At 66.4% G+C, this 55,112-nt stretch carries 55 protein-coding genes, 1 tRNA gene and 2 pseudogenes (1 of these 58 running past the window's edge); 36 read left to right on the top strand and 22 right to left on the bottom strand.

Annotation, left to right across the window (positions count from 1 at the left end):
* Window positions 1–579, top strand: partial view of a DUF3142 domain-containing protein gene (locus AC1RP5_RS25295; RefSeq protein WP_493115375.1) — the 3' portion only. It extends 639 nt beyond the left edge of the window; only the last 579 of its 1,218 coding nucleotides appear in the window; its start codon lies beyond the left edge, outside the window; its stop codon occupies window positions 577–579.
* Window positions 566–2,866, top strand: a complete 2,301-nt coding sequence (locus tag AC1RP5_RS25290) for a hypothetical protein (RefSeq protein WP_493115374.1) — start codon at window positions 566–568, stop codon at window positions 2,864–2,866. The genes AC1RP5_RS25295 and AC1RP5_RS25290 overlap by 14 nt, the downstream gene beginning before the upstream one ends.
* Here the strand turns inward: AC1RP5_RS25290 and AC1RP5_RS25285 are convergent.
* On the bottom strand, window positions 2,852–3,751 hold the full coding sequence (locus AC1RP5_RS25285; RefSeq protein WP_493115373.1) for a LysR family transcriptional regulator: 900 nt from the start codon (window positions 3,749–3,751) through the stop codon (window positions 2,852–2,854). The genes AC1RP5_RS25290 and AC1RP5_RS25285 overlap by 15 nt on opposite strands.
* A 119-nt stretch (window positions 3,752–3,870) precedes the next feature.
* On the opposite strand from AC1RP5_RS25285, the gene AC1RP5_RS25280 reads away from it, so the two are divergent.
* On the top strand, window positions 3,871–4,863 hold the full coding sequence (locus AC1RP5_RS25280) for a Bug family tripartite tricarboxylate transporter substrate binding protein (protein ID WP_493115371.1): 993 nt from the start codon (window positions 3,871–3,873) through the stop codon (window positions 4,861–4,863).
* 16 nt (window positions 4,864–4,879) lie between these two features.
* Complete coding sequence (locus tag AC1RP5_RS25275) at window positions 4,880–5,764, top strand: TauD/TfdA dioxygenase family protein (protein WP_493115370.1); 885 nt, start codon at window positions 4,880–4,882, stop codon at window positions 5,762–5,764.
* 90 nt (window positions 5,765–5,854) lie between these two features.
* On the opposite strand, the gene AC1RP5_RS25270 is transcribed toward AC1RP5_RS25275, so the two are convergent.
* Entirely contained in the window at window positions 5,855–6,985 is a 1,131-nt protein-coding gene (locus AC1RP5_RS25270) for a homoserine O-acetyltransferase family protein (RefSeq protein WP_493115368.1), read from the bottom strand.
* A gap of 28 nt (window positions 6,986–7,013) precedes the next feature.
* The gene (locus tag AC1RP5_RS25265; RefSeq protein ID WP_493115366.1) at window positions 7,014–8,309 is read right to left on the bottom strand and encodes an MFS transporter; all 1,296 of its coding nucleotides are present in this window, start codon (window positions 8,307–8,309) and stop codon (window positions 7,014–7,016) included.
* Between the two features lie 119 nt (window positions 8,310–8,428).
* Here AC1RP5_RS25265 and AC1RP5_RS25260 point away from each other — a divergent pair, with 119 nt between their 5' ends.
* Window positions 8,429–9,406, top strand: a complete 978-nt coding sequence (locus AC1RP5_RS25260; RefSeq protein WP_493115364.1) for a Bug family tripartite tricarboxylate transporter substrate binding protein — start codon at window positions 8,429–8,431, stop codon at window positions 9,404–9,406.
* A 199-nt stretch (window positions 9,407–9,605) separates the two neighbouring features.
* On the opposite strand, the gene AC1RP5_RS25255 is transcribed toward AC1RP5_RS25260, so the two are convergent.
* On the bottom strand, window positions 9,606–10,829 hold the full coding sequence (locus AC1RP5_RS25255) for an ABC transporter substrate-binding protein (protein ID WP_493115363.1): 1,224 nt from the start codon (window positions 10,827–10,829) through the stop codon (window positions 9,606–9,608).
* A 124-nt stretch (window positions 10,830–10,953) separates the two neighbouring features.
* On the opposite strand from AC1RP5_RS25255, the gene AC1RP5_RS25250 reads away from it, so the two are divergent.
* The 7 genes from AC1RP5_RS25250 to AC1RP5_RS25220 all read left to right on the top strand — a co-directional run bounded on the left by AC1RP5_RS25250 (window position 10,954) and on the right by AC1RP5_RS25220 (window position 18,277).
* Window positions 10,954–11,712 (top strand): ABC transporter ATP-binding protein, encoded by a 759-nt coding sequence (locus AC1RP5_RS25250; protein WP_493115361.1) that lies wholly within the window; start codon window positions 10,954–10,956, stop codon window positions 11,710–11,712.
* On the top strand, window positions 11,705–12,409 hold the full coding sequence (locus tag AC1RP5_RS25245; RefSeq protein WP_493115359.1) for an ABC transporter ATP-binding protein: 705 nt from the start codon (window positions 11,705–11,707) through the stop codon (window positions 12,407–12,409). Before AC1RP5_RS25250 ends, AC1RP5_RS25245 begins: the two co-directional genes overlap by 8 nt.
* Before the next feature lie 7 nt (window positions 12,410–12,416).
* Complete coding sequence (locus tag AC1RP5_RS25240) at window positions 12,417–13,298, top strand: branched-chain amino acid ABC transporter permease (protein ID WP_493115357.1); 882 nt, start codon at window positions 12,417–12,419, stop codon at window positions 13,296–13,298.
* Window positions 13,295–14,221 carry a branched-chain amino acid ABC transporter permease gene (locus tag AC1RP5_RS25235; RefSeq protein WP_493115354.1) on the top strand — a complete coding sequence of 309 codons (927 nt, stop codon included), beginning with the start codon at window positions 13,295–13,297 and terminating at the stop codon, window positions 14,219–14,221. The genes AC1RP5_RS25240 and AC1RP5_RS25235 overlap by 4 nt, the downstream gene beginning before the upstream one ends.
* A gap of 3 nt (window positions 14,222–14,224) precedes the next feature.
* Window positions 14,225–15,325 (top strand): calcium:cation antiporter, encoded by a 1,101-nt coding sequence (locus AC1RP5_RS25230; protein ID WP_493115352.1) that lies wholly within the window; start codon window positions 14,225–14,227, stop codon window positions 15,323–15,325.
* An 81-nt stretch (window positions 15,326–15,406) separates the two neighbouring features.
* Window positions 15,407–16,141, top strand: coding sequence for an RraA family protein (locus AC1RP5_RS25225; RefSeq protein ID WP_493115350.1), 735 nt, complete (start codon window positions 15,407–15,409; stop codon window positions 16,139–16,141).
* 9 nt (window positions 16,142–16,150) lie between these two features.
* Window positions 16,151–18,277, top strand: a complete 2,127-nt coding sequence (locus tag AC1RP5_RS25220; RefSeq protein WP_493115348.1) for an adenylate/guanylate cyclase domain-containing protein — start codon at window positions 16,151–16,153, stop codon at window positions 18,275–18,277.
* Between the two features lie 3 nt (window positions 18,278–18,280).
* Here the strand turns inward: AC1RP5_RS25220 and AC1RP5_RS25215 are convergent, their stop codons facing one another.
* Both AC1RP5_RS25215 and AC1RP5_RS25210 read right to left on the bottom strand, forming a co-directional pair.
* The gene (locus tag AC1RP5_RS25215; protein ID WP_493115346.1) at window positions 18,281–18,910 is read right to left on the bottom strand and encodes a MarC family protein; all 630 of its coding nucleotides are present in this window, start codon (window positions 18,908–18,910) and stop codon (window positions 18,281–18,283) included.
* 32 nt (window positions 18,911–18,942) lie between these two features.
* Window positions 18,943–19,019, bottom strand: a tRNA-Arg gene (locus tag AC1RP5_RS25210).
* A gap of 404 nt (window positions 19,020–19,423) precedes the next feature.
* Between AC1RP5_RS25210 and tcmP the strand changes: the two are divergent.
* Together tcmP and AC1RP5_RS25200 are read left to right on the top strand one after the other, a co-directional pair.
* A pseudogene (tcmP, locus tag AC1RP5_RS25205) lies at window positions 19,424–20,203 on the top strand (three-Cys-motif partner protein TcmP); the annotation flags it as partial.
* A 380-nt stretch (window positions 20,204–20,583) separates the two neighbouring features.
* On the top strand, window positions 20,584–21,363 hold the full coding sequence (locus tag AC1RP5_RS25200; protein WP_493115344.1) for a DUF5131 family protein: 780 nt from the start codon (window positions 20,584–20,586) through the stop codon (window positions 21,361–21,363).
* Between the two features lie 39 nt (window positions 21,364–21,402).
* Here AC1RP5_RS25200 and AC1RP5_RS25195 read toward each other — a convergent pair whose 3' ends face one another.
* The gene (locus tag AC1RP5_RS25195) at window positions 21,403–22,395 is read right to left on the bottom strand and encodes an ATP-grasp domain-containing protein (RefSeq protein WP_493115342.1); all 993 of its coding nucleotides are present in this window, start codon (window positions 22,393–22,395) and stop codon (window positions 21,403–21,405) included.
* A gap of 13 nt (window positions 22,396–22,408) precedes the next feature.
* On the bottom strand, window positions 22,409–23,467 hold the full coding sequence (locus AC1RP5_RS25190; RefSeq protein WP_493115341.1) for a glycosyltransferase: 1,059 nt from the start codon (window positions 23,465–23,467) through the stop codon (window positions 22,409–22,411).
* Window positions 23,468–23,705: 238 nt separating this feature from the next.
* Between AC1RP5_RS25190 and AC1RP5_RS25185 the strand changes: the two genes are divergently transcribed.
* From AC1RP5_RS25185 to AC1RP5_RS25170, 4 genes are read left to right on the top strand one after another with little or no spacing between them, the layout of a single operon-like run.
* Window positions 23,706–24,131, top strand: a complete 426-nt coding sequence (locus AC1RP5_RS25185) for an SRPBCC family protein (RefSeq protein ID WP_493115339.1) — start codon at window positions 23,706–23,708, stop codon at window positions 24,129–24,131.
* A gap of 26 nt (window positions 24,132–24,157) precedes the next feature.
* Window positions 24,158–25,786, top strand: a complete 1,629-nt coding sequence (locus AC1RP5_RS25180) for a UbiD family decarboxylase domain-containing protein (protein ID WP_493115337.1) — start codon at window positions 24,158–24,160, stop codon at window positions 25,784–25,786.
* 10 nt (window positions 25,787–25,796) lie between these two features.
* Window positions 25,797–26,420 (top strand): UbiX family flavin prenyltransferase, encoded by a 624-nt coding sequence (locus tag AC1RP5_RS25175; protein ID WP_493115335.1) that lies wholly within the window; start codon window positions 25,797–25,799, stop codon window positions 26,418–26,420.
* Between the two features lie 35 nt (window positions 26,421–26,455).
* A complete protein-coding gene (locus tag AC1RP5_RS25170; protein ID WP_493115333.1) occupies window positions 26,456–26,812 on the top strand; it encodes a copper resistance protein CopC in 357 nt (118 codons plus the stop codon).
* Between the two features lie 22 nt (window positions 26,813–26,834).
* Here AC1RP5_RS25170 and AC1RP5_RS25165 read toward each other — a convergent pair whose 3' ends face one another.
* Window positions 26,835–27,848: an FUSC family protein gene (locus tag AC1RP5_RS25165; RefSeq protein WP_493115331.1), complete on the bottom strand. Its 1,014-nt coding sequence runs from the start codon at window positions 27,846–27,848 to the stop codon at window positions 26,835–26,837.
* Between the two features lie 38 nt (window positions 27,849–27,886).
* Here AC1RP5_RS25165 and AC1RP5_RS25160 point away from each other — a divergent pair, with 38 nt between their 5' ends.
* Both AC1RP5_RS25160 and AC1RP5_RS25155 read left to right on the top strand, forming a co-directional pair.
* A complete protein-coding gene (locus tag AC1RP5_RS25160; RefSeq protein WP_493115329.1) occupies window positions 27,887–29,251 on the top strand; it encodes a UbiD family decarboxylase in 1,365 nt (454 codons plus the stop codon).
* 79 nt (window positions 29,252–29,330) lie between these two features.
* On the top strand, window positions 29,331–30,335 hold the full coding sequence (locus tag AC1RP5_RS25155; protein WP_493115327.1) for a Bug family tripartite tricarboxylate transporter substrate binding protein: 1,005 nt from the start codon (window positions 29,331–29,333) through the stop codon (window positions 30,333–30,335).
* A 67-nt stretch (window positions 30,336–30,402) separates the two neighbouring features.
* On the opposite strand, the gene AC1RP5_RS25150 is transcribed toward AC1RP5_RS25155, so the two are convergent.
* Together AC1RP5_RS25150 and AC1RP5_RS25145 are read right to left on the bottom strand one after the other, a co-directional pair.
* Entirely contained in the window at window positions 30,403–31,914 is a 1,512-nt protein-coding gene (locus AC1RP5_RS25150) for a class I adenylate-forming enzyme family protein (protein WP_493115325.1), read from the bottom strand.
* A gap of 50 nt (window positions 31,915–31,964) precedes the next feature.
* The gene (locus tag AC1RP5_RS25145) at window positions 31,965–32,708 is read right to left on the bottom strand and encodes an SDR family oxidoreductase (RefSeq protein ID WP_493115323.1); all 744 of its coding nucleotides are present in this window, start codon (window positions 32,706–32,708) and stop codon (window positions 31,965–31,967) included.
* Between the two features lie 74 nt (window positions 32,709–32,782).
* Between AC1RP5_RS25145 and AC1RP5_RS25140 the strand changes: the two genes are divergently transcribed.
* From AC1RP5_RS25140 to AC1RP5_RS25130, 3 genes are read left to right on the top strand one after another with little or no spacing between them, the layout of a single operon-like run.
* Window positions 32,783–33,163 (top strand): Rid family hydrolase, encoded by a 381-nt coding sequence (locus AC1RP5_RS25140; protein ID WP_493115321.1) that lies wholly within the window; start codon window positions 32,783–32,785, stop codon window positions 33,161–33,163.
* Between the two features lie 31 nt (window positions 33,164–33,194).
* Window positions 33,195–33,659: a hypothetical protein gene (locus AC1RP5_RS25135; protein WP_493115319.1), complete on the top strand. Its 465-nt coding sequence runs from the start codon at window positions 33,195–33,197 to the stop codon at window positions 33,657–33,659.
* A gap of 8 nt (window positions 33,660–33,667) precedes the next feature.
* The gene (locus AC1RP5_RS25130) at window positions 33,668–34,198 is read left to right on the top strand and encodes a hypothetical protein (protein ID WP_493115317.1); all 531 of its coding nucleotides are present in this window, start codon (window positions 33,668–33,670) and stop codon (window positions 34,196–34,198) included.
* A gap of 3 nt (window positions 34,199–34,201) precedes the next feature.
* Here the strand turns inward: AC1RP5_RS25130 and AC1RP5_RS25125 are convergent, their stop codons facing one another.
* The gene (locus AC1RP5_RS25125; protein WP_493115316.1) at window positions 34,202–34,489 is read right to left on the bottom strand and encodes a hypothetical protein; all 288 of its coding nucleotides are present in this window, start codon (window positions 34,487–34,489) and stop codon (window positions 34,202–34,204) included.
* Window positions 34,490–34,654: 165 nt separating this feature from the next.
* Between AC1RP5_RS25125 and AC1RP5_RS25120 the strand changes: the two genes are divergently transcribed.
* A complete protein-coding gene (locus AC1RP5_RS25120; RefSeq protein ID WP_493115315.1) occupies window positions 34,655–34,972 on the top strand; it encodes a hypothetical protein in 318 nt (105 codons plus the stop codon).
* Window positions 34,973–34,994: 22 nt separating this feature from the next.
* On the opposite strand, the gene AC1RP5_RS25115 is transcribed toward AC1RP5_RS25120, so the two are convergent.
* Window positions 34,995–35,960, bottom strand: a complete 966-nt coding sequence (locus AC1RP5_RS25115; RefSeq protein WP_493115313.1) for an alpha/beta hydrolase — start codon at window positions 35,958–35,960, stop codon at window positions 34,995–34,997.
* Between AC1RP5_RS25115 and AC1RP5_RS25110 the strand changes: the two genes are divergently transcribed.
* Genes AC1RP5_RS25110 through AC1RP5_RS25095 form a run of 4 tightly spaced genes read left to right on the top strand, consistent with a single transcriptional unit; the run spans window position 35,959 to window position 38,255 of the window.
* Window positions 35,959–36,195, top strand: coding sequence for a zinc-finger domain-containing protein (locus AC1RP5_RS25110; RefSeq protein ID WP_493115311.1), 237 nt, complete (start codon window positions 35,959–35,961; stop codon window positions 36,193–36,195). The two genes, AC1RP5_RS25115 and AC1RP5_RS25110, sit on opposite strands and share 2 nt — an antisense overlap.
* A gap of 12 nt (window positions 36,196–36,207) precedes the next feature.
* Entirely contained in the window at window positions 36,208–36,666 is a 459-nt protein-coding gene (locus AC1RP5_RS25105) for a MaoC family dehydratase (RefSeq protein WP_493115309.1), read from the top strand.
* 1 nt (window position 36,667) lies between these two features.
* Window positions 36,668–37,444: a crotonase/enoyl-CoA hydratase family protein gene (locus AC1RP5_RS25100; protein ID WP_493115307.1), complete on the top strand. Its 777-nt coding sequence runs from the start codon at window positions 36,668–36,670 to the stop codon at window positions 37,442–37,444.
* A gap of 1 nt (window position 37,445) precedes the next feature.
* A complete protein-coding gene (locus tag AC1RP5_RS25095; protein ID WP_493115305.1) occupies window positions 37,446–38,255 on the top strand; it encodes a phytanoyl-CoA dioxygenase family protein in 810 nt (269 codons plus the stop codon).
* Window positions 38,256–38,334: 79 nt separating this feature from the next.
* Here the strand turns inward: AC1RP5_RS25095 and AC1RP5_RS25090 are convergent, their stop codons facing one another.
* Genes AC1RP5_RS25090 through AC1RP5_RS25065 form a run of 6 tightly spaced genes read right to left on the bottom strand, consistent with a single transcriptional unit; the run spans window position 38,335 to window position 42,602 of the window.
* The gene (locus AC1RP5_RS25090; RefSeq protein ID WP_493115304.1) at window positions 38,335–38,712 is read right to left on the bottom strand and encodes a hypothetical protein; all 378 of its coding nucleotides are present in this window, start codon (window positions 38,710–38,712) and stop codon (window positions 38,335–38,337) included.
* A 49-nt stretch (window positions 38,713–38,761) separates the two neighbouring features.
* Entirely contained in the window at window positions 38,762–39,784 is a 1,023-nt protein-coding gene (locus AC1RP5_RS25085) for an NADPH:quinone oxidoreductase family protein (RefSeq protein WP_493115302.1), read from the bottom strand.
* Between the two features lie 9 nt (window positions 39,785–39,793).
* The gene (locus AC1RP5_RS25080) at window positions 39,794–40,561 is read right to left on the bottom strand and encodes a crotonase/enoyl-CoA hydratase family protein (protein ID WP_493115300.1); all 768 of its coding nucleotides are present in this window, start codon (window positions 40,559–40,561) and stop codon (window positions 39,794–39,796) included.
* A 9-nt stretch (window positions 40,562–40,570) separates the two neighbouring features.
* Entirely contained in the window at window positions 40,571–40,951 is a 381-nt protein-coding gene (locus tag AC1RP5_RS25075) for a hypothetical protein (RefSeq protein WP_493115299.1), read from the bottom strand.
* Entirely contained in the window at window positions 40,948–41,409 is a 462-nt protein-coding gene (locus AC1RP5_RS25070; RefSeq protein ID WP_493115297.1) for a hypothetical protein, read from the bottom strand. The genes AC1RP5_RS25075 and AC1RP5_RS25070 overlap by 4 nt, the downstream gene beginning before the upstream one ends.
* 5 nt (window positions 41,410–41,414) lie before the next feature.
* A complete protein-coding gene (locus AC1RP5_RS25065) occupies window positions 41,415–42,602 on the bottom strand; it encodes a urate hydroxylase PuuD (RefSeq protein ID WP_493115296.1) in 1,188 nt (395 codons plus the stop codon).
* 88 nt (window positions 42,603–42,690) lie between these two features.
* Here AC1RP5_RS25065 and aceB point away from each other — a divergent pair, with 88 nt between their 5' ends.
* Genes aceB through AC1RP5_RS25045 form a run of 4 tightly spaced genes read left to right on the top strand, consistent with a single transcriptional unit; the run spans window position 42,691 to window position 47,251 of the window.
* Window positions 42,691–44,310: a malate synthase A gene (aceB, locus tag AC1RP5_RS25060; protein ID WP_493115294.1), complete on the top strand. Its 1,620-nt coding sequence runs from the start codon at window positions 42,691–42,693 to the stop codon at window positions 44,308–44,310.
* A gap of 10 nt (window positions 44,311–44,320) precedes the next feature.
* Window positions 44,321–45,853: an acyl--CoA ligase gene (locus AC1RP5_RS25055; protein WP_493115292.1), complete on the top strand. Its 1,533-nt coding sequence runs from the start codon at window positions 44,321–44,323 to the stop codon at window positions 45,851–45,853.
* Between the two features lie 10 nt (window positions 45,854–45,863).
* On the top strand, window positions 45,864–46,832 hold the full coding sequence (locus AC1RP5_RS25050) for a 2-dehydropantoate 2-reductase (protein ID WP_493115290.1): 969 nt from the start codon (window positions 45,864–45,866) through the stop codon (window positions 46,830–46,832).
* Window positions 46,832–47,251 carry a GNAT family N-acetyltransferase gene (locus AC1RP5_RS25045; RefSeq protein WP_493115288.1) on the top strand — a complete coding sequence of 140 codons (420 nt, stop codon included), beginning with the start codon at window positions 46,832–46,834 and terminating at the stop codon, window positions 47,249–47,251. Before AC1RP5_RS25050 ends, AC1RP5_RS25045 begins: the two co-directional genes overlap by 1 nt.
* Window positions 47,252–47,387: 136 nt before the next feature.
* Here AC1RP5_RS25045 and AC1RP5_RS25040 read toward each other — a convergent pair whose 3' ends face one another.
* Together AC1RP5_RS25040 and AC1RP5_RS25035 are read right to left on the bottom strand one after the other, a co-directional pair.
* Window positions 47,388–48,236, bottom strand: a complete 849-nt coding sequence (locus tag AC1RP5_RS25040) for a uracil-DNA glycosylase (protein ID WP_493115286.1) — start codon at window positions 48,234–48,236, stop codon at window positions 47,388–47,390.
* A complete protein-coding gene (locus tag AC1RP5_RS25035) occupies window positions 48,233–49,261 on the bottom strand; it encodes an alpha/beta fold hydrolase (RefSeq protein WP_493115285.1) in 1,029 nt (342 codons plus the stop codon). Before AC1RP5_RS25035 ends, AC1RP5_RS25040 begins: the two co-directional genes overlap by 4 nt.
* Before the next feature lie 118 nt (window positions 49,262–49,379).
* On the opposite strand from AC1RP5_RS25035, the gene AC1RP5_RS25030 reads away from it, so the two are divergent.
* Genes AC1RP5_RS25030 through AC1RP5_RS25020 form a run of 3 tightly spaced genes read left to right on the top strand, consistent with a single transcriptional unit; the run spans window position 49,380 to window position 53,681 of the window.
* A complete protein-coding gene (locus tag AC1RP5_RS25030; protein WP_493115283.1) occupies window positions 49,380–51,035 on the top strand; it encodes an electron transfer flavoprotein-ubiquinone oxidoreductase in 1,656 nt (551 codons plus the stop codon).
* A 5-nt stretch (window positions 51,036–51,040) separates the two neighbouring features.
* Window positions 51,041–52,831, top strand: coding sequence for a tetratricopeptide repeat protein (locus AC1RP5_RS25025; protein WP_493115281.1), 1,791 nt, complete (start codon window positions 51,041–51,043; stop codon window positions 52,829–52,831).
* 7 nt (window positions 52,832–52,838) lie between these two features.
* Entirely contained in the window at window positions 52,839–53,681 is an 843-nt protein-coding gene (locus AC1RP5_RS25020) for a 4-(cytidine 5'-diphospho)-2-C-methyl-D-erythritol kinase (RefSeq protein WP_493115280.1), read from the top strand.
* Here the strand turns inward: AC1RP5_RS25020 and AC1RP5_RS25015 are convergent.
* On the bottom strand, window positions 53,673–54,560 hold the full coding sequence (locus tag AC1RP5_RS25015) for a peptidoglycan-binding domain-containing protein (RefSeq protein ID WP_493115279.1): 888 nt from the start codon (window positions 54,558–54,560) through the stop codon (window positions 53,673–53,675). The two genes, AC1RP5_RS25020 and AC1RP5_RS25015, sit on opposite strands and share 9 nt — an antisense overlap.
* Between AC1RP5_RS25015 and AC1RP5_RS25010 the strand changes: the two are divergent.
* Window positions 54,559–55,112: pseudogene (locus AC1RP5_RS25010) on the top strand (hypothetical protein); the annotation flags it as partial. The gene AC1RP5_RS25015 and the pseudogene AC1RP5_RS25010 overlap by 2 nt on opposite strands.

Raw genomic sequence — 55,112 nt, 5'->3', positions numbered from 1 at the left:
CCGTTCCGGGTGGCGCTCCCGGCCTACGACGTGCGCGTGACATGGCACCGCGACGGCCGGCTGGCCGGTGTCGAAAGCGAAGTGCCGTTGCTGGCGGGGCCGGGCGGCGAACTGCTGGATGCCCGCCCCGAAGCCGTCCTCCGTCTCGTGCACGCCTTGCAGCGATCCGCGCCGGCTGGCTTGAAGGGCGTCGTCTGGTTCCGCTTGCCGACCGACGCCGACAACCGCGCGTGGAGCCTCGAGACCTGGCGCGCGGTGGTCACTGACCGGCTCGCGCCGGCGCGGGTGAGCGCCTCGCTCGTCGCGGCGGAACAACCGGATCTGTGGAACGTGGTCCTGTCCAACGACGGGCCGGTGGACGCAGCCTTGCCGTCGCAGGTCCGCCTCGGTCCGGCCTGCGAGGCGGCCGACGGCGCCAACGGATTCCGGCTGGTCGGCGCCAGGCAAACCGATCAGGGGCAACCCGATCATCGCGTGCTGGAAAGCACCGGCAACGGCCGGCTTCGGGCACAGACCAAACGCACCATCGGCTGGGCGCGCTGCGTGCAGCCGGAAAGGCACCTGAATGTCGTCAACTAGACTGGGCTTCTTCTGCCTCGCGGCCGTCGCCAGCATCGGCGTCGCGCTGGCCTGCGGTCCCAACTTCCCCTGGCAGCTCTTCGACGATCGTGCCGAGACGGTGAGGGACCCGGTCGGTCTCAGCTTCACCTTCGAGATCAAGCGCTTGGCGCCGCCGCCCACCGACAAGCTCGTGGCGGTGGAGGCGGACGATTCCTACAGTCCGAGCACGGAGCCGGAAGCCGTCGTCACCGAGCGCGGGGAAGCGCAGTCGGGTGCGTGGGCTCCGATCCTTCCGGCAGGGACGACGCTGTCGACCGGCAGGCTGCTCGGAAAACTGGAGGCGGCGCGCCGGGCGGAAAGCGGCAAGGAAGCGCTGATTGCGGGCGAGGGGCTGCCGGTCGCGGTCCTCGACTACATCGCCGGCGCGATAGAATTCCACGCCGGTCGCCTCGACACAGCGAAGGAATATTTCGAGGCGATCGACCGCCTGCCGCCGGCGCTGCGCCGGATCCGGACGGTCGCGGCCGCCTACATGCTGGGCCGCATCCAGCAGCTCGAGGGCCAGTTCGATGCGGCGCGCGAATCGTTCCGGGCCGTGCGCGCGCGGGCGCAGGCCGGTGCGCCTGATCCCATGGGGCTCGCGGTCGCGAGTTTGGGCGAAGAGGCGAGGATCGATCTGGTCGAGGTGGGTTTGCTGGACGTTCCGTGGAACGTTCCGGACTCGGATATCGACGATGCCAAGGCGACGATGCTGATCGGTCGCGCCGTCCGTCTCTATGTCGAGCAGGCGGTGCGCGGGTCGAAGATCGCGCTGTTGTCGCTGCGCGAGGTCGCCGGCCTGCTGACGGCCGACGGCGAGGTGCTCGCCCGCGCCATTCCCGATCCGCTGGTGCGGCAGCTGCTGGTCGCCTACGTGGTCGCCCGCGACGGCCAGTCAATCTACGACGATGGTGTCGCCGGTCCCAAGGACCAGGCCGTCACTTCGGTGATCAATGCCGTGCTCACGCAGCCCAATCCGGTTGCCGGAGACGATCTCGATAGGCTGGCCGCGCTCGCCTACCAGGCCGCGCGCTACGATGTGGCGGAAAAGCTGACGGCGGCGACGGAGCGTCCACTCGGCCTCTGGGTGCGGGCCAAGCTCGCCCTTCGGCGCAACGACCGGGCGGCGGCTGTCCGAGACTGGACCGCAGCCCTCACCGCAACGACGGGCGCCGGCAGCGCCGCGAAGCTCGACGATGCCTCCACCACCCGGCTGCGCGGCGAGACGACCGTGATGACCGTGAGCGAAGGACGCTACGGGGAGTCGCTGCGGCTGCTGTTTCCCGTCGCGCGCACCTACTGGGGCGATGTCGCCTACATCGCCGAGCGTGTGCTGACGACCGACGAGCTGAAGGCGTTCGTCGACGGGCTGCCTGCTGTCGACCCCGACAAGCCGTCAAAGGCCGACGACGATTACAGCGTCGTGTCGAAGCCGATCGCCTCCCTGCGTGACCTGCTGGCACGGCGTCTCGTTCGCGACGGCCGCCTCCCGGAAGCGCAGGCCTACTTCTCGGCGACGCCCACGGACGCCGCGCCGGATTCGCCGCCGCCGGCCGTCGATGCGCGCGCCTATGCCGAGGCACTCAAGGGTGCTCAGCCGGGATGGCCCTGGCAGAACGTCTCGCGCGCCGAGGCTCTGTTCACCGCCGCGACGCTCGCCCGCAGGCGCGGCATGGAGATCATGGGGACCGAAGGGCCGCCGGACGAGGCCGCGCTCAGCGGCTCCTTCGAAGCCGGTGTGGGGCAGATGAGCCCGGTGCCCGACCGGGAGCGTCCGCAGGAGGAGCAGGGCGCCCGGCCCTACAACAGTGCATCGCTGCTGGGGCCGGACGAGGAGCGCCGCTTTGCGGCGAGCGCGCCGAAGCCCGACGTGCGCTTCCACTATCGCCTGGTTGCGTCCGACTACGCCGTCGCCGCCGCCGATCTCCTGCCGCAGCGATCTCAGGCCTATGCGGCTGCGCTCTGCTGGGCGGCGCGATTTGCAAAAGATGGCAACGACCTGCCGCGCACCGAGAAGATCTATCGCCGCTACGTGGCGACCGGCGCCTATCAGCCCTGGGCGAAGAGTTTCGGGGGCACCTGTCCCGAGCCCGACTTCGAGGCCGCCCGCACATTCTGGCTGCGGCGGTTGGCGGCGTGGCCGATGCAGGTCGTCGACTCGGCCAGGCGCCATGCCGTGATCGCTGCCATCGGCGCCGTCGCGGCACTGCTGTTGCTGGCGGGGGCCGTCAGGATCGTTCGAACGCGCCGCTCACCCGCGGCGTGAGCGGTTGCGCGGAGAGAACGAGGCCCTCATCGACTCGGCGAACTGCTCGGCCTCGGCACGCCAGCGCAGGGTCGGATCCCAGATGGCGGCCAGGTCCATGCCGAGTACGACGCTGTTGGCGATGATCTTGGCGGTGTGAAGGTCGGTGCGCGTGGTTGCCGGTATCACGGCCGTGCCGAGGCCGGCGCGCGCCAGCGCCAGGATCACCGTTCCCGAACCGCCTTCGTGCCGGATGCTGGGCGACAGCGACAGCAGCCGCAGCGCCGCATCGAGGGTCAGCCGCGACTGATATCCGCGATCCAGCACCAGAAGATCGCGTTCGCACAGCACTCGGAGCTCGATGCCGTTGCGGCGTTCGCCGGCGCTGAACGGCTTCGGCGACGCGGCCAGGATATCCAGGCGCACGATCTGATGATCGACGAGTCCCGTGTCGTAACGCGGACGCCCCGTGACGCCCATCGAGGCCTCCCCGCTCAGGACGAGGTTCTCGATCTCGACGCCGTTGGCCTCGATGACGCCGACGCGGATGTTCGGCTTGGTCTGGACGAAATCCGCGATGCACGGCGCCACGACCGTCTCGATCGTGTGGGCGGTCGCGGCGACCGTGATGTGGACGGCGGGATGCTCGCTGTTCACCCTTGCCGCCGCTTCGAGGCGGGCAATTCCTTCCAGCGCCGCCGAGGCCAGCGGCAACAGGTCGTGCGCATCGCTGGTTGCGGCCATGCCACGGCCGGATGGCTCGAACAGCGGCAGGCCCAGGCGATGCTGGAATTCCGTGATGCGCCGCGACAGGGCGGACTGCGAAATATTCAGGCGCTCCGCCGCCTCGACGAGGGAGCCCGACCGGTAGACGGCGACGAAGGATTCCAGCAGCCGCTTGTCCATGATTGCAAAATACGCAGATGTTCAAGTGCAAACAATGCACTTCATGCATAGGGTGATCCGGTGGTAGCGCTAAGTCAACCGCGGCCGCCTTCGGGCGCGGATCGAAAAGGAAGACAGGGATGAAGCGCCGCCACCTTCTATCGCTGGGATCCGTCGCCGCCGGATCGCTTGTCGGATCGATCGCCGCGAACCGGGTTTCGCATGCACAGGGCGTCTACCCGGACCGGCCCATCACGCTTGTCGTGGCGGCCCCGGCGGGTGGCGGCACCGACATCGTCGCGCGCATGTTCGCCGAGCACCTGTCCCGGGAATTCGGCCAGCAGATCGTCATCGACAACAAGGGCGGCGGGAACGGCAACATCGCCACGTCGCTGGTCGCGAAGTCAAAGCCGGATGGCTACACGCTGCTGATGCAGTATTGCTCCTATCACTCCGCCAATCCGGCGATGATCAAGAACCTGAACTGGTCGCCCAAGGATCTCACCGGGGTCGCCATGGGCGCGATCGCGCCGCAGGTCATCGTGATCGCCAAGAAGGTACCGGTCGACAACCTCAAGGACTTCATCGCCTACGCGAAGGCCAATCCCGGCAAGCTGAACTACGCCTCCTTCGGACCGGGCTCGGTCGCCCATATCGGCGGCGTCATGCTGAACAAGGCGGCCGGCATCGACCTCACCCACATCCCGTACAAGGGCGCGGGACCGGTGAGCGCCGACATCGTCGCCGGGCAGGTGGAGTTGGCCGTGATGAGCCCGCCCTCGGTCGCGGCCCATATCCGCAACGGAAACGTGAAGGCGCTCGCCTTGGCGAGCAGCGCCCGCCACCCGGCTTTCCCGGAGATTCCCACGACGGCGGAAGCGGGACTGCCCAGCTTCGTCCTCGATGCCTGGTTCGGGATGTTCGCGCCCGCCGGCACGCCCAAGGAGATCGTCGACAAGCTGAACGCCGCCATGAGGAAGGCCGCGAAGCTCGACAGCGTCATCGAACGCTCGACCCAGCTCGGGCTCGTCCTCAAGGACTGGAGCCCCGAACAGTTCAACCAGTTCGTCGCCACCGAAGGCGAGGTCTGGTCCAAGCTGATCCAGGAAAACAAGATCACCCTCGACGAATAGGGCAACGGAGACAGTCATGACAGGCTCACTGAGCGCCAATGCCGGCCCGCGCTATCGTCACACCGCCGACGAAAGCGCGCCTTACGAGACGATCACCGTCGACAAGCTGACGCCGATCATCGGCGCGGAACTGGGCGGCGTCGATCTCAGCAAGCCGCTGTCGAACCGCCAGCAGGACGAGATCCATCGCGCCTTGGCCGAGAACCTCGTCATCTTCTTCCGTGACCAGGTACTGACGCCCGAGCAGCACATGTCGTTCGGCCGCCTGTTCGGCGACCTGCACGTCCATCCTGCGGCGCCGCACGAGCCGGGCGTGCCGGAGATGATGCGCATCTATTCCGACAAGAACAGCCCGCGCGCCAACGGTGAGGGCTGGCACACGGACGTGAGCTGCGAAGTCGAGCCGCCGATGGGCTCGATCCTCCACATCAAGCAGTGCCCGCCGCGCGGCGGCGACACGCTGTTCGCCAGCATGTACGCGGCTTACGAGGCGCTGTCGGACCGCATGAAGGCCTATCTGGATGGCATGACCGCGCTGCACGACGGCGAGGCGGTCTATCGCGGCCTGTTCAAGCCGATCGGCGTGGCCGACAAGCCGGAATATCCGCGCGCCGAGCATCCGGTCGTGCGGACTCATCCGGTGACCGGCAAGAAGAGCCTCTACGTCAACGCAGGCTTCACCAGCCGCCTGATCGGCGTGCCGCGCGACGAGGGCGACGCGATCCTGCGCTACCTCTACCAGCACATGGAGAATCCGCTGTTCCAGTGCCGCTTCCGGTGGCGCGAGAACTCGATCGCCTTCTGGGACAATCGCTGCGCCCAGCATCGCGCCATGTGGGATTACTGGCCCCACACGCGCAGTGGCCATCGCGTGACGGTCAAGGGCGACCGTCCGTTTTAGAAAATGCCGTCGTCCCTCGACTTCGCGCCGGAGCCTGCCCCGAGGCACTCGAGGGGGGCGCTTCGCTCGGGGCGACGGGATTCTTTTAGGTCAGGCGCCCTTCGGCAGGGTTGCCATGAACGTCTTGAGACGCGGCGCCCACTTGGCGGCGTCGAGGCCCGAGGCGGAGTGGCCGAAGTCGCTGTCGATCTCGAAGTAGTCGGCGGTGACGCCGGCGGCCTTCAGCTTCTCCATCACTCCCGGCGCGATCGAGGGCGGGAAGAGCTTGTCGGTGCGCGAGAGCACGTAGAGCACCTTGGCCTTGATCTTCGGCATGTCCTTTTCGGCATCGAAGTTCACGCTGGCGCGGCGCAGCACGACCAGCGAGTTGCCGTCGAACACCTTGGACCAGGTCTCGGCGCGCCGCACGATTTCGGCCTCGCGCTTGTCCTTGTCGGGGAACTGCGCGGCGAGCTGCTCGTCGATGCCATAGCGCTTCAGGGTCGCCACGCGCATGTCGGTCAGCACCTTGGTGATGCCGCCGTTCTCGTAATAATTGCCGCCGTTCCAGTTCGGATCCTTGGCCAGCGTGTCGATCAGCGCCTTGACCGAGGCCTCGCCGCCCGAGCCCTTGGGCGCGCTCACCACCGCCACCAGCCCGTCCATGAAATCGGGATAGGTCACGCCCCACTGGAAGGTCTGGTAGCCGCCGAACGACGGGCCCGCGACGGCAACGAGATGCTTTACGCCGAGACTGTCGAGTAGTGCCTTCTGCGCATTCACGATGTCGACCAGGGTGATGGTGGGGAAGTCGGCGCCGTAGGGCTTGCCGGTCTTCGGATTCACCTGTGCCGGATTGGTCGAGCCGTAGGACGAGCCCAGCATATTGGACGACACGACGAACAGCTTGTTGGTGTCGATCGCCTTGCCCGGTCCGACCAGCCCGTCCCACGAGCCTTCCGCGCCATTCGCGCCGACGCGGCCGGCCATGTGCTGGCTCGACGTGTAGCCGTGTGTCAGCAGCACCGCGTTGCGGCCGTCGGGCGCCAGGGTGCCGTAGGTCTCGTAGGCGATCCTGACGTCGGGCATGACGGTGCCGCTTTCAAGGCGGAACTCCTTCATGGTGAAGATCTTCTTCTCGATGTTCACGAGGTCTCCCTGGGCGGACGCGCCTGTTGCAGCAACGAATGGTGCGATGGCGAGGGCGGCAAGCAGCGGGCGACGCGGCAGCGACGAAGTCATCGGTTCCTCCTCGGGCAGTAAGCGCGGTTCAGGCGCGGGCGGGCTGGAGCGGCAGGTCGGCGATGGCGTGTGCGGCCAGTCGCTTGCGGTCCTTCTCGGGCCGGATGAAGAGCAGGCCGATGATGCCGCCCACGAGAAGCAGGATACCGGAGATGACGTAGCCCTTTTCGTAGCCGGCGATCGGCGTCGCGGCGTTCTGGATCATCGCGCCCATGATCTTGGGCGCGAGGATGCCGGCGAAGGTCACGACCGACGTGGTGATGGCGAGCATCGCCGCCCGCTGCGGGTGCGGGGTGAGCTCGCTGATGATCATCGGCAGGACGACGTAGATCGTGCTGCCGATGGCGGAGCCGAACACCAGGAAGACGATCTTGAGGCCGTCCGACGGCATGGCGCCAACGAACGGCAGGGTGCAGCCGCCGGCGATGATGGCGAGGCACGGCAGGATGCCTCGACACAAGCGACTGGTTACGCCCTTCTTCTTGAGGCGCTGGGAAATGTAACCGCCGGTCAGCACGACGAGTGCGCCGAAGACCCAGGGCAGCACGGTGAGATTGCCGCCGACCTTCTGGCTGAAGCCGAGGCCCGCGACCAGATACGAGGTGAACCAGGTGAGGCCGAGCGCCAGGACCCAGTAGCTGGCGAAGCCCGCGGCACAGACCGCGAGGATTGTCTGGCAGGTGAGCAGGTAGCGATAGGGCACGCGCTCGTTGCTGCCGGCGGCGGCGCTCACCGGCGCGTCGACCAGGGTACCTTCACGGCCGAAGATCAGCCACAGCACGGTCCACGCCAGGCCTGCGATGCCGAGCGCGCCGAACGCCCAGTGCCACGAGTAGGTGTCGATGATCCAGTTGAGCAGCGGCACGGCGATGATGACGCCCATGGCCGAGCCCTGGGCGATGACGGCCGTCGGCAGTCCGCGCAACGAGTCAGGAAACCATTTGTAGACGGCATGGGTCGCGACGGGGCTGGCGGGTCCTTCGCCCGCGCCCAGGATGATGCGGCAGATGATCAGCGTTTCTAGGCTCACCATGCCCAGCATGGGGAACTGCACCACCGACCAGATGATCGCCATGACCAGCAGCGTGTGCTTGGTCTTCACCCGGTTGGAGATGAAGCCCACGACGATCGCCGAGATCGCGAAGAGCAGGAAGAACGCCGAGCCGATGTCGCCGAACTGTTCGGGGGTCAGTCCGAGATCGCGCGTGAGCGGAACGGCTGCCAGGCCCACGACCACCTTGTCGGCGAAGTTGATCAGCATGAAGAGAAACAGCAGGGCGGTAATGCCCCAGGCCCCCTTGAGGGGCCGATCCTGAACGGTCACGCGGCGTTACTCCCAACTCAGCCCGTTCGTCCCGGGCTTTCGCACATCAGACGTGAGCGCCGGTGGCTCGTCAAGGAACTGCCGCCACGTCATACTCTGCGCAAAAGGGAGTGAAACGAATGATCAGGAACTTCACGACCGGCCGGCGCGCGATGCTGGCCGGCGCGGCGAGCCTCGTGGCAGCAGGCTCAGTACGGGCGCAAGCCTTTCCGTCGCAGCGCGTCACCCTCGTGGTGCCGTTTCCGCCAGGCGCCTCGACAGACACCACGATGCGCGTGATCGCCGAGAAGCTCACGCAGATGTGGGGCCAGACGGTGCTGGTCGACAACAAGGGCGGCGGCAACGGCATCATCGCGGCTGAGGCGGTGAAGAACGCCAAGCCCGACGGCTATACGTTGCTTGCTACCTCGTCGATGACGCATGCCGGAAACCCGGTGCTGTACGACAAGCTGCCCTACGATCCGATCGCCGACTTCGAGCCGATCACGCGCATGAGCCTGGTGCCGATGGCGGTGCTGGTCACCAAGAAGCTCGGCGTGAAGACGCTGGCGGAGCTGACGGCCAAGCTGAAGGCCGAGCCCGGCAAGCACAATTTCGGATCGGGCGCGATCTCCGCGCGGGTTGCGGGCGAGCTCTATCGCATGCAGGCCGGCATCGACGCGGTCTCGGTCTCCTACAAGAACAACCAGCTCGCCGCGCCCGACCTGAACAACGGCATCATCACCTACATGATCTGCGACGTCGGCAGCGCCAAGATGATCCTGGCCTCTGGCTGGGCCGATGCGCTGGCGGTGACGCAGGCCGAGCCCTATCCGGCGCTGCCGGGCGTGCCCAGCGCACCGCAGGCCGGCATGCCGGAGCTGCTATTCACCACCTGGTCGGCCTTCTATGCCCCGAAGGGCACGCCGCGCGACATCATCGTGAAGCTCAACAAGGACATCATCGCCGCCGGCACCTCGCCCGAGACGCTGGCCCGGCTCGAGAACATGGGCGGCAGCCCAAGTTTCACGACACCCGAAGGATTGATGGACTTCACCAAGAGCGAGATCGAGGCGTGGCGCAAGGTGGTGAAGTCGGCGAACATTAAGATCGAATGAAGCTTGCGCGCGTATCGGCTTTCTTCCCCATTCAAATGGGGAAGTGCCCCGTCTTACGGGGCGATGGGGTCATGCGCGTCGCCGAGATATGACCCCTCCGTCGACGTAAGACGTCGACACCTCCCCATTTGAATGGGGAGGAGGGCAATAAAAAAAGGGCGCCCGTGAGGGCGCCCTTTCTGCTTCCGTTACCGGAAGACTACTTGATGTACGGGCACTTGCCGTCCTTGAGGGGACGGTAGGCCTGGTCGCCCGGCACGGTGGCGATCAGCTTGTAGATGTCGTCCTTGCTCTTGGATTCCGACGGCGCCTTCACCTGGAACAGGTACATGTCGCGGATGACGCGGCCGTCCTCGCGCAGCTTGCCGTTCTTGGTCATGACGTCGTTGATCGGCATCTCGCGCATCTTGGCCATCACGGCCTTGGCGTCGTCGGTGCCGGCGGCCTGCACGGCCTTGAGGTAGTGCAGGGTCGAGCTGTAGACGCCGACCGTCAGCATGCTGGGCAGACGGTCCTTCTTCTTGCGATAGCGTGCCGTCCAAGCCCGGGTCTCGTCGTTCAGATCCCAGTAGAACGACTCCGTGAGCACGAGGCCCTGCGCGACCGGCAGGGTGAGCGACTGCACGTCGGTCGCGAAGACGAGGAGACCGGCGAGCTTCTGGCCGCCCTTCACGATGCCGAACTCGGCGGCCTGCTTCACGGCATTGACCGTGTCCATGCCGGCGTTGGCGAGGCCGATGACCTTGGCCTTGGAGCCCTGCGCCTGCAGCAAGTAGGACGAGAAGTCCTGCGTGCTGAGCGGATGGCGGATCGAGCCGAGCACCTTGCCGCCCGCGGCGGTGACGACGGCGCCGGTGTCACGCTCCAGCGCATGGCCGAACGCGTAGTCGGCGGTGAGGAAGTACCAGGAGTCGCCGCCGGCCTTCACCATCGCGCCGCCGGTCACCTGAGCGAGCGCGTAGGTGTCGTAGGCCCAGTGGGCGCCGGTCTCCGAGCAGGCGGGACCCGTGAGGTCCGCGCTGCCGGCGCCGGTGTTGATGTCGATCAGGCCCTTTTCCTGCGCGACCTTGCGCACGGCGAGAGCCACCGACGAGGTGCCGAGGCCGGTGATCATCTTCACGCCGTCGACGTCGAACCACTTGCGGGCGATCGCCGCGCCGACGTCCGGCTTGGTCTGGTGGTCGGCCGACAGGATCTCGACCGAACGGCCCAGCACCTTTCCGCCGACATCCTCGATGGCCATCTGCATGGCTTCGACTTCACCCGCGGTGAGGTCGCCATAGACGCCGGAGAATCCCTCCATGACGCCGATCTTCAGCGGCGGGGGTGTCTGGGCCTGCGCCAGGGCAACGACGCCGCCGGTCGTGAGACCAACCGCGGCCGCAACCATGCCGGCATACTTGAACGTGGACTTGAACTTCATACTACGGTTCCTCCCAGGAACTCCCCGTTAACGTTGAGCGAAATCTAGCGAGCACCCGCGCGCGACGCCAGTGCTGGACAGCGACGCAAAGCTTCGATTAATTCGCTAGACCGCGAGGGAGGCGATGGCGGAACAAGAAACAATCCTCGAAGCCGCAGGGCTTACGAAGGAGTTCAAAGGGTTTGTTGCAGTCAAGAACGTCAATCTGAAGGTCCGGCGCCATACCATCCACGCGCTGATCGGACCCAACGGTGCCGGCAAGACCACCTGCTTCAACCTTCTGACTCACTTCCTGACGCCGACGGCCGGGCGCATCCATTTCAATGGGCGCGACATCACGGGCAATTCCCCAGCCGCGATTGCGCGAATGGGAATGGCGCGGTCTTTCCAGATTTCGGCGGTGTTTCCACACCTGACCGTGCGGGAAAACGTGCGCGTCGCCCTGCAGCGCAAGCTCGGCATCTCCTTCCAGTTCTGGCGCTCGACCAGGGTTCTCGACAGTCTCGATGCACGTGCACTCGAACTGGTCGCCGATGTCGGCCTGTCGCAATTTGCCGAACTGCCGGCTGTAGAATTGCCCTACGGCCGCAAGCGTGCGCTGGAGATCGCGACCACCCTGGCGCTCGAGCCCGAGATGATGCTGCTCGACGAGCCGATGGCCGGTCTCGGCCAGGAAGACATCAAGCGCATCGCCGCCCTCATCCGCACGGTCTCGAAGAACCGCACCGTGCTGATGGTCGAGCACAACATGTCCGTCGTCGCCGACCTTTCCGACACCATCACCGTGCTGGCGCGCGGCGAGGTGCTGGCGGAAGGACCCTATGCGACGGTCTCGAAGAACCCGGCCGTCGTCGAGGCCTATGTCGGAACCGGTCATGGCTGAGACGTTGTTGAAGGTCGAAGGCCTGCAGGCCTGGTATGGCGAGTCCCACATCCTGCATGGCGTCGGTTTCGAGATCCGCCGCGGCGAGCTGGTCACGCTGCTGGGCCGCAACGGCGCCGGCAAGACGACGACCCTGCGGTCGATCATGGGCATCGTCGGCAAGCGCTCCGGCTCGATCGTCTTCGACGGCAAGGAGACCGTCGGCCAGCGCTCGGACCTGATCGCGCGGCTGGGTATCGCCTATTGCCCTGAAGAGCGCGGCATCTTCTCCAGCCTGAACGTCGACGAGAATTTGCGCCTGCCGCCGATCGTCAGGCCGGGCGGCCTCAGCATCGAAGAAATCTACACGCTCTTCCCGAACCTCGAGGAGCGGCGGCGCAGCCAGGGCACCAAGCTGTCGGGCGGCGAGCAGCAGATGCTGGCCATCGGCCGTATCCTGCGCACCGGCGCGAACCTGCTGCTGCTCGACGAGCCGACCGAGGGCCTGGCCCCGGTGATCGTCCAGCGCATCGGCGAGATCATCCGCCAGCTCAAGACGCGGGGTTTCACGATCCTGCTGGTCGAGCAGAACTTCCACTTCGCCGCGACGGTGGCCGACCGGCACTACGTCATGGAAGACGGCAAGGTGATCGACACGATCGCCGGCGCCGACGTGCAGCAGAGCCTCGGCAAGCTGCAAGCGTATCTGGGAGTGTGACGCCGCCATGTTCGAAATCCTCGGCATCTCCGGTCCCGCGCTGTTCGGCCAGCTCCTGCTCGGACTGATCAACGGCGCCTTCTACGCCATGTTGAGCCTCGGCCTCGCCGTGATCTTCGGCATGCTGAACGTCATCAACTTCACGCACGGCGCGCAATACATGATGGGCGCGTTCGCCGCCTGGCTGATGCTCGGCCTGCTCGACGTCCCGTTCTGGGCCTCGCTGGTCCTGGCGCCGATCATCGTCGGCCTGTTCGGCGTCGTGCTCGAGAAGGTGCTGCTGAAGCGCATCTATCATCTCGATCATCTCTACGGCTTCCTGCTGACCTTCGGCCTCGCCCTGATCATCGAGGGGCTGTTCCAGTGGAAGTGGGGCTCGTCGGGCGCGCCCTATCCCAACCCGATCCCGGGGGGCACCAACCTCGGCTTCATGTTCATGCCGAACTACCGCGCCTTCGTCGTGGTGGCCGCCCTCGTGATCTGCCTGGCCACCTGGTACGGGATCGAGCGCACCAAGCTTGGCGCCTACCTGCGGGCCGCCACGGAAAATCCGACCCTGGTGCAGGCCTTCGGCATCAACGTGCCGCGCCTGATCACGCTGACCTACGGGCTGGGCGTCGCGCTCGCGGCGCTGGCCGGCGTGCTGGCCGCGCCGATCCAGCAGGTCTCGGCGCTGATGGGCACCAATCTCGTGCTGATCGTGTTCGCGGTCGTCGTGATCGGCGGCATGGGCTCGATCATGGGATCGATCGTCACCGGCTTCGGGCTGGGGCTGATCGAGGGCCTGACCAAGGTGTTTTACGCGCCGGCCTCGAACACCGTCATCTTCGTCGTCATGGCGCTCGTCCTGCTGATCAAGCCGGCCGGCCTGTTCGGGCAGACCAAATGAACCGCACCCTTGCCATCCTCGCCGTGGCGGTCTTTGCGCTGGCCGCGCCGTGGATTTTCTATCCCGTGTTCCTGATGAAGGCGCTGTGCTTCGCGCTCTTCGCCTGCGCCTTCAACCTGCTGCTGGGCTATGCCGGCCTGATGAGCTTCGGCCACGCCATGTTCTTCGGCATGGCGGGCTACTTCTACGGCCATGTCGTCAAGGTCTGGGACCTGCCGATGGAAGTCGGCCTGCTGATCGGCGTGGCGGGCGCCGCGGCGCTGGGCCTGGTGACGGGCGCGCTGGCGATCCGCCGCCAGGGCATCTACTTCGCGATGATCACGCTCGCCTTCGCGCAGATGGTCTACTTCCTCTGCGTGCAGATGCCGTTCACGCACGGCGAGGACGGGCTGCAGGGCATTCCGCGCAAGCCGCTGTTCGGTCTCATCAAGATCGAGGGCGACTACGCTTTCTATTATGTCGTCCTGGCGATCTTTTTGCTGGGCTTCGGCGCCATCTACCGCTTCATCAACTCGCCGTTCGGCCAGGTGCTGAAGGCAATCCGCGACAACGAACAGCGTGCCGTGTCGCTGGGCTACGAGGCCGACCGCTACAAGCTGCTGGCCTTCGTGCTGTCGGCAGCCGTCGCGGGTCTCGCCGGCGCCACCAAGGCGATGGTCGTGCATTTCGCGACCCTGACCGACGTCAGCTCGGCGATGTCGGGCGAGGTCGTGCTGATGGCGCTGGTCGGCGGCCTCGGCACCATCATCGGGCCGGTCGTGGGCGCCTTCATCGTGGTCGCGATGCAGGACTATCTCGCCTTCGTGGGCCAGCTCGTGCTGGTGATCCAGGGCGTCATCTTCGTGATCATCGTGCTCGCCTTCCGCAAGGGCGTTGTCGGCGAGCTTGCGGAGTGGTGGAAGAAGCGCCGGCAGGCGGGCTGAGAGATGGCGGCCGCGCGCAAGCCCTTGTCGTGGCGGCTGGTTCCGGGGCTCGGTCTCCTCGTCGCGCTGGTCGTGACCTTCGTCATCGGCCATGACGGGCTGTCGCCCACCATGGCCACCGTGCTGCCGGTGGTCGAACTGGTGGTGCTGATGGCGACGGTTTTCTCGTCCGTCCATCATGCCGACGTCATCGCCCATCGGCTGGGCGAACCCTACGGCACCCTCGTGCTGACCGTCGCGGTGACCGTCATCGAGGTCGCGCTGATCCTCTCGATCATGCTGGCGGGCGACGGCAATGCCGGCCTCGCGCGCGAGACGGTGTTCTCGGTGATCATGGTCGTCTGCAACGGCATGGTCGGCCTGTGCCTGATCGTGGGTGGCTTGCGCTACGGCGAGCAGGGGTTCCGCCTGCCTGGCGCCAACGCCTACCTCGTCGTGCTGATGCCGCTCGCCACGCTGACCTTGATCCTGCCGACTTACACGACCAGCGCGCCGGGCCCGTTCTATTCGTCGACCCAGCTCCTGTTCGTGAGCTTCGTCACCCTCGTGCTCTACGGCGTCTTCCTCTACGTCCAGACGATCCGCCACCGTGACTACTTCCTCTCGGATTCCGGCGAGGACCATCATGGCGAGGGCGGCGGCCCGACGCCGGCCGAGTTCTGGGAAAGCGTCGCCCAGCTCCTGGTCGCGCTGGTCGCCGTGGTCCTCCTGGCCAAGGGCTTCGCCGGCTCCGTCGAGACCGTGGTCACCGCGGTCGGCGCGCCGCTCGACGCGGTCGGGCTTCTCGTCGCGCTGCTGGTCCTGCTGCCGGAGACCCTGGCGGCGCTGCGGGCGGCGCGGCGCAACGAGCTGCAGAAGAGCCTGAACCTGGCGCTGGGTTCCTCGCTCGCCACGATCGGCCTCACCATCCCGGCGGTCAGCCTGCTGGCCATGGTCCTGAACCAGCCGCTGGAGCTCGGCATCGACCTGCACGACATCGTGCTGCTGGTGCTCACCTTCGGAGTGAGCCTCGTGACCTTTGGCGGCGGGCGGACCAACATCCTGCCGGGCTTCGTGCATCTGGTCCTGTTCGCGACCTTCGTCTTCCTGATTTTCGTGCCGTGAGATGACGGGGAGGGCGGGGGCCTTGCCCGCCGCCTTCTTTCGCGCGAAGAACGATTCCGTACCCAGGGGGAAACAACCGAAATGTCCGAGCTTTCCGAAGACCAGCTGTTCGCCGAGCTGCGCAAGATCGACACGCCGACCATCACCAACGTGGTCGCGACCTATCCGAAGAATCCCCTGTGCCTCGGCCTCTACAATCCGTGGACCGAGAACTGGTACACCGACACGTCGATCCGCTGCATGTATCCGGAGATGGGCGCCATCATCGGCTATGCGGTCACTTGCGTGTACGGCCTGCCCGACCCGAACTTTGCCGGCCGGCTGACCTTCATGGACGTGGTCGACGCGCTCGACGCCATGAAGAAGCCGACCATCCTGGTGATCCAGCAGAAGTGGCCGCCCGAGCTGATGAACAAGGCGGGCCTGGCCGGCGAAATGATGACGACCTCGATGCAGGCCGTGGGCTGCATCGGCATGCTGTCGAACGGTCCGTCGCGCGACATCGACGCGATCCGCCGCATGAAGTTCCAGATGCTGCTGGGTGGCGTCACGGCCGGTCATGGCGACATGGCGGTGCAGTCGGTCAACGTGCCGGTCTCGGTCGGCGGCATGGACGTGGCGCCGGGCGAGCTGATCCACATGGACGAGAACGGCGCCGTGAAGTTCCCGGCCCAGCATGCTCGCGCGGTGCTGAAGAACGCCCAGGCGATGCTGGCCGACGAGGCCGAGAAGCTCGAGAAGATGCGCAAGGCCAAGACGGCCGCCGAGATCCGCGCGATCAACTCCGGCGGCACCTACGGCGCGAAGAAGAGCTAAGCCCGCGACATGACAGCGACCGCCGCCGAGTCACGGCCCACACGCTGGGGCCTGGCGGCGAAGCTCTTTGCGATCCTGCTGCTGCTGGGCGCGGTGGCGGTCCTGATCACCGGCGTCCTGGGCTACATGCGGGCGCGCGAGGCGCTTGAGCGGGCGATCTTCGACCAGCTCACCGCGGCACGCGAGACCAAGACGCATCAGGTCGAAGCCTATTTCCGAACCGTGCGCCGCGAAGTGCGGCTGATGGCGGCGTCCAAGATGGTGGTGGACGCCACGCGTGGCTTTCGCGAGGCCGTCGAGGAGTTCGACAAGAGGCCGGTGCCGCCCGAGACGCGGGAAAGCGTACACGGCTGGTACGAAGAGCAGTACATGCCGACGGTCCGGCGTGTGCTGGGCAAGGACGTTCCGGTCACGGAATTCCTGCCGGTCACGGCGGCGCCGTACTTCCTGCAGGATCTCTACATCGTCAAGAACCCGCATCCGGCGGGACGGCGCGACCTGCTCGACAATGCCGGAGACGGCAGCACTTACAGTAAAGTCCACGCGACCTATCATCCGCTGATGCGGACGGCGGCGGCAACGCTGGGCTTCGAGGATTTCATGATCGTCGACCCGAGCACCGGGCGGCTGATCTACACCGTCGACAAGGACGCCGATTTCGCGACCTCGTTGCGCGCCGGCCCCTATCGGCAATCCAACGTCGCGGCTGCGGCGGCCCGCTGCGCTGCTGCGCCCGACCCCTCGGCGACGTGCCTGGAGGACTTCTTGCCCTACCTGCCGTCCGACGGTACGCCCGCGGCCTTCATGGCCGCGCCCGTCATCGAACACGGCGTCGTGACCGGTGTTCTGATCGCCGAACTGTCGATCGACGAGATCGACGCCATCGTCACCGGGGGCCGGCGTTGGCGCAACGAAGGGTTCCGCGCCACCGGCGAGGCCTATCTGGTCGGTCCCGATTTCCGCGTGCGGTCGAGTGGCCGCAACTACTTCGAAAATCGCGATCTCTATTTTTCCGAACTGAAGGCTGGCGGTGCCTCCGACGACGAAATTGCCGCCATCAAGCGCTACGGTTCGCCCATCCTGCATCAACGCGCCGATACCTTGGCAACGCGTGCCGCCATTGGCGGCGTCGAGGGTGTCGGCGAGGTCGTCGGCTATCGCGGCATTCCCACCCTGGCGTCCTGGGGCCCGATCCATATCCCTGGCGTGAAATGGGCGCTGGTCGCCAAGATCGACAGTTCGGAAGCCTTCGCGCCGATTTATCGCCTGGAGCGCGACCTCCTGATCGTGGGTGCGATCGCCTTCTTCGTGGTGATCGTGACCGGCGCCTGGCTGTCGCGGTCGCTGCTCGGGCCGCTACGCGAGCTGACCGACGGCGTGCGCCGCTTCGCGGCTGGCGATCATGAGGCGCATGTGGCGGTGCGCACGCGCGACGAGATCGGCCAGCTCTGCCTTGCCTTCAACGGCATGATCGACGACCTCAACGAGAAGAACACCGTCATCGCGGCCAAGAACCGCGAGAACGAGGAACTGCTGCTCAACGTGCTGCCGGCGCCGATCGCCAACCGCCTGCGCGGCGGCGAGCAAGGCATCGCCGATGGCTTCGCCGAGGTGACGGTGGCCTTCGCCGATCTGGTGGGCTTCACCGCGCTCTCGTCGGAGATGCCGCCGGCCGATGTCGTCACCCTGCTGAACGGCCTGTTCACGCGCTTCGACGTCGCCGCGAGCGAACTCGGCATCGAGAAGATCAAGACCGTGGGCGATGCCTACATGGCGGTGTGCGGCCTGCCGGTGCCGGTTCCCAATCATGCCGAGCGCATGGTGCGCATGGCCATCCGCATGGTGCACATCACGCGCGAGCACGCGATGGAGCACGGCGTGTCGATGAAGCTGCGCGTCGGCATCAACAGCGGGCCGGTCGTGGCCGGCGTCATCGGCAAGAGCAAGTACATCTACGACCTGTGGGGCGACACGGTGAACCTGGCGAGCCGCATGGAGTCCGGCGGCATCCCCGATTCGGTCCAGGTCACGCGCCCGGTCTACGAGAAGCTGAAGGACCAGTTCGTGTTCGAGGCGCGGGGCGAGATCGAGGTCAAGGGCAAGGGCAACGTCGAAGCCTGGGTCCTGAGGCTCTGATCTTCAGTTGAGGTCGAAGGCCAGCTTGATGGCCACGACGAGCCCGGTGACGGCGATGCTCGACAGGATGAGCCCAAACACGCGGCTCACGATCTCGATGCCGGGCTTGCCGAGCAGCCGGAACAGGCTGCCGGCGACCGCGAAGGAGAGGAACAGCAGGCAGAGGCAGAGCGCCAGGATCGCCGTGGTCGTGACCTGCTCGCCGAACGAGCGGACATTGTTGTCGGTCAGCAGCACGACCGTCAGGATCGCGCCGGCGCCGGCAATGCCCGGCACGGCCAGCGGAAACACCGCCCGCTGCATCGGGGTCGCATCGGCTGGCATGGCCATGGCTTCCTCCGTCACCTTGCCCAGCACCATCTTCAGGCCGAACAGCAGCAGGACGAGCGAGCCCGCGAGCTGGAACGACGCCATCGGGATATGGAGTGCCGACAGGAGCGGCCGCCCCACGACGATGAAGAACAGCAGGATCAGGAACGAGACGCCGAGCGCATAGGCCGCGACCAGGAGCGATTGCTTGCGGTCCAGTCCCGCCGTGACCATGAGGAAGATGGGGATCGTGGCGACCGGATCCAGGATCACGATCAGTGTTACGAATTCGTAGAAGAAGTCGTGGAAAAATGCAGGAGCCACGTCGGGATTCTCTGACTGTTGCCCCTCGAGAATGGCGGACCCGGCGAGATTCGAACTCACGACCTCTGCCTTCGGAGGGCAGCGCTCTATCCAGCTGAGCTACGGGTCCAGCGCGGCGGACCATACCGGAGGCACTCCCGCGGTGCAACGCGGAGCCTGAAAAGCCAAGAATAAATGGGCTCTATGAGCCGAGAAACGAGCACATCACATCTGGGAACATTGGGAGCGTCTGGATGGGCGGAATGGTTTGCCTTTCGAGGATCATGCGTTTTTATGGGTGCATGTACGGCATATGAAAATTTGAAGAGTTCAGATCTTTCAAGTCGTCGTTTCGGGAGGCCCACCTGACCCGGATTTCCAATAGCCATCGGCGTGGGCGTCGTGCCGGAGTTTCTCCTCGCCCTACATTTCAACACTGGCGTCCTAGAGAGACGACCAAGGGTTGAATTACAAATATGTTCATGGTATGTTCTATTCCCTGAGGCCCCGAAAATCCTTTAGAATCTGAGGACTATGGGGAAGGAGGGGCGTTTGGCCTCTGGGGAGAATTTCTTCGGGAAGCAAACCGCCGCCTCGGATGTGAAATCCCGGATCGTCACCAAGCACTTCGAAAGCTGGTCAAGGATCGTGCTGCCAGGAGCGCTTAAGGCGGGGCAGAAGATCGGTTACATGGACCTGTATTGCGGCCCTGGCAGCTACGAGGATGGCACTAAGTCGACGCCCTTGCTCATTCTCGAGAAAGCCATCGCGACTGCGGACCTTCAGAAGCATCTCGTTACCGTCTTCAACGACAAGAAGGCGGCATCGATTGCGAAGCTCCAGCGTGACGCCGGCAAACTGCCCGGCATCGCGTTGCTCAAGCACCCGCCAGTCTTCCTGAACGAAAAGATCAGCCCGGAGACGGAGAGCCTGTTCACGGGAGCAAAGATGCCGTCATTCACCTTTATCGACCCGTTCGGCTATATGGGCCTTACCCGCGCCCTCATCAACGCTGTCGTGACAAAGACGTGGGGCTGCGACTGCATTTTCTTCTTCAGTTATTCGAGCATCAACCGGGCACTCAGTGCGAAAGGCATTTTTACGGAGCATATGCAGGGACTCTTCGGTGCTGACCGCGCCGCGCGGCTCGAAGCTAGGATGCAGGAGATCCAAGGGTCCGATCGAAACCAGCCGCATCAGCGCGAGGAGATCATCATCGATGCGCTCACGGAGGCGCTTCAAGAGCTCAATCGTGGTGGGGTTTACGTTCGCCCTTTTCGATTCAAGAAGGGGCCACGCACGTCGCATATGCTTGTGTTTGTCACGACGCACGCGAAGGGCTACCGCGTCATGACTGACATCATGGCAAAGGAGGGCTTCATCGACGGCAAGGGGCTCGCGCACTTCGCGCATTACACTAAGCCACCGCCGAGCAACCGGCTCATCTACCACGAGTTCAACATGTTTAAGAAAGGCCTGTGTGACCGATACGCGGGCAGGAGGATGACCATGCTCGACATCTTCCTCGATCACAGGCAGTACTCAGCCACGAGCTACAAAGACGCACTCAATGAACTCGAAGCTGAGAGCCGCATCACGGCCGACCCTCCGGCGAGCAAGAGGCAGAAGCGGTTAGGGAAGCCCACTTTCGGGGACGACACGAGCGTGATTTTTCCCCCCCAGGAGCCAATGATATGGCAACCAACTCATCCATCGAATGGACCGAGGCCACGTGGAATCCTGTCGTTGGCTGCACCGTGCTCTCGCCGGGCTGCACGAACTGTTACGCCATGCGCATGGCCGCGCGTCTCGAAGCCATGGGCCAGGCGAAGTACACGGGCGTCACCCGCAAGACTGGCGGACGGTACAAGTGGAATGGCCGCATCAACCTCGACCATACATCGCTCGACCTCCCGAAGAAGTGGAAGGCAGGGCGCACGATCTTCGTCAATTCGATGTCAGACCTGTTTCACGCGAAGGTACCGCTTGAGTTCATCAAGCTTGTCTTTGCAACAATGGTTGAGACGCCGCAGCACACGTATCAGGTGCTTACCAAGCGTCCGGACCGTGCCGAGGAGTTCGCCAAAGACCTCCCGTGGCCGAAGCACATATGGCTCGGCACCAGCGTTGAAAATGCTGACTACGTAGGCCGTATCGACTACCTCCGCCGTACACCTGCAGCGGTCAAGTTTTTGAGCCTAGAGCCACTTTTGGGGCCGCTTGAGGATCTGGACCTCAAAGGCATTGATTGGGCCATTGCCGGTGGCGAGAGCGGTCCCAACGCTCGGCCGATGGAGCCGGAGTGGGTTCGATCGATTCGCGACCAGTGCATCAAGGCCAGAGTCGCCTTCCATTTCAAGCAGTGGGGAGGCGTGAACAAGAAGCGGACTGGTCGTATGCTCGATGGTCGCACGTGGGACCAGCTTCCGGGGCGTCATCAGGCCGAAAATCAGGCCACTCCTGCTGGAGACTGAACGCTCAGTTAGACGAAGCTCTGATGGCGGCGTGCGCGACTAGGCGGCGTTGCCCACGATGCAGGCCAGGGCCTGCTGCAGATGGGGGAGGTTCGGCACCAGCATGATCGTGCCGCCGAACCGCGCGTTGATCTCGAAGACGGCGATACGTCCCTCGGCCGACAGCGTGTAGTCGACGCTGCAGGGGCCGTCATAGCCAAGCGGCAGGAGCAGCCGTTCGATGGCGGCCGGGACGCCGTCGGGCGCCGCGACGGCGGTCATCGACTTAAACAGGATGCCTTGCCGGATCTCCTGGCCGGTATCGTTCTCGAAGGCGAAGGTGGAGGACCACAGGATGCGTCCGCCCTTGCAGACGCAGTGGGTCGCGTACTCCACGGGACTGCTGATGCATTGCTGGACGATGAATTTGGCCGGGTCCCACGGTTCGGTGCGCAGGAAGTCGTCGAGTTCGTCGTCCGACCGCAGGATGCGGCTGCCGAAGGCGAAGGCCGAGTTCACATACTTCACGATGCAGGGATAGCGGACCTGCTCGCGCGTCGCGTAGGTGATGGGGCAGAGGTCGGACAGGCCCGCTCCTTCGACATAGGCGGCGAACGACGCCTTGTTGCGCAAGGTGGCGACGGCGCGGCGATCAGGCGCCAGCGTGTGGGCCGTCCGCGGGCAGTTGAGGATATTGTCTTCCGACAGCGGAATGACGACGGTGCGGATATCGGTGGGCGAAGGCGCGGGCAGCGGCTGGGCCAGATCGTCCGGCCACATCAGCACCTCCGTTACCGCGGGGATCGCCTGCCAGGTCTGCGGCTCGGACAGGCGCGCCAACCAATTGTCGGCGAAGGCGCCGAAGATCACGACGCGGACAGGCGCCTGCTGCCCCGGCTGCCGGGGCAGGGCGATCCGCAGCGGGATATTGCCGACCGAATTCTTGGCCCGGTGAAGCATCGACCGGATCGGCTGCGGCAGGAACTGCCGTAGTTTCCGGGCAGTCTTGCCGGTGCCCCACCTGCGTAGGGCGATGATCAGGCGTGTCAGCATCGGCCGGAACGTATCAGGCAGCCGAGCGCCAGTATCCCTGCTCGCCGTTCGCGTCGGTGCCGCGGGTCAGGCGCTGGACGAGGTCGACATAGTGGCGGGCGCCGGCCTCGAGCGTCAGGTTCTCCGTCACGTAGGCGCGGGGAGAGAACTCGCCCTGCACGACGCTCGACCAGAAACGCAGAAACGTCCTGCTGAACTCCCCGGTATCGCGGAACTTCATCCCGCACCTGTCGTCCCAGTACGGCACCGACGTCACCGGTCCGAACTGGACGCGATGCGGATGGTAGTTGGTGTCCTGCCAGACCCCGCCCAGGTCCCAGGCGAAGACCGGCACGTCGCACGACAGCGTCTGCTGGAGCGCGATGCCCTGGGTCTCGTGCTCGCAGAGGAACACCATCGAGCGTGACCGGGCGAGGAGGGCGCGGAACTGCTCCTCGCGATAGTAGCCGTAGCCGATGGTGGCGACGCGCAGCCCGCGTGCCTCGAGGTCGCGGATGATCGGATCGCGCACCGCCGCGCGATCGCGGGCGAGATGGCAGCGGATCTTGTCGTAGACCAGGACGTCGATGTCCTTGGTGACGTCGGGCGACGGCCGCCAGCCGTCGGTGTCGATGCCGACCGGCCAGGCATGCACCTTGTCGCCCCAGTAGGGTTCGCACATCTGTCGCACCCATTCGCAGGGCACCAGCACGCCGCGGATGTTGTGGTCCGAGAGCAGCGTCGGATTGTCGATCGGATGATCGTAGACGGCGGCGCCGAACACGATCGGCGTGCCGCAGGGAATCTTCTTCAGCACCGGCGGCTTGCCGATGACGCAGGCGATCTCGCCAGGATCGCGACGCAGGCGCGCGTAATCGTTCACCCGGTAGGGGACGCCCAGGCGATCCAGGCCGGCGCACAGGTTCAGGAACACGCGCGTATGACCGGCGGGCTGCTTCGGGCCACGCAGAAGTCGGCGCGCGACCGCCCGCGGATAGCGGTCGAACGGCAGCCAGCGGTCGGGAGTGCCCTCTTCGTAGAACAGGTTCAGCGGCTGGCCGGCGGTCGATGAACCGTGAAGCGTATTTCGCATCCATCCCGCAAGATTCGCCAGACGCCCTTCGCGCATTTGTGAAGGCGCATCGTCGTGCGTCAGCGGCGAGAAAAGCGAAGGGCGAGAAGCTGCAAAGGGCGACACAGCGGAATCCAGTGCAAAAAGGACGGACCGAGCGTCTTTGATCGGTCTTGCACCACTGATATCGTCGCTGCCTTAAGGCCACCTTACGTCATGTTGCGGTTTCGCTGAAATTTGTTCACAGGGAGGTGAAGTCTTGTCCGACCACGCTCTTCGTCACGCAGTAAACATTAAATCCGACGCCCCGAAGGTCCTCGCGGCCCTGACCACCCTGGAAGGCCTCAAGGGCTGGACGATGGCCGAGGTATCGGGCGGGGCCGGCGTGGGAAGCAAATGGACCCTGAAGTATGCCGACGGCCCCAGTTTCGTCTGGGAAGTCGCGGAACAGGGCGCGGACAAGGTCGTCTGGAAGTGCGTCGCGGGTCCGGGCGACGCCGCCGGCACCAGCGTCTCGTTCGAGCTCGGTAAGACGCCTCATGGTCGGGTCCATCTTACTTTCGCCCATTCCGGCTGGCCCCATCAGAAGGGCAACTTCGAGAAGTGCAATGCCTTGTGGGGGATGATGCTGCATCACCTCAGGGGCTACGCCGAGCACGGAAAGACCGCGCCCGCCTATTCCTGATTTCCTTTTTTCTGGCGGGTCACACAATGCAGCAGTCTCTTTCCGACTTCGTCGAGTCGATGGACAAGGCGGGTTTCCTCGTGCGCGTCACGGACGAAGTCCGCGTCGACCAGGTGCCGAAGATCATGGAGGCCAATCCGACCAAGGCCGTCCTGATCGAGAAGATCAAGGACACCGAGTTCTCGGTACTGGCCAACGCCTATTCCAACCAGGAAATGTTTGCCTGGGCGATGGGCTGCGACAAGACCCGGACCGGCCTGGAGATGGTCGCGCGCTCCAAGGGCCGCATGAAGTGGGAGACGGTGACGACGGCGCCGTGCAAGGAAGTGATCCTGAAGGGCGACGATGTCGACCTGACGAAGCTGCCGCTGTTCCTGCATCACGACCGCGACGGCCACGCCTACACCAACGACAATCTCTTCATCAGCAAGCATCCCGACACCGGCGTCTACGACTGGGGCATCTATCGCTCGATGTTCCGCACGAAGAACGAGAAGTCGGTCGACATGACCTGCACCTCGCACCGTCAGCGCATCCACGCGATGGCCGCGGCGGCGAAGGGGCAGAATCTCGAGGTCGCGATCGTGCTGGGCGGCCCGACCATCGACAAGATCTCGGCGCTGGTCGGCGTCACCACCGACACCGACGACTTCGAGGTGCTGGGGGCCTTCTATGGCGCGCCGGCCAAGATGATCAAATGCGAGACCATCGACGTGATGGTGCCGGCGAATGCCGAGATCGTGCTCGAGTGCGAGCTGATGGCGCTCGAAGGACTCGTCTATGACGAGGGCCCGTACGGCGAGTTCACCGGCATGTACGGCGGCGGCATCAAGCACAATTATCGCCTCAAGGTGAAGGCGATGACCTACCGCAAGGGCGGCATCTTCCAGCACTGCACGATCGGCGGCCTGCATCCCTGGTACACCGACAACATGCTGCAGCTTCCGGCGATCGAGGCCGACCTGTTCAACGGGCTGAAGCAGGGCGGGATCGACGTGCGCGAGGTGCGTTGCCCGCTGGGCGGCCTGTCGAACATCGCCTACGCCAAGATCCATCCGCTGGGCGCGGGCGATTCCAAGCAGGCGCTGGGCATCATGCTGACCTGCTCCAAGCAGGGCCTGCCCAAGATCGCGATGGTGTTCGACACCGACGTCGACATCTGGGACGACCAGGCGGTACTGGCGGCCATGGCCTATCGCTACATGCCGGACAAGGACACGGTGCGGCTCGACGGGCTGAACACCATGACCGTCGATCCCAAGAGCACGACGCTCGGCATCTCGTCGAAGATCGGCATGGACTGCACCGTGCCGCTGGGACCGGAATGGAATCCCAACGAGTTCGTGCGCAGCACCGTCACCGACCTCGGCGATCCGCCGGCCGATCTCAAGATCATGACCGAGGAAGCGCTGACCAAGGACATGGAGGCGTTCATCCGCGCCGAGCCGCGCGCCTGGCACGACATCCTGAAGCAGTATCATGGCCAGCCCTATCCGGTACTCTACCGCGCCTTCGGCAACCTGCGGCACAAGCTCGGCCGCACCAACGATCCGCCCTGGTATCGCTACACCCTGTCGGACACGCCGTTCTCGTGGGAGGCGAAACCGCAGCCGCTCAATCACTCGGACCCGCGTCACATCAAGACCGGCGGCTGAGGTATTGCGAATGGCAGCGGACACGCCTGTCCGGCGCATGGTCGTCGGCATCACCGGCGCCTCGGGAACGGTCTACGGCATCCGCGTGCTGGAAGCGCTGCGCGCCCTGAAGATCGAGAGTCATCTCGTGATCTCCAAGGCGGGCGACCAGACGCGGTCGCTGGAGACCGACGTGTCGGCTTCGGAACTGCGGGCGCTCGCCGATCACGTTCACGCGCCGGGGGACATCGCCGCTTCGATTTCGAGCGGATCATTCCAGACGATGGGCATGATCGTGGCGCCGTGCTCGGTGCGCACCCTGAGTGAGATCGCGACCGGCGTGACGTCGAGCCTGGTCGCGCGCGCCGCCGATGTCTGCCTGAAGGAGCGGCGGCGGGTCGTGCTGATGTTCCGCGAGACGCCGCTGCATGCCGGCCACATCAAGAGCATGCTGGCCGTCACCGAGATGGGCGCCATCGTCGCCGTGCCGTCGCCGGCCTTCTATACGCGGCCGAAGACCGTCGACGACATCGTCACCCATTCGGTGGCGCGCGTGCTCGACCTGTTCGGCCTCGACACCAAGACGTTTCCGCGATGGACCGGCCCCTCCGGCGTGGAGAAGCCGGGCGTCGCCAAGCGCAGGAGCGGCAAGTGATGATGTTGCGACGCCTGACGATTGCGGCCCTGATAATGACGCCTGTCGGTTTCGTTCCCGCGCTGCATGCGCAGACGGCGGCGGACGACGTGCGGGTCACCGAGTCGACGCCGGCCGCGAACGCCCATATCGGGCGCAAGAGCAGCGCCTTCTTCGTGCGCTTCGACCGGCCGATCGATCACATCAAGTCGACGCTGGTCATCAAGCAGGGCGACAAGGTGGTCGAGCGGCTGCATCCACGGCTCGGATCGGCGCCCGAAGTGCTGTTCGCCGCCGCGCCGACCTTGCCGGACGGCAGCTACGTGCTGCATTGGGCGGTGATCACCGTCAACGGAACCAAGGCCATCGAGGGCGACATTCCCTTCCAGGTCTCCGACAATCCGCCGAAATAGGCGCGGCGTGCGATCCGCCCGCTCACGTCACCTTGAGGATCCTGCGTCCCACGAAGATCGTGAGGAAGGCCACGGCCACGCCCAGTGCCGCCTCGACCACCCGGTCGACCAGGATGGGCGGCCAGGGCAGGCCGCGGCTGATGTTGCTCATGCCGATGGCGAGCGGGCTGAAGAAGAGCAGGGCGATGCCGAAGTTCCGCGCCACCGCGATCTGCGCCAGCGCCTGGCAGACGATGATGATCGCGATCAGCGCGAGATGGCCGGGATTGAAGGAGAACAGGAACGTGGCGATCGCCACGCCGCCCAGCGTGCCCAGCATCAGATGGATCGCGCGTCGCCAGACATCCCGGGCGGCCAGCGCCGGCATCAGCGCCGCGACGGTGACCGCCGCCCAGAAGGGATGGCCGATGCCCAGCGCGAGGGCCAGGACCCAGGCGGCCACCACGCCGAAGGTCGCGGCCGCCAGCAGGACCAGATGCTGCCGATGATCGAGATCGGCATAGCCCGCGGCGATGCGGCGCCGCCAACCGTCGGGCTTGGGCTCGTCGGGCGGCGCGCCGATGCCGTTGATCACGGCCAGCAGCACCGAGAAGGCCGCGCCGCCGGCACCGACAGCGAGGGCGAGCGGCAGGCTTTCCCATTTCGCCGGGATCGCGGCGATGATCAGCAGCACCAGCACGAAGAACATTTCTCCGCGCGGCACCCAGCGCATCGCGGCTCCCAGCGTGACGGCCGCGATCACGGTGAGCGCCAGCAAGAGGCCCAGGACGATCAGCGGCGCGTGCGCGGCGGACCAGGCCATGGCCACCGCCATCGTGACGACGAGGCCCGCGCCGGCGACGATCTGGCTTTCGACGCGGCGCTTCGCGGGTTCGCTGTCGCCATAGAGCATCGCCAGCCCGCCGAACGCGGCATAGACGGCAAGATCGAGACGGCCGATCGCGTCGAGCGCCAGCAAGGGCAGGCCGACCGCGGCGGCGACGCGAATGGCGGCTTCGATGTCGTGGCGGCGGATATCGGCGAACAGTTTACGCATCACGTATTGTACTCGTGCACCGCAAGGACGGATTGACCATGCCCTACCAAGATATGCGTGCCTTCCTGACGGCCCTGAAGAACGCGGGCGAGCTCGTCGATATCGCACGCCCCATCTCTCCTAAATATGACATCGCCAAAGCGCTGGCCAAGACAAGTGCGATCCAGGGCCCGGCGCTGATGTTCACGCAGACGGGGACCGACTTCCCGCTGGTGGCGGGCGTCTACGGCAATCGCCGGCTGGCCCTGATGGCCTTCGAGGCCACCGAGCAGACCATCCACGAGAAGGTCCTGAAGGGCATCAACAACCCGATCGCGCCCGTCGACTTCAAGGGCGCGCCGCCCTGCCAGGAGGTCGTGCTGACGGGCGATGCGATCGACGTCACGAAGCTGCCGGTGCCAACCTACAGTCCGAAGGACGGGGGCGCCTACATCACCGCCGGCATTGTCGTGTCGGAGAATCCCGAGACCGGCATTCCCGACATCGGCAACTACCGCTTCCAGGTCCATGGGCCGAAGGAGCTGGGCGTGTTCTCCGCGTCGAACCACCGCTTCGGCAAGAACATGGCCCATGCCATCGCCATGGGGAAGGAGCTGCGCGGCGCGATCGTCATCGGCGTCGATCCGCTGACGATGTATGCCGGCCAGGTGCAGGCAAGCGACAGCACCAACGACTGGTTCACGGCGGGCGGCCTGCGCGGCGCGCCTGTCGAGCTCGCAAAGGCGGTCACCAACGACATGAAGGTGCCGGCCTGGGCCGAGATCGTCATCGAGTTCACCGTCGATACCAAAACGGAGAAGATGGAAGGCCCGCTCGGCGAATATACCGGCTACTACACGCCGGCCTCGCCGAAGCCGGTCGCGCGAATCACCGCGATCACCCATCGCAAGAACGCGATCTTCCAGGGCCTGCTGACTGGCAAGCCGATCACCGAGAATCATGTCCTGAAGCAGATCCCGTTCGAGACCTCGATCCTGCGCCAGCTCCAGGCGCAGTTCCCGACCATCTCGGACGTCTCGATCAACAGCTCGGGCGGCGTGCAGACCTATGTCGTGATCGCCATGAAGCCGCGCTACGAGGGCGAGGCGCGCCACGCCATCCTCGCGGCGATGGCGGGCAACCTGCATCCGAAATGGGTGATCGTGGTCGATCCCGACATCGACATCCGCAACTCGGCCGAGGTCGAGTGGGCGCAGTCCTTCCGGGTGAAACCCAGCCAGGACGTGTTCATCGTCGACCGCACCGCCACCGCGCCGCTCGATCCCTATACCAACGGCGGCTATTCCTCCTCGGTCGGCATCGACGCCACCAAGCCGTTCGGTGAGGAGTTCCCGGACGTCTCGGAAGTGCCGGACTGGAAGGACTTTCCCCTGCCGGAGCTCGACGCCGCGACGCGCAAATAGGGGCGCCTCCTCCTCCGGTGGGCTTGGCGGGACAGCCGGTTTGGGCGACAGTCCGCGGCATAAACCGGGAGGAAGAAACATGACCCACCAGAACCGCCGCGGCTTCGTCCGCGCCTCGGGCGCCGCCGCCGCGCTCGCCGCCTTCGGTCTCGCCGGCCGTGCCGGCGCGCAGGGCACCCAGCTCGAGAACGTGCGCATCGTCACCGGCTTCCCGCCGGGCGGCACGTCCGACACGCTGTGCCGCCGCGTCGCCGAGGGCATCAAGAACAGCGCCTATACCAAGGCCGCGATCGTCGAGAACAAGGCGGGTGCGGGCGGCCAGATCGCCATCCAGTCGATGAAGGGCGCGCCGACCGACGGCAGCGTGATCCTGCAGACGCCCGCGTCGATGCTGATGATCTACCCGCACATCTACAAGAAGCTGGCCTACGACGCCTTCACCGACGTGACGCCGGTGACGCTCGCCTGCACCTTCGACTTCGGCTTCTGCGTCGGTCCTGCCGTGCCCGACAGCGTGAAGAACATTCCGGAGTTCCTGGCCTGGTGCAAAGCCAACCCGGACAAGGCCAATTACGGCTCGCCGGCCTCGGGCTCGGTGCCGCACTTCATCGGCGTGCTGCTGGGCCAGGCGGGCGGCATCGAGCTTAAGCATGTCGCCTATCGCGGCACCCAGCCCGCGGTGCAGGACATGGTCGGCGGCCAGCTTCAGGCCGTGTCCGGCCCGGTCGGCGAGTTCACCCAGCAGGTCGCCGCCGGCAAGGCGCGCCTGCTCGGCGTCTCGGGCGCGACCCGCAGCCGCTTCGCGCCCGATGTCCCGACCTTCGCCGAGCAGGGCTACAAGGATCTGGTCTTCTCCGAATGGTTCGGCTTCTTCGCGCCGGGCGGCACGCAGGCCCCGGTCGTGAACCGCGCCAACGAAGCCCTGCGCGCCGCGCTCGCCCAGAAAGACGTGATCGACGGCCTCGCGGTCATGGGCCTCGAAGTGAAATCCTCGACGCCGCAGGAACTCGCCGCGCTCCTCAAGGAGAGCTACGACCGCTGGGGCCCGATCGTGAAGAAGATCGGCTTCACGGCCGATTCATAAGTCATCCGGACCGCGGGCCTCCCGGCCCGCTCATGACTGCGGGCCTGGAGGCCCGCGGTCCGATGAATCAGACTCGCTTCGCGTCGTCGCGAGCGTAAGTCGCGACGGCGCGATCGACCAGGGTCTTGCGGTCGATCTTGTTCGTTCCCGCGAGCGGCAGCTCGTCGACGAACCAGACCGCGCGCGGATGGGCGTAGGCCGGGCCGTTGTCGAGCGCGAAGCGGCGCAGCGTCTCCTCCGTGGGCGACGTGCCGGGCTTGGCCACCACGAAGGCGACCGGGAGCTGGTACTTGATCTCGTCCGGCACCGGCACGACGCAGGCCTGCGCCACGTCGGGATGCTGGCCTAACAGCTTCTCGACCTCGCCGGGATAGACGTTCTCGCCGCCGCACTGGAACATGTCGTCGGCGCGGCCGACGAAGAAGACGAAACCGTTCTCGTCGCGGCGCATCACGTCGCCGGTGTCGTACCAGCCGTCGATCAGGCGCTTCTTCGTGTCGGTCTCGCGGTTGAGGTAGCCGCTCATCAGCGCGGGCGTGCGGATGTGCAGCACGCCCTGTGTCGCACCTGTCTCGGCGCCGCCGATGAACTTCACCTCGATGTTCCTGCGCGGATAGCCCAGCGCGCCCATCGGCTTCGGGACCCCGTCGGGATGCGGCCCGAAGCCCAGCGGGCCGGACTCGGTCGTGCCCCAGCTGTTGGCCGTCTCGGCGTTGGGGAACATCCGGTGCATCTGCTCGAAGAACTCCGCCGTCGAGGGGGCGGAGCCCGTGACCGCCGTGGTGACGCAGCCGAGATCGGCCTTGGCCAGCTCCTCGGTCTCGCGCATCACCAGCGCCAGCATCGTCGGCACCGAGGTGATCATGGCGACGCGATTGCGGTCGATGGCGCGGATGAAGCCGCGCGCGGTGAAGCTGGTCATCAGCACGATCGTGCCGCCGTTGATCATCACCATCTTGGCGCTGAAGAGGCCGTTCATGTGGAACAGCGGCGCGGCGATGATGATCTTCTGGTCCTCGATGCCGGGCTTCTGCTCCGGCGTCGCACCGGTCGCCCAGATGTAGCCGCCATGCGTCAGCGGCACGCCCTTGGGCAGGCCGGTCGAGCCCGACGTGTAGAGCACCATGGCGACTTCTTCCGGCGCCATGTCGATGGAGTCGAAGGCGCCGGGATCGAGCAGGCTGTCGAGGTCCTCGATCGCCACGGTCGGCACCAGCGCGCTGACCAGCGGCGCGCGCTCGGCGTCGGCGACCGCGAGCTTGACCGAGGAGTCCTTCATGATGTGCGCCACGGTCTCGCGCGGCAGCTTGTGATTGACGCAGACCGATACCAGGCCGGCTGCCATGGTGGCCATGTAGAGCACCAGATAGTCGGCGCTGTTGGCCGCCACGATCGCCACGGCGTCGCCGCGAGAGAGGCCGCGCTTCAGCAGGCCGCGCGCGAGGGCTGCGATGCGGGCACGGGCCTCGCCGTAGCTCAGCCGGAACTGTTCGTCGCCCTCCGGCGAGACCTGGATGATGAAGGGCCGGTCGGCCGGCGCCTGAGGGTCGAGGATGGCGGCGAGGTTCTTGAGCGTCATGTGTCCCTGAATGCTGTCGGCTGGTTTTCCTGCAAGCAACATGCCGGGCATCAGCCGCGGCGATGGAATTGCGAGCCGCCGTAGGATTGATCGGTCGGCACGATCTCCATGTAGCTCACGTCCATGCGCTGCGGCGCGCCCAGCACGAACATGACCGCCTCGGCGATGTCACCGGGCTGCAAGGTCTCGAAGCCGTCGTAGAAGCGGCGCCTGCCTTCTTCGCGATCGGCCATCAGGCCGAGATGAGCGCCGGTCTCGACCCGGCCGGGCGCGATCTCGCTCACCCGCACGCCGGTTCCGTGCAGGTCGAGCCGCAGGGTCTGGCTGAGATTGTGGATGGCGGCCTTGGTCATGCCGTAGACCGGCATGCCGGGCAGGGGACCGGTGCCCGCGGTCGAGCCGAGATTGACGATGTGGCCAAGCCCCCGTGCCGTCATGCCGGGCACGACGGCGGCCAGGCAGTTCAGCGTGCCGCGCAGATTGACGTCCATCAGCACGTCGATGTCGTCGGGCGCGGTCTCCCACGACACGCCGCCGCGCACCGGCGCGGAGGCGTTGTTGACCAGGACGTCGGCGTCGAGCGAGCCCAGCGCGTTCAGCACGGCGTCGCGATGGGAGATGTCGAGCGCCATCGGCCGGCAGCCGGTCTCCTGCGCCAGTGCGACGAGGTCGTCGGACGAGCGGGCGACGGCATAGACGTCGAGGCCGCCGACCCTGAGTTCGCGGACGATCGCCGCGCCGATGCCGCGGCTCGCGCCGGTGACGATGGCGGTGCGATAGCGATCGAGAGACACGGCTTCCTCCTTGCCCGGCGCGTCGGGCTGCCTAGAGTGCGCCAGCATAGCGCATCGAAAAGCTGGAGCGAGACATGGCCAAGAAAGTCTTTCCCGACGGTACCGAGGTCGCGGGCTTCTACGTCCGGACCATCAAGAGCGGGCCGTTCGTGTTCGTGTCGGGGACGACCTCGCTCGACCCCAAGGGTCGGGTCCAGGGCAAGGACGCCGCCCAGCAGACCACCATCACCATGCGCAAGATCGAGGCCGGCCTGAAGTCGGCCGGCGCCCGCCTGGGCGACCTCGTGCGCACCACGATCTACGTGACCGACATCCGCGACATGGGCGCCGTCACCAAGGCGCTCGGCAAGTCGCTCAAAGGAGCGGTGGTCACATCGACGCTGGTGGCGGTGAGCGCCCTTGCCGTGCCGGGCCTGCTGGTCGAGATTGAGGCCACGGCCGTCGTCGATAAGTGATGTGGGGCGACGGTTGAGCGGGGAGAGCTACATGAGCGTGAAGAGAGTGCGTTTGCTCGGGCGCCGTCAGGCGCTGGTCGGGTCGGTGGGAGCTGTCGGATCGATTCTGGCGGCGCCGGCGATCGCCCAGCAGCGGGTCAAGTCGGGGACGGTCAGCATCGAGCAGGTCCAGGTTGCCTTCTTCGGCAGCGGCAATGTTGGCAGCGGCACGCTCCATTACGAAGGAAAGAACTATCGCTTCTCCGTCGGTGGACTGGGCGTCGGCGGCTTCGGCGTCTCCAAGATGGAAGCCTATGGCGACGTCTACAATCTCAAGACGCTGCGCCAGTTCCCCGGCGCCTACGGCCAGGCGCGCTACGGCATGGCGGCCGGCGACCAGGGCAAAGGTGAGATGTGGCTCGAGAACACCAATGGCGTGATGATCGACCTGAAGACGCGTCGACAGGGCCTGGCGGTGTCGCTCGGCGCCGACGCCGTCATCATCGATTTCAAGTGAGGCGGCCCATGACGATCTTCAGCCGCGCCCTCGCGGGCGCCCTTGTCGTCGCTGCCGCCTCCAGCCCGGCGCTGGCGCAGGACGATGTCCAGACTTTCAATGCCTTCGCGGTGGTGGTTGCCAACGGCAGCATCGTGCGCGCGGGTGAGAAGCAGCTCTTCGTGGCGGCGACCCTGGCCGGCCCGATGTTCATCGAGACCGACGAAGGGCCGCAGCAGGCCGGGCGCGTCGGCTGTGCCGTGTCGTCGAAGATCGACCAGGGGACCCGCGCGACCAGCGCCTCGGGCGCTTGCACCTTCACGGCGAACGACGGCGCAACCGCCTTCGGCGACTGGGACTGCGCCGGCTACGAGCTCGTGGGTTGCCGCGGCACCTTCAAGCTGACGGGCGGCACCGGCCGGTTCGAAGGCGCGAGCGGCGAAAGCACGCTCCTGTGGCGGCCGACGGCGCACGAACTCAAGAAGCAGCTCGACGGCATGACCCTCGACAACGCCACCGGCATCGTCCAGTGGCGCGACTTCAAGCTGAAGGCGAAGTAGGCCTCAGCCGGCCGGCGGATAGGGGATGCGGTTGCGCTGGAGGAGATCTTCCAGCGCCTTGATGCCTTGCTGGTAACGGCCCTTCTGGCAGTCGATGCCGGCCCCGAGACGAGTCATGTCGGGGCCGCCCGAGCCCTCGCCGCGTCGCAGATTGTAGCGGTCGTACAGGCCGCCGAGTTCGGCGCAGCGTGCGGCGAGTTGCTCGTTGGTCTGTTGGGCATGCGGCGCCGCGGGCGCCAGCGCCAGTCCGGCGAGGCCGAAGAGGAACAGGGACTTGAGGTGGGTTTTCATGCCTCACCCTAGAGTCTTTCCCGGCAGCGCAAGATCACGTCGCGTTCACAAATTGGTCGATGGACCCGAGGCAGGGAGCAGGCACGCCCGCGTGACCTTGCACCCGTCTGCGGCCGCGATGTACTGTCGTTTGCCCTTTTCATGCAGGGCCAAAGGGGAGAGCCGATGACGACGCGATCGATGATTCAGGGGATGTTCGTGGTGGGCATCGCAGCTCTGGTCGCGGCCTGCGGCATGGCCAAGGGTACGCCCGGCGAAGATCCCCGCACCGAATCGAACGCGACGCAGGTCACCTGGACCGACGGCAAGCCCGCGATCTCCATCAGCTGCAAGGAGCCCGGCGGCTGCCAGACCCGCGCGGTCGCCATGTGCAACAGCAGCGGCGGCAACTACACGGTGCTCAAGATGGAAAACATGCCGACGCGCGGCGACATGACTGCGGTGCGCGGCGCGGCCTCCGTCATCATTCGCTGCGGCGCTTAAAAGCCTGATCGGCGAGCCGCGTTCAGCGGCTCCGCTTCGATCCCCAGAGGCCAGCCATCTCGGGCTGGGACTGCGAGGCGTCAGCGCCGGACGGCAGCTTGGCCTCGTGATCGGAGATCCACACGACCACGTCTTCGGTGACCGCCGGCCCCGCCTTGTCACGCATCAGCAGGTGATAGCCGTTCTTGTAGAAGGCGAGCTTCGAATCGGCGCGCGGCGGCATGATCTCGATGGCGGCCTTCACCGGTTCCTGCGGCACGATGCGATCGCCCAGCCCGTACATCATGAGGTAGGGCTCGCGCACCTTCGCGGCCGAGGCGCGGGCATCGTCCATCAGGTCGACCAGCCCGTAGGCCATGTCGAGGCGCGGCTGGCGCAGCATCATCGGGTCGTTGCGCAGCTTGTCGATGGTCTTGGGATTGTCGGTCGGCTGGTAGTCGATCGAGGTCGGGCCGGCTGGCATCCACGGGATGGTATGGGCGAAGAACCACAGGCCGGCGCTGGTCAGCGGGCCGAACGTGTCGCGCGAGCGCACCGCCGCCGCCGACAGGATCAGCCCGTCCGACGGGGTGCCGCGGTCGGCCGCGACCAGCACGACGGCGCCGCCCATGCTCTCGCCGGCCAGGTAGAAGGGCACGCCAGGATGGCGGGCGCGGATCAGCTCCGCGACCGCCTTGGCGTCGTCGACCAGGGCGTCGGTGCCCGGCCAGCGGCCGCGTGTCGGGCTGCCGCCGAAGCCTCGCTGGTCATAGGCATAGGTGGTGATGCCGGCGCCGGACCAGGTGCCGGCCGGCTCCTCCCAGGCCATGCGATAGTCGCCGAAGCCGTGCAGGGCCAGGATGACCGCCTTGGGCGCGCCCTTTGCCGCAGGCCAGACCGACAGCGGTAGCGAAGTCCCGTCCGCCGCGACATAACGGTCGTCGGTCAGCTTCGGCGCCTGCACCGAGCCGCCCGCCGGAACGACGGTCGGGGCACAGGCGGAGAGCATGACCGCGGCAGCCGAGGCCGCTATCATTCGCCGGCGTAACAGGAGTGGGATCGTGACGGAGCCGTTTGAAGTCATCACTGTCGATACTGACCGCGTCGCCTGCGATGGCGGTGGCGGCGCGTTGGGCCATCCCAAAGTCTACCTGAACCTGGGCAGCGAGGGACATGTCGAATGTCCCTACTGCAGCAGGCTATACAAGTTGCGCGAAGGCGCACACCCCGCCCACGCACACTAAGGGAACGGCCCCGTGAAACAGCTCGGTGAAGGCTGGAACTGGCGCGACCTGAAGGTCGGCGACACTTTCGTCACCTATGGCCGGACGATCTTCGAGGCCGATCTCCTGAACTTCGTGACCCTTTGCGGCTTTTCCGAGGAACTGTTCACCAACAAGGAATACATCCAGAGCCATGCACCCATGCGCGGCGGGCATCCCGTGCCAGGCGCCTTGGTTTACTCCATGGCGGAAGGTCTCGTGATTCCGACGACCCTGCAGGGCTCGGGTCTCGCATTCCTGTCGATGGGCTTCGACATCAAGGGCCCGACCTACGTGAACGACACGATCCACGTCGAGATCGAGGTGACGGAGATCAAGCCGACCTCCAAGGACCCGTCGCGCGCACTGGTGCGGACCACCAACCTGATCAAGAACCAGAAGGGCGAGACGGTGCTGGTCTACACACCGTTGCGCATGATGCAGGGCCGGTAAGGTGGCAAAGGTCGCGGTCGAGCGGGAGGGCGCGACGACGATCGTCTCGATCGACCGCTTCGCCGAGGCCCGCAACGCCGTCGATCCCGAGACCGCCATCCTGCTGCGCGAGGCCTTCCTCGCTTTCGACGCCGATGAAACCCAATCCGTCGCCATCCTGACCGGACGCGGCGGCTCGTTCTGCGCGGGCTACGACCTCAAGGTCGCGGCCACGCGGGAAGGCGTGGGCCAGCACGATCCCGCCGGCCCCGGTCCGATGGGGCCGACGCGCCATCTCCTCTCCAAGCCGGTGATCGCCGCCGTCGAGGGCTATGCCGTCGCGGGCGGTCTCGAACTGGCGCTGTGGTGCGACCTGCGCGTGGCGTCGGAGAGCGCGAAGTTCGGCGTGTTCTGCCGGCGTTGGGGCGTGCCGCTGATCGATGGCGGCACCGTTCGTTTGCCGCGCCTGATTGGCCACAGCCGTGCCCTCGACATGATCCTGACCGGCCGCGAGGTCGGTGCGCGCGAAGCGTTCGACTGGGGACTGGCCAACCGGCTGGTGCCCGAGGGACAGGCGCTCGATGGAGCCCTGGCGCTGGCCGAGATCCTCGCGAAATTTCCGCAGACCTGCCTGCGCTCCGACCGGCGCTCGTCCTACGACCAGTGGTCGCTCGACGTGCCGGCTGCCCTCGTCAACGAAGCCCGCCATGGCATGCCGGCGCTGCAAGCCGAGTCGCGCAAGGGCGCGGCCCGCTTCGCCGCCGGCAAGGGCCGCGGCGGCGATTTTGGAGAGATCTGACATGCCGATGCCGACCGACGCCGAGATTGCCCGCTATCGCGAGGACGGCGCCATCTGCCTGCGCAACGCCATTCCGATGGAGTGGATCGAGCGCATGCGCGCCGCCGTCGACGACGACATGGCCAGGCCGGGACCGATGGTGCGCATCAACACGCCCAAGGGCTCGCCCGGGCTCTTCTTTGTCGACTTCCAGCTCTGGCAGCGCCATCCGGATGCGCGTGCCTTCGTCTACGAATCGCCCGCGCGCGAGATCGCCGCGAAGCTCATGGGCTCGAAGGAGGTCGTCTACTATCACGACCATCTTTTGGTGAAGGAGCCGGGCACGCAGGAGCGCACGCCCTGGCATCACGACCAGCCCTACTATCCGATCGACGGCGAGCAGGTCGTCTCGCTGTGGACGCCCCTCGATCCGGTCGATCGTGCGACCTGCGTCGAATACGTGAAGGGCTCGCACCGCTGGGGCCGCTGGTTCCAGCCCAAGTTCTTCAAGCAGGGCGGCGTCGACCTGCAGGTCCAGGACAGCCGCTTTGAGCCGCTGCCCGATCTCGATGCCGAGCGCGATAGCCACGAGTTCCTCGCCTGGGACATGGAGCCGGGCGACGTCATCGCCTTCCATGCGCTCACCCTGCACGGCGCTTCGGGCAACCGCTCGACCTCGCGCCGCCGTCGCGCCTGGGCGACGCGCTGGTGCGGCGACGATGCGCGCTACGGCGCGCGCGCCGGCCAGATCTCGCCGCCGATCGAAGGGCATGGGCTGAAGCCCGGCGACCGGCTCGAATGCGAGACCTTCCCCAAAGTCTGGCCGCAGTGAACGAACCCGTCGTGTTCGCCGGCGTCATTGCGCTCGCCTCGTCGGCAGCGGTCGTCGCGTCGAGCGTGTTCCGCCGCGGTTAGGCCGGCGGCTCGAAACTGTCGAGCCACTCGCGGGCGTGATGCAGCTCGCGGAAGATCTTCACCGGCCGGTCGCCTTCGGCCAGGACTTCGAACAGGCGGGCCTGCTGGTAGGCGCGCTCGGTGACCGCGACGATGGCGATCGGGCCAAGCTTGTCGACTTTCATATAAGCGCGGATGCGGGCGCCGATCGCCATCATGTCGGTGTCGCTCAGACCGACATCGGCATGCGTCATGTCGAAGATCTTGCGGTAGGGCAGGGCGTCCGCCACGGCGACGCCGTCGAGATAGTTTTCGATATCCTCGAGGCGCAGTTCATCCCGCGCGACCGCAATCACGAGTCGATGGGGCTTGGAGATCGTCCATTGAACCGGCATGCGATTTGACTATGCCGGAACGATTGCAGCGCCGACAAGCGTTCCCGCGTTACGGGACCAATACGGCCTTGCCGACGACGGTGCGCTCCTCGATCAGGCGGAAAGCCTTCACCCAATCTGCAAGGTCGTAGCTGGCGGCGACCATCGCCTTGAGCTTGCCTTCGGTGAACCAGCGCATCAGTTCTGCCTGCGCATCCATCACCATCGCGCGCCGGCGGGCCAGCGCACGGGCTTCCTTTTCCGTCGGCGCGGTCTTGCCGCCCCAGCCGTTGTAGTAGCCGTAGTAGAAGCCGATCACCGTCACGTTCTTGACCAACAGGATGTTCGCCGGGATCTGGGGAATGACGCCGCTCGCGAATCCCATCGGGATGATGCGGCCTTCGGGCGCCACGCAGCGCATCGACGCCGCGAAGGCATCGCCGCCGACCGGATCGTAAATTACATCAGCGCCGCGCCCGTCGGTCAGCTCCAGAACCTTGGTGCGCAGGTCCTCCGAGCGGTAGTCGATCAGGTGATCGGCGCCCACGGCCTTGGCGGCGGCGAGCTTGTCGGCGCCGCCGGCGCTCGCGATCACGGTGGCGCCCATCGCCTTGCCGACCTCGATGCCGGTCAGGCCCGAGCCGCCGCCCGCGCCATGGACCAGCAGCACTTCACCCGGCTGCAGGTTGGCCTTCCACTTCAGTGCGCCATAGGCGGTGGGATAGAGGGTCGGGAAATTCGTCGCCTCGGCGTAGGGCAGGGCGTCGGGGATCGGCACCGCATTGGCGGCAATGGTCACGCAATATTCGGCGAAGCCGCCGCGGCTGCCGCCGGTGGCGATGCGCTGCCCGATCTTGAGATGACTGACGCCGTCGCCCAGCGCCACGACTTCACCCGAGATCTCGTTGCCCGGCACGAAGGGCAGCGGCGGCTTGTTCTGGTGCTTGCCCTGGACGCCGAGCATCGCCGCGAAGCTCACGCCCGCAGCGCCGACCTTGACGAGAATCTCGCCCGGCCCCGGCGTGGGCTTGGGCATGTCCATGATCTTGAGAGACTCGACCGGGCCATAGGCCTCGCACACCAAAGCTCGCATCGCTTCCTCTTACTTCTTGAATTGGCCGTGCCGGCCTTCGCCGCTGGCGAAGCGCGCGGCTCCGCCTTGCGATTCCTGCCGGCGGGCGTCCAGCGACAGTTCCATCTCGCGCCGGATCGCCGACGCCTCGTCTCGGTCGAAGCTTTCGTAGGCGGACTGGCGGTCCGAGGTCATGGCGATCGGCGGGAAGCCCGCGATCTGGCGCGCCAAGGTCTCGGCCTCGGCGCGGGTCGTGCCGCGCGCGAACTTGCGGGTGGCGAGGCCGATGGCGATCGCCTCGTCGGCGCCGACGGCGCGGCCGGTCAGCAGCATGTCCATGGCGCGGCCCTGGCCCACGATGCGCGGCAGGCGCACCGTCGTGCCGTCGCTCATCGGCACGCCCCAGCGGCGCGAGAAGACGCCGAAGGTCGCCGTTTCGTCGACGATGCGGATGTCGCAGAACAGCGCGACGCCGAGGCCGCCGGCACAGGCATGGCCCTCGACGGCGCCGATCACCGGCTTGGAGAGTGGCGCGCGCAGCGGGCCCTCGTCACTGCCGGCCCACGGAAAATAATCGGTGCCGGAGCCCAGCTCCTTGAGATCGGCGCCGGCGCAGAAGGCGCCGCCTGCGCCGGTCAGCACGGCGACGCGCGCCACGGCATCGGCCTCGAAGGCGCGCAGCGCATCGGCAAGTCCGTGCGCGGCCTCGTTGTCGAGGGCGTTCTTGGCCTGCGGCCGGTTGATGGTGATGGTAGTCACCGGCCCATTGGCCTCGACCAGGATTTTCGGCGTGCTCATGCCATCGTCTTAGCGAACCGTGGCGAGCTCGTCTTCAAGCTGGGCGTTGGAGCGGGCCGGTGTGCGGAAGTACCACCAGTTCGTCGCGGCGGTCCATTTCTCCTTGCGGGCGGTGCCGCCGCCCCAGACGCAGCGCTTGAATTCGCGCGTGGCGGCCATGAACGCCCGGTCGGCATCGTCGAGCTTCAAGGCGTGGTCGCCCATCTCCTCGCGGCCGAACATCGGCAGCGCCTCGAGGATCAGCTCGCGCACGTCGACGTCGTTCAACCAGTTGTCGAGGTCGAAATTGTAGCCTTCCCGCTCGAGGTCGCGGGCGAAGGTGGCCCACTGATCGATCAGCTCCTGCAGGTCGGCGACGTTGGGCGGACCGGGCGGTGGTGGCGGCTTCAATCATTCCCCCGTTCGGACTGCCGGCGGTAGTAGCGCTCGCCGTCGTTGGGTTTGAAGAAAGTGCGTATGACGCCGTTGGCATTGAAGGCGATGAAGGCGCCGGTGTCACGGTCGAAGCGCGTCACGACGCCGTCACGCCGCACGGTCTCGAGGATCGGTCCACCCACCTTGGCATCGCGCAGCAGTTGAGCCTGGCGGAGATAGTCCGGCTTGGTGATGCGGCCGAATTCGGCGCCGTGTTTCTGATAGTGCTCGTCGAGGCGGCGCTGGTCGGCGAAGCCTACGCTGGCACCCCAGCCCTGACCCGCTTCACGCGCTTCGGCGGAGATCGTGGGTCCGCGCGCGGCTTCGCGCTGGCCGCGTTCGGAGACTTGGGTCCAGAAGAGGAAGATCGCGACCGCCGCCAGGGCCGCCGACAGGAGGCGACGCCACGGCAAGCCGCGGGAGCGGACGTTCATGCCGCCTATTGTGCGCCGCCTTTGAACCAGCGCGCAATCATGCGGCGCTCGGCGTCGGTGATGTTCGTCATGTTACCGGGAGGCATCACCCTCGAGGCGGCGGCTTGCTGGTTGATGGCGGCCGCCATGGCGTGGATCTGCGACGGCGTCTCCAGCAGGATTCCCTTGGGCGGCGCCAGAAAGCCTTCCTGGGTCGGCTTCGCCGCGTGACAGGGTGTGCAACGCGCCTGGATGATGGGCTGCACCTGGTCGAAGGCGACCGGCCCGCCGCCGTCGGCGCTTGGCCGGGGCAGGGCGAGCAGGGCGGTGAAGGCGATGAAGACGAAGCCCATCGCCAGGACCAGCGGGTTGGCGTTGCCCTTGTGACGCTGCACGAACCAGACGCGGACCAGCGCACCTGCGATCGAGATCATGATCAGCAGCACCCAGTTCCACTCGTGGCCGTAGAGGCCGGCATAGTGGTTGCTGATCATCGTGAACAGCACCGGGAGCGTGAAATAGGTGTTGTGCACCGAACGCTGGCGGCCGCGCAGCCCGTGGATCGGATCGGGGATGCGACCTTCTTCCTTGGCCTTCACCAGTTCGCGCTGGCCCGGGATGATCACGAAGTAGACGTTCAGCACCATGATGGTGCCCAGCATCGCGCCGAAATGGATGTAGGCGCCGCGGCCGGAGAAGATGTGGCAGAGCGCCCAGGCCGCGATCACGCAGTAGAGGAAGATCAGCCCGCCCAGCACCAGGTCGTCCTGGCCGAGCGCGGAGCGGCAGAGCCAGTCGTAGACCAGCCAGCCCAGCACCAGGAACCCGAGCCCGATGGCGATCGCCTGCGCCTGCGTGAGCTGCATGACCGACGGATCGATCAGCGCGACCTCGGCGCCGTAATAGTAGACGAGGCAGAGCAGGAAGAAGCCGGTGACCAGCGTCGTGTAGGCTTCCCACTTGAACCAGTGCAGCTCGGGCGGCAGCCGCTCCGGCGCCACCTTGAACTTCTTGGCGGTGTAGAAGCCGCCGCCGTGGACCGCCCAGACCTCGCCGCCGATTCCCTTGTCGATGTCGGCTGGGTCGAGCGGCTGGTGCAGGTGGTTATCCAGCCAGATGAAATAGAAGGAGGCGCCGATCCAGGCGATGCCCACGATCATGTGGGCCCAGCGCAGCAGCAGATTCAGCCAGTCCACGACAAAAGCGGCGTCCATGAGCCCTCGTAGCGCCTTGCCGGGCATGCCCTCAAGGCGGTAAATCGCCCTTTCGACTGTATCCGAACGAATTTCGAGGGGAACGACTATGGCTGCTTTGGACCTTCCGGCGGGCGTGACGATCGACGGCGCCATCAAGCCCGGCTTTGAAAAGGTGCTCACCAAAGAGGCAGTCGCCTTCGTTGCCGACCTGCAGCGCAAGTTCAATGCCCGCCGCGAGGAACTGCTGGCCGCCCGCGTCGAGCGCCAGAAGCGCCTGGATGCCGGCGAGAAGCCTGATTTCCTCCCGGAGACCGCGAAAATCCGCGAGAGCGACTGGACCGTCGCGCCGCTGCCCAAGGACATCCTCGACCGTCGTGTCGAGATCACCGGACCGGTCGACCGCAAGATGATCATCAATGCGCTGAACTGCGGCGCCAACGTCTTCATGGCCGACTTCGAGGACGCCTCGACCCCGACCTGGGCGAACATGATCGAGGGCCAGTTCAACCTCGCCGACGCGGTGCGCCGCCAGATCGACTACCTCGATCCCAACAACGGCAAGTCCTACAAGCTGAACGACAAGATCGCGACCTTGTTCGTGCGCCCGCGCGGCTGGCACCTGCTCGAGAAGCACGTGACGGTCGACGGCAAGCCGATGTCGGGCTCGCTGTTCGATTTCGGCCTCTACTTCTTCCATAACGCCAAGGAAGCGCTGTCGCGCGGCACCGGCCCGTACTTCTACCTGCCGAAGATGGAGAGCCATCTCGAGGCGCGCCTGTGGAACGACGTGTTTGTTGCAGCCCAGGACGCGCTCGGCGTGCCGCAGAAGTCGATCAAGGCCACCGTGCTGATCGAGACCATCCTCGCCACTTTCGAGATGGACGAGATCCTGTGGGAGCTAAAGGATCATTCGGCTGGCCTCAACTGCGGCCGCTGGGACTACATCTTCTCCTTCATCAAGAAGTTCCGTGAGCAGGAGTGGGCGGTGCTGCCGGATCGCGGCACGGTCGGCATGACCTCGCACTTTCTGCGCTCCTACAGCCAGCTCGTGATCAAGACCTGCCATCGCCGCGAAGTGCACGCGATGGGCGGCATGGCGGCGCAGATTCCGATCAAGAACGACCCGAAGGCCAACGACGAGGCGATGGGCCGCGTCCATGCCGACAAGAAGCGCGAAGCCGGCGACGGCCATGACGGCACCTGGGTCGCGCACCCCGGTCTCGTGCCGATCGCCAAGGCCGAGTTCGACGCCGTAATGAAGGAGCCGAACCAGATCGCGCGCAAGCGCCAGGACGTGCATGTGACGCCGGCCGACCTGATCACCATGCCGACCGGTCCGAAGACCGAAGCCGGCCTGCGCCAGAACGTGGCCGTGGGCATCGGCTACGTCGAGGCCTGGCTGCGCGGCATCGGCTGCGTGCCGCTGTTCAACCTGATGGAAGACGCCGCCACCGCCGAGATCAGCCGCGCGCAGGTCTGGCAGTGGGTGCGCCACAACCAGAAGCTCGATGACGGTCGCGCCATCACCAAGGACCTCGTGCGCCAGATCGTGCGCGAGGAGAACGACAAGGTGAAGGCGCAGATCGGCGAGGAGGCTTATGCCAAAGGTCGCTACGAGGACGCCGCCCAGCTCATGATCGACCTGGTCGAGCAGCCGCAGTTCTACGAGTTCCTGACCCTGCCGGCCTACGACCGCATCATCGCCGACGAGAAGGCGGCCGCTTGAGGACCTCACGATGATCAAGACCGTTTACGACGTCACGTCCGCGGGCAAGCCCGACGCGCCGGCCATCGGCGCGCCGGGACGGCCCTGGCTCACCTATGGCGATCTGAAGAAGCTCACGGACGACACGCTGGCCGCGCTCAACGCGGTCGGCATCGGCCGCGGCGATCGCGTCGCGATGGTCGCGCCGAACGGGCCGGAGATGGCGTCGTCGTTCATCGCCGTCGCGTCGGGCACCAGCTCGGCGCCGCTCAATCCGGCCTATCGCGCCGACGAGTTCGAGTTCTATCTCGACGACCTGAAGCCCAAGGCCGTGATCGTGCAGAAGGGCATGGACAGCCCGGTGCGCGCGATGGCCGAGAAGGTCGGCGTGCCGATCATCGAGCTGGTGCCGAATGAAGCGGGTCCGGCCGGCAGCTTCACCCTCGACGTCTCGGCGCTGAAGCCGGCCAAGGCCGCGAGCCCGGGCACGTCGGTCGACGGCGAGATCGCGCTGGTGCTGCACACCTCGGGCACGACCGCGCGCCCGAAGATCGTGCCGCTGTCGACGGCCAACCTCGCCGCCTCGGCGCGCCATATCGCGGAGTCGCTGGCGCTGACGCCGGGCGATCGCTGCATGAACATCATGCCGCTGTTCCACATCCACGGCCTGATCGCCGCGACGCTGTCGTCGCTCGGCGCCGGCGCCGGCGTTTCGTGCACGCCGGGCTTCAACGCGCTGCGCTTCTTCGCCCAGCTCGAGGAGGTGAAGCCGACCTGGTACACGGCCGTGCCGACGATGCATCAGGCGATCCTGACGCGCCTGCGCAGCCATGCCGATGCAGCCAAGGCCGCCAAGCTGCGGTTCATCCGCTCCTCGTCGGCGTCGCTGCCGCCGCAGGTCATGCTCGAACTCGAAGCCGCGTTCGACTGCCCGGTGATCGAGGCCTACGGCATGACCGAGGCCAGCCACCAGATGGCGTCCAACGCGCTGCCCCCGGGCAAGCGCAAGCCCGGCGCCGTCGGCCTGCCGGCAGGTCCGCAGATCGCCATCATGGACGAGGCCGGACACTTCCAGCCGCAGGGCACGATCGGCGAGGTCGTCATCAAGGGACCGAACGTCACCGCGGGCTACGACAAGAATCCCGACGCCAACCTCAAGGCCTTCGCCGAGGGCTGGTTCCGCACCGGCGACCAGGGCCGCTTCGACGAGGACGGCTACCTGTTCCTGACGGGCCGCCTCAAGGAGATCATCAACCGCGGCGGCGAGAAGATCAGCCCGATCGAGATCGACACGATCCTGATGGATCATGCCGCGGTCGAGCAGTGCGTGACCTTCGCCATTCCGCATCCGATGCTGGGCGAGGATGTCGGCGCGGTCGTCGTGCTGCGCGCGGGCCACGAGGCGACGGAACGCGAGCTGCGCGACTTCGTGGCCAAGCACGCCGCCGACTTCAAGGTGCCGCGCAAGGTCCTGTTCGTGACTGAGATCCCGAAGGGTGCCACGGGCAAACTGCAGCGCATCGGCCTGGCTGCCAAGCTCGGCCTCGGCGAAGCGAAGGCCTGAGGAAGACGACGTGACCTCGATCTGCGTTTTCGGCGCCGGTGCGATCGGCGGCCTGATGGCGGCCAAGCTCGAAATGGCCGGCACGCCCGTCACCGTCGTGGCGCGCGGCCCTCATGGCGAGGCGCTGCGCACCAAAGGCCTCGTCCTGTTGAGCGAAGGCAAGGAAACGGTGACGGAACCCCGTGTCGCCTCCGACCCGAAGGAGATCGGGCCGCAGGACTATCTGGTCCTGACCCTGAAGGCGCACTCGCTGTTGCCGGCGATGGCGCAGCTCAAGCCGCTGATCGGGCCGAACACCACCATTGTCGCGGCGATCAACGGCGTGCCCTGGTGGTACACCTACAAGCTCGGCGGTGACTTCGAAGGCAAGGTCATCCAGTCGATCGACCATGAGGGCGCGCTGACCGCGGGCCTGCCGCCGTCGCAGGTGCTCGGCAGCATCGTCTACCCGGCTGCGGACGTGATCGAGCCGGGCGTCATCCAGCACACCTACGGCGACCGCTTCACCCTGGGCGAGCCCGACGGCAGCCGCAGCGAGCGCGCGTCGAAGTTCTCCGAGCTGCTGATCAAGGCCGGCCTCAAGGCGCCGGTGCGGCCGCGCATCCGCGACGAATTGTGGGTCAAGCTCTGGGGCAACATGGCCTTCAACCCGATCAGTGCGCTGACCGGTGCGACGCTCGACAAGGTGATCAGCGATCCCGGCACGCATGCGGTCTGCCGCGCGCTGATGGTCGAGGGGCAGGCGGTCGCCGAGAAACTCGGCGTGAAGTTCGCGATCAACGTCGACAAGCGCATCGCCGGCGGCGCCGAGGTCGGCGCTCACAAAACCTCGATGCTGCAGGACCTCGAACGCGGCCGTCCGCTCGAGATCGATGCGCTGCTGGGCGCCGTCGTCGAGATGTCGGAATGGGTCGGCGTCGATATGCCGATTGGCCGCAGCGTGCTGGCGCTGGTTCGCCAGCGCGCCGCGATGCGCTGATGGAAAAGGTCGAACTCGTCTTCGACCCCGACAATGCGCGTGCGGCCGACTATGTGCGCGACCGTCTCTCGATGTTCAATTCGAGCCGCACGGGCAAGAGCGACTACTATCCCTGCAATATCTTCCTGAAGGGCGAGAAGGGCGAAACCCTGGGCGGCCTTCTGGGCTACGTCTGGTCCGACTGGCTGTTCGTCTCGATCCTGTGGGTCGACGAGGCCCTGCGCGGCCAGGGCCATGCGACCCGCCTGATGGATGCCGCCGAGGACTATGCCGTGAAGCGCGGCTGCCACTCCGCACATCTGGATACGCACACCTGGCAGGCCCGCCCCTTCTACGAGAAGCGCGGCTACGAAGTCTTCGCCACGCTCGACGACTTCCCGCCCGGCCATAAGAAGTTCTTCCTGAGGAAGAAGCTTTAAATACCGCCGTCGTCCTGAGCGGAGCGCCGTAGGCGCGCAGTCGAAGGACCTCTTTTCACTTCGACGAACTGTGCGTTGGAAAAGAGGTCCTTCGACTGCGCCGCCCTTTGGGCGGCTCCGCTCAGGACGACGGAGGTTAGCGCGCGCCGAGTTCCTTCAGCCGCTTGTCGACCGACAGCAGGTCGGCCCAGCTCTGGCGTTTGCTGGCCGGTGTGCGCAGCAGGAAGGCCGGGTGGAAGGTCGGGAGGGCGGGAACCTCGCTGCCGTCGTCGAGCGTCAATGTCGCCCACTTGCCGCGCAGGCGGGTGATGCCCTCGGTCGTGTTCAGTACGGCCTTCACGGCGGTGCCGCCGGCCAGCACCACGAGCTTCGGTTTGGCGAGCTCGATGTGGCGGCGCGTGAAGGCGAGGCAGATCGCCTGCTCGGCGAGCGTCGGCGTGCGGTTGCCGGGCGGGCGCCAGAACAGAATGTTGGTGATGTAGAGGTCGCGTTCGCGGCTCATGCCGATGGCTGAGAACATGCGGTCCATGAGCTGGCCGCTGACGCCGACGAACGGCTTGCCGAGGCGATCCTCGTCGGCGCCCGGCGCCTCGCCCACGATCATCACCGGCGCGCCGGCGACGCCGTCGGCGAACACCGTGTTCTTGGCGGTGCGCTTCAGCGCGCAGCCTTCGAAGGCACGGACCGCCTCTTCGAGTTCGGCGATGGTGTTGGCCTGCTGCGCGACCGTGCGCGCGTCCTCGGCGAGCTGAGGCGATTCCAGCGGCACGGGCGCGCGCACGACCGGCGGCGCTGCGGGAGCGCGGATCGGGGTCGGCGCGGCGGGTGCCGATGCGGCAGGCACCGGCGCCATGGCGACCGCGGCCGGCGGCGGCAGCGCGAAGCGGTCGATCGCTTCCTCGCCGATCGTCTCGTCGAGGCCGTGATCGACGTACCAGCGCAAAAGCGCTGCGGCGTCCTGCGGAGAGAACGCCGTTTCGGTCATGCGAGGCTCTTGATGAAGGCGCCGAGGATCGGCGCCCACATCGCGGCGTCGGCGTGGCTCGCCATATGGCCCTTGTCCGACGGCATCTCGACATAGGTGAGGTCGACGCCGGCCTTGCGCATGTCGAGCGCGTAGGCGGCGCAGTCGGTGAGGTCGAACAGCTTGTCGGTCTTCGAGATCACATAGAGGACCTTGGTCTTCTTGAGCTGGTCGTACTGCTTGGTGATGTCGAACCCGTCGATCGCGCGCCGCAGGGTGACCAGCGAATGGCCGTCGTAGATCTTGGCCCAGCTCTTGGCCGCGACCTTGGCCTCGGCTTCGCCCTGGCCGTAGTTCAGCAGCGTCTCGTAACGGATCTGCTCCAGGGTGCCGGGAATGCCGCCATTCTCGTAGTACCAGCCGCCGTTCCAGTTCGGATCGTCGGCGAGGCGTTTCTGAAGCGCTTCCAAGCCACCGAGGCGACCGGGCGCGCGCGGCGAGGTCACGGAGGCGGCGATGCCCTTCATGAAGCCGGGGAAGGAGGCGGCCCACTGGAACGACTGGAAGCCGCCCATCGAGGGGCCAACCACCGCGACGAGGCTCTTCAGCCCGAGCGAATCGACCAGCAGCTTCTGGCTGGCCACCATGTCGCGGAGCGTGATCTCCGGGAAGGTCGGGCCGTAGGGCTTGCCGGTGCCGGGATCGGTGCTGTTGGGACCGGAGCTGCCATGCGCCGAGCCCAGGGCGTTCACCGAAACGACGAAGAAACGGTCGGTGTCGATCGCCTTGCCCGGGCCGATCAGCCCGTCGAACCAGCCGGCCGCACCCTCGGCGACGCCGCGGCCCTGCTTGCCGGACGCATTCTTGCCTGCAGCGTGATGAGACGAGGTGTAGCCGTGCACCACGAGGATGGCGTTGTCCTTGGCCGGCGCCAGCGTGCCGTAGGTTTCGTAGGCAAGTTCGAGGACGGGTAGCGTCTTGCCACTTTCCAGCCTGAAATCGCGCGCAGAGAAGGTCTTGCTTTCGATTTCGATCAACTCTGGCACAGGAATTCCCCTTTTCAGCGGGTGGCGATCCAGCCCCCGACAGGCTATCTAAATCAAAGGATTGCCGTCCGACAGGCGCGCGTCCATCGGGAAAATGGAATTGCAGAGCGAGACAGGTATGACGCGCGAGGCGATGGAATACGACGTGGTGATCGTGGGTGGCGGTCCGGCCGGACTGTCGGCGGCGATCCGTCTGAAGCAGCTCGCCGCCGAGCGCAATCACGAAGTCTCCGTCTGCGTGCTGGAGAAGGGCTCGGAACTCGGCGCCCACATCCTGTCGGGCGCGGTGGTCGACCCGATCGGCCTCAACGAGCTCATTCCGGATTGGAAGGAAAAGGGCGCGCCGCTCGAGACCCAGGTCACCGACGACCAGTTCCTGTTCTTCACCAAGGGCGGCTCCTACCGCTTCCCCAATTTCCTGCTGCCGCGGCTGATGAACAATCACGGCAACTACATCGTCAGCCTGGGCGAGGTCTGCCGTTGGCTCGGCCAGCAGGCCGAGGCGCTGGGCGTCGAGATCTATCCGGGCTTTGCCGCGGCCGAAGTCCTCTACAACGAGGACGGTTCGGTGAAGGGCGTCGCCACTGGCGACATGGGCATCGGCAAGGACGGCAAGCACAAGGACAGCTACACGCCGGGCATGGAGCTGCATGCCAAGTACACGCTGATCGGCGAGGGCGTGCGCGGCTCGCTCGCCAAGCAGCTGATGGCCAAGTTCGACCTGCGCGATGGTGTCGATCCGCAGAAGTTCGGCATCGGCATCAAGGAACTGTGGCAGGTCGACCCTGCCAACTTCCGCAAGGGCCTCGTGGTCCACTCGCAGGGCTGGCCGCTGTCGGAGACGAACAGCTCGGGCGGTTCGTTCATGTACCATTTCGGCGACAACCTGGTTGCCATCGGCCTCGTGGTGCATCTCAGCTACGAGAACCCGTACCTCTCGCCGTTCGACGAGTTCCAGCGCTTCAAGACGCATCCCGACGTCGCCAAGTATCTCAAGGGCGGCAAGCGGCTGGTCTATGGCTCGCGCGCCATCAACGAAGGCGGCCTGCAGTCGATCCCGAAGCTCACCTTCCCGGGTGGCGCGCTGATCGGTTGCTCGGCCGGTTTCGTCAACGTGCCGCGCATCAAGGGCAGCCACAACGCCGTGAAGAGCGGCATGCTTGCCGCTGAAGCGGCGTTCGAGGCGCTGGCCGGCGGCAAGACCGGCGGTGACGAGCTGATCGCCTATCCGGTGAAGCTGAAGGCGTCGTGGATCTGGAAGGATCTCGACAAGGTGCGCAACGTGAAGCCGGCGCTGAAGTGGGGCACCACGCTCGGCACGCTCTACGGCGGCATGGACATGTGGCTGCACGATCTCGGCATCCGCGTGCCGTGGACCTTGCATCACCACAAGGCCGACCACGAGACGCTGCGCCCGGCCAGCGAGTTCCAGCCGATCCAGTATCCCAAGCCCGATGGCGTGATCTCCTTCGACAAGCTCTCCTCGGTGTTCCTGTCGAACACCAACCACGAAGAAGACCAGCCGGTTCACCTCAAGCTGCGCGATCCGTCGATCCCGATCGCGGTGAACCTGCCGCTTTATGCGGAGCCTGCGCAGCGCTACTGCCCGGCCGGAGTTTATGAAGTCGTGACCGCCGACAACGGCCAGCCGCGCTTCCAGATCAACGCGCAGAATTGCGTGCACTGCAAGACGTGCGACATCAAGGATCCCGCGCAGAACATCGATTGGACCGTTCCCGAAGGCGGCGGCGGTCCCAATTACCCCAACATGTGAGCCGTATGAACCGCACCCCCCTCGCGCTGCTGTCGGCAGCGCTGCTGTTCGCTCTTCCTCTCGCCGGCCAGGCCCAGCAGGGCCCGGCACAACAAGGCGGCGCCAAGCCGCCGGCCCGGCCCGCCACGACCCAGCCTCCCGGTCAGCGCCTCGCGCCGATCTCGCTGCAGGGCCGCTATCTCGCCGCCCGTGTCGGCGAGCAGGACCACGACTACGACGCCGCGGCCGACCAGATGGACCAGGCGCTGGCGCTGACGCCGCTCGATCCCGAGCTGATCTATGCCGTCTTCCGCCTGCGCATGTATGCGGGCCGCATCGACCAGGCCGCCGAGCTGGCGCCGGCGGTGCTGGCGACGCGCCCGGGCGATGGCTTCGCCAACCTCGTGATGGCGGTCCAAGCGATCAAGAAGGCCGATTATAAGGCGGCCGAGCAGCAGCTCACCCGCATCGGTGCCGAGAACCAGCTGGGCGCGCTGCGTGAATACGTGATGGCGTGGCTGAAGGCCGGCGAAAAGGATTACGCGTCGGCACGTTCCTACCTGTCGCGGCTGAAGCCCGCGGCCGGCGAGCGGGCCGAGGCGCCGGCGCTGGTGATCGAAGGGCAGATCGACGAGATGGCGGGCGACAAGGCCGCCGCCGAGGCGAAGTACCGTCGCGCCATGTCGATCGATCAAAACGGCCTGCGCACCACGATCTCCGTGGCCGAAGGTCTGCGCCGCCTCGGCAAGGATGCCGAAGCGCGCGAGATGCTGAAGACCTACGGCACCCGCTACAGCGATTCCGTCGTCATGGACGGGCTGATGGGTCCCAATGCGCCGATGCCCAAGCCGCCGACGCCGGCGTCGGGCATTGCCGAGATCCTGTTCGACATCGGCGGCATCCTCGCGTCCGACCAGCGCAACCAGCGCTCCGACCTGGCGCTGATCTTCTATCAGCTCGCGACCTCGCTGAAGCCCGACCAGGATTTCGCCTGGCTGATGATCGCGGGCCTCTACGAGCAGTTCAACCAGATCCCCAAGGCCGTTGCAGCACTTGGCAAGATCGGCCCGACCTCGCCGCTCTACTGGCAGGCTCGCCTGCGCACGGCGGCACTCGACGCTCAGGAAGACAAGTTCGACCAGGCCGTCGCGCGCCTCAAGACGCTGGTCGCCGAGAAGCCCGACCGTATCGACGCGGCGCTCACCCTGGCCGACCTGCTGCGCAGCAAGGACAAGTTCGCCGATGCCGTCGCCGCCTACGACACGGCGATCTCGCGTCTCGGCACGCCGAACGAGCGTCACTGGCAGGTCTATTTCGGGCGCGGCATCGTGCTCGAGCGCACCAAGAACTGGCCGAAGGCCGAGGCCGACATGAAGAAGGCGCTCGAGCTCTCGCCCGAGCAGCCCTACGTGCTGAACTATCTCGGCTACAGCTGGATCGACCAGGGCCTGCACCTGCAGGACGGCATGAAGATGCTGGAGCGCGCGACCGAGCTGCGGCCGGACGACGGCGCCATCACCGACAGCGTCGGCTGGGCCTACTACCGGCTCGGCCAGTTCGAGAAGGCGGTCGAGTGGCTTGAGCGCGCGACCGAGCAGAAGGGCGACGATTCGACGATCACCGATCATCTCGGCGACGCCTACTGGCATGTCGGCCGCCGCCGCGAGGCGCGCTTCCAGTGGGAGCGCGCGCTGCACCAGAAGCCCGACAAGGACCGGCTGCCGGTGATCCAGGACAAGATCGCCAACGGCCTGAACACCTCGAACGACAAGCCGACCGTCTACGAGAAGGCTGCCGATACCAAGCAGGGCGGCTGATCGCGGCGTGCCGCTCGCACGAGCCAAGGTCAATCTCTGGCTGAACGTCGTCGGCCGTCGCGCCGACGGCTTCCATTTGCTCGACTCGCTGATCGCCTTCACCGACCTCGCCGACGAGATCGAGGTCGCGCCGGCGAACGACCTGTCGCTGCAGATCGTGGGCCCGGTGGCGGCGGCGCTCGATGGCGACGATGCCTCGGACAATCTCGTGCTGAAGACTGCGCGCCTGTTGGCCGGCCGTGCGGGTGTTGCCCCGCGTGCTGCCCTTCGTCTCACCAAGCGTATTCCCGTGGCCGCCGGTCTCGGTGGCGGATCGGCCGATGCCGCCGCGACCCTGCTGGCGCTGGTCGACCTGTGGCGCGTGGCGATGCCGGAGGAGGAACTGTTCGATCTCGCCGCGTCGCTTGGCGCCGACGTGCCGATGTGCCTCGCGGGACGCCCCGCCTTGGCCACGGGCATCGGTGAGCGCCTTGCGCCCGCGCCGAAGCTGCCGGCCTGCGCGATCCTGCTGGTCAATCCCGGCGTCGCACTGCCGACGCCCGCCGTGTTCGCCGCGCGGCAAGGCGGCTTCTCCCCGGCCGCGCCTGTCGCCGGTGGCTGGTCGAGCCTCGACGCATTCGCTGCCGATCTCGCGCGTCGCGGCAACGATCTCACGCAGGCCGCCGTCTCGCTACAGCCGGAGGTCGACGACGTGCTCGCCCATCTGCGGCGCAGCGAGGGCGTCGTTCATGTCGCGATGAGCGGCAGCGGCGCGACCTGCTTCGGTTTGTACGGTTCGCTCGAAGCCGCGCAGCACGCGGCATCGCTTCTTCCTGCCGCCTGGTGGCGGCATGTCGGTCGCCTAGTTTGAGCCGGTCTTCGGCTTGGGCTTGGTCAGTTCCTGCATTTCCTTCAGCGAATCGAACAGCTCCTTGTTCGGCTCGCCGGTAACGGGAAGCCCCGCCATTCCCTGATACTCGCGGATCGCCGCGCGCGTCGCCGGGCCGACGCGGCCATCGGGCGGATCGCTGTAGAACCTGAACTCGCGCAACAGGACCTGCACGCTCTTGGTCTGCTCGGCCGCCGTCCTGGGCCACGCGTTGGGATCGACCGGCGTCGCCTTGGCAATGTCGGCCGATGTCGGTGGCGCGGGCGGTGCGGCCTGCGGGCCGAGATTGATCGGCTTCGGCGGCGGTGGGGCCGGTGGCGTGAGCTTGGCGATGTCGCCCGACGTGGGCGGCGGTGGCGGTGCCGCCGGGGTGCCGATCTCGATTGGCTTCGGCGGTGCCGGCGGCGGCGGCATCAGCTTCTTGATGTCGGCCGAGCTGGGCGGCGGAGGCGGCGCCGCGGGCGAGCCGATGTCGAGCGGCTTCGGTGGCGCGGCGGCGGCCATGACCTGCCTGGCGATGTCGGCCGATGTCGGCGGAGCCGGCGGGGCCGGCTGCGGGCCGAGGTTGATCGGCTTCGGCGGCGGGGGCGCCGGCGGCGTGAGCTTGGCGATGTCGATCGACGTGGGCGGCGGAGGCGGCGCCGCCGGCGTGCCGATATCGAGCGGCTTCGGAGGTGGCGGCGGCGGTGGCATCAGCCGCTTGATATCCGCCGACGTCGGCGGCGGAGGCGGTGGCGCCGCTGCGGCAAGCTGCATGGGCTTCGGCGGAGCCGGCATCAGCTTCGCAATATCCGCCGAAGTGGGCGGTGGCGGAGGTGGTGCAGCCGCAGCAAGCTGGATCGGCTTCGGCGGTGCCGGCATGAGCTTCTCGATATCGGCCGAGCTGGGCGGCGGAGGCGGCGGCTCGGCCATGGCGAGTTCGATCGGCTTCGGTGGCGCCGGCATGAGCTTCGCGATGTCCGCCGAGCTGGGCGGCGGAGGCGGCGGCTCGGCCATGGCGAGTTCGATCGGCTTCGGCGGCGCCGGCATCAGCTTCTCGATGTCGGCCGAGCTTGGCGGCGGAGGTGGCGGCTCGGCCATGGCGAGTTCGATCGGCTTCGGCGGCGCCGGCATCAGCTTCTCGATGTCAGCCGAACTCGGCGGCGGGGGCGGCGGTTCGGCCATGGCGAGTTCGATCGGCTTCGGCGGTGCCGGCATGAGCTTCTCGATGTCGGCCGAGCTCGGCGGCGGAGGCGGCGGTTCGGCCATGGCGAGCTCGATCGGCTTCGGCGGCGCCGGCATGAGCTTCTCGATGTCGGCCGAACTCGGCGGCGGAGGCGGCGGTTCGGCGGCGGCGAGTTCGATCGGCTTCGGCGGCGCGGGCATCAGCTTCTCGATATCGGCCGAACTCGGCGGCGGAGGCGGCGGCTCGGC

The sequence above is a fragment of the Reyranella sp. GW821-FHT12G01 genome (assembly GCF_058806575.1).
This window is presented reverse-complemented; position numbering and strand designations above follow the sequence as displayed.

Bases quoted from the DNA above. Each gene is read 5' to 3' on its own strand.
- AC1RP5_RS25290 (WP_493115374.1), top strand. From the start codon at position 566: ATGTCGTCAACTAGACTGGGCTTCTTCTGCCTCGCGGCCGTCGCCAGC.
- AC1RP5_RS25285 (WP_493115373.1), bottom strand. From the start codon at position 3,751: ATGGACAAGCGGCTGCTGGAATCCTTCGTCGCCGTCTACCGGTCGGGC.
- AC1RP5_RS25280 (WP_493115371.1), top strand. From the start codon at position 3,871: ATGAAGCGCCGCCACCTTCTATCGCTGGGATCCGTCGCCGCCGGATCG.
- AC1RP5_RS25275 (WP_493115370.1), top strand. From the start codon at position 4,880: ATGACAGGCTCACTGAGCGCCAATGCCGGCCCGCGCTATCGTCACACC.
- AC1RP5_RS25270 (WP_493115368.1), bottom strand. From the start codon at position 6,985: ATGACTTCGTCGCTGCCGCGTCGCCCGCTGCTTGCCGCCCTCGCCATC.
- AC1RP5_RS25260 (WP_493115364.1), top strand. From the start codon at position 8,429: ATGATCAGGAACTTCACGACCGGCCGGCGCGCGATGCTGGCCGGCGCG.
- AC1RP5_RS25255 (WP_493115363.1), bottom strand. From the start codon at position 10,829: ATGAAGTTCAAGTCCACGTTCAAGTATGCCGGCATGGTTGCGGCCGCG.
- AC1RP5_RS25250 (WP_493115361.1), top strand. From the start codon at position 10,954: ATGGCGGAACAAGAAACAATCCTCGAAGCCGCAGGGCTTACGAAGGAG.
- AC1RP5_RS25245 (WP_493115359.1), top strand. From the start codon at position 11,705: ATGGCTGAGACGTTGTTGAAGGTCGAAGGCCTGCAGGCCTGGTATGGC.
- AC1RP5_RS25240 (WP_493115357.1), top strand. From the start codon at position 12,417: ATGTTCGAAATCCTCGGCATCTCCGGTCCCGCGCTGTTCGGCCAGCTC.
- AC1RP5_RS25235 (WP_493115354.1), top strand. From the start codon at position 13,295: ATGAACCGCACCCTTGCCATCCTCGCCGTGGCGGTCTTTGCGCTGGCC.
- AC1RP5_RS25230 (WP_493115352.1), top strand. From the start codon at position 14,225: ATGGCGGCCGCGCGCAAGCCCTTGTCGTGGCGGCTGGTTCCGGGGCTC.
- AC1RP5_RS25225 (WP_493115350.1), top strand. From the start codon at position 15,407: ATGTCCGAGCTTTCCGAAGACCAGCTGTTCGCCGAGCTGCGCAAGATC.
- AC1RP5_RS25220 (WP_493115348.1), top strand. From the start codon at position 16,151: ATGACAGCGACCGCCGCCGAGTCACGGCCCACACGCTGGGGCCTGGCG.
- AC1RP5_RS25200 (WP_493115344.1), top strand. From the start codon at position 20,584: ATGGCAACCAACTCATCCATCGAATGGACCGAGGCCACGTGGAATCCT.
- AC1RP5_RS25195 (WP_493115342.1), bottom strand. From the start codon at position 22,395: ATGCTGACACGCCTGATCATCGCCCTACGCAGGTGGGGCACCGGCAAG.
- AC1RP5_RS25190 (WP_493115341.1), bottom strand. From the start codon at position 23,467: ATGCGAAATACGCTTCACGGTTCATCGACCGCCGGCCAGCCGCTGAAC.
- AC1RP5_RS25180 (WP_493115337.1), top strand. From the start codon at position 24,158: ATGCAGCAGTCTCTTTCCGACTTCGTCGAGTCGATGGACAAGGCGGGT.
- AC1RP5_RS25175 (WP_493115335.1), top strand. From the start codon at position 25,797: ATGGCAGCGGACACGCCTGTCCGGCGCATGGTCGTCGGCATCACCGGC.
- AC1RP5_RS25170 (WP_493115333.1), top strand. From the start codon at position 26,456: ATGACGCCTGTCGGTTTCGTTCCCGCGCTGCATGCGCAGACGGCGGCG.
- AC1RP5_RS25165 (WP_493115331.1), bottom strand. From the start codon at position 27,848: ATGCGTAAACTGTTCGCCGATATCCGCCGCCACGACATCGAAGCCGCC.
- AC1RP5_RS25160 (WP_493115329.1), top strand. From the start codon at position 27,887: ATGCCCTACCAAGATATGCGTGCCTTCCTGACGGCCCTGAAGAACGCG.
- AC1RP5_RS25155 (WP_493115327.1), top strand. From the start codon at position 29,331: ATGACCCACCAGAACCGCCGCGGCTTCGTCCGCGCCTCGGGCGCCGCC.
- AC1RP5_RS25150 (WP_493115325.1), bottom strand. From the start codon at position 31,914: ATGACGCTCAAGAACCTCGCCGCCATCCTCGACCCTCAGGCGCCGGCC.
- AC1RP5_RS25140 (WP_493115321.1), top strand. From the start codon at position 32,783: ATGGCCAAGAAAGTCTTTCCCGACGGTACCGAGGTCGCGGGCTTCTAC.
- AC1RP5_RS25135 (WP_493115319.1), top strand. From the start codon at position 33,195: ATGAGCGTGAAGAGAGTGCGTTTGCTCGGGCGCCGTCAGGCGCTGGTC.
- AC1RP5_RS25130 (WP_493115317.1), top strand. From the start codon at position 33,668: ATGACGATCTTCAGCCGCGCCCTCGCGGGCGCCCTTGTCGTCGCTGCC.
- AC1RP5_RS25125 (WP_493115316.1), bottom strand. From the start codon at position 34,489: ATGAAAACCCACCTCAAGTCCCTGTTCCTCTTCGGCCTCGCCGGACTG.
- AC1RP5_RS25120 (WP_493115315.1), top strand. From the start codon at position 34,655: ATGACGACGCGATCGATGATTCAGGGGATGTTCGTGGTGGGCATCGCA.
- AC1RP5_RS25110 (WP_493115311.1), top strand. From the start codon at position 35,959: ATGACCGCGGCAGCCGAGGCCGCTATCATTCGCCGGCGTAACAGGAGT.
- AC1RP5_RS25115 (WP_493115313.1), bottom strand. From the start codon at position 35,960: ATGCTCTCCGCCTGTGCCCCGACCGTCGTTCCGGCGGGCGGCTCGGTG.
- AC1RP5_RS25095 (WP_493115305.1), top strand. From the start codon at position 37,446: ATGCCGATGCCGACCGACGCCGAGATTGCCCGCTATCGCGAGGACGGC.
- AC1RP5_RS25090 (WP_493115304.1), bottom strand. From the start codon at position 38,712: ATGCCGGTTCAATGGACGATCTCCAAGCCCCATCGACTCGTGATTGCG.
- AC1RP5_RS25085 (WP_493115302.1), bottom strand. From the start codon at position 39,784: ATGCGAGCTTTGGTGTGCGAGGCCTATGGCCCGGTCGAGTCTCTCAAG.
- AC1RP5_RS25080 (WP_493115300.1), bottom strand. From the start codon at position 40,561: ATGAGCACGCCGAAAATCCTGGTCGAGGCCAATGGGCCGGTGACTACC.
- AC1RP5_RS25070 (WP_493115297.1), bottom strand. From the start codon at position 41,409: ATGAACGTCCGCTCCCGCGGCTTGCCGTGGCGTCGCCTCCTGTCGGCG.
- AC1RP5_RS25065 (WP_493115296.1), bottom strand. From the start codon at position 42,602: ATGGACGCCGCTTTTGTCGTGGACTGGCTGAATCTGCTGCTGCGCTGG.
- aceB (WP_493115294.1), top strand. From the start codon at position 42,691: ATGGCTGCTTTGGACCTTCCGGCGGGCGTGACGATCGACGGCGCCATC.
- AC1RP5_RS25055 (WP_493115292.1), top strand. From the start codon at position 44,321: ATGATCAAGACCGTTTACGACGTCACGTCCGCGGGCAAGCCCGACGCG.
- AC1RP5_RS25045 (WP_493115288.1), top strand. From the start codon at position 46,832: ATGGAAAAGGTCGAACTCGTCTTCGACCCCGACAATGCGCGTGCGGCC.
- AC1RP5_RS25040 (WP_493115286.1), bottom strand. From the start codon at position 48,236: ATGACCGAAACGGCGTTCTCTCCGCAGGACGCCGCAGCGCTTTTGCGC.
- AC1RP5_RS25030 (WP_493115283.1), top strand. From the start codon at position 49,380: ATGACGCGCGAGGCGATGGAATACGACGTGGTGATCGTGGGTGGCGGT.
- AC1RP5_RS25025 (WP_493115281.1), top strand. From the start codon at position 51,041: ATGAACCGCACCCCCCTCGCGCTGCTGTCGGCAGCGCTGCTGTTCGCT.
- AC1RP5_RS25015 (WP_493115279.1), bottom strand. From the start codon at position 54,560: ATGCCGGCACCGCCGAAGCCGATCCAGCTTGCTGCGGCTGCACCACCT.